Genomic DNA, 54,194 nt, shown 5'->3' with positions numbered 1-54,194 from the left:
CTGAAGTCCGAGCCGCTGCTGCAGGAGCCGCTGATCCTCTCGCTCTCTGACACTTCGCCCCTGCTCGAGCAAAAGGTCCCGCGGCTGGCGGCGCTGAAGGCCGAGACGTTCGTCCTCTACCCGCGCAAGCCGCGCCCGAGCTTCGCCGACCACATCCTCAATATCTGCCTCGAAGAAGGCTTCATTCCGAAATCGCAGGTGCTGGCCCAGGACTATCAGACCGCGATCAGCCTGGTGTCGGTCGGCGTCGGCATCGCGCTGGTGCCGAAATCGGTCTCGGAGGCAGAGCGACCCGGCGTCGCCTACCGCGCCTATGAGGGACACAATCCGGGCACTGCGCTGTCGCTGAACTACCGGCGCGACAACCGGATGCCGCATCTGTTCAATTTCCTGAAGGTCGCACAAGACGTCACGCGGCGTCAGCGCAAGCCATAACGATCGCCCTCAGGCCGCGACCGCCGCCGGCGTGCGATCGTCGACGCATGCGATCGCCTCGCGCAGCACATCGATGTCAGCCCCCGGCCGAACGCCGTTCTCCGCGAGGTGCCTGCGGAACGCACGCGCGCCCGGGACGCCATGGAAGGCGCCGACGAAATGCCGCGTGATCGAATGCAGTCGCGTGCCTTCGGCAAGCCGCCGCTCGATATAGGGCAGCATCGCCGCGAACACGTCCTTCATCGTCACGTGCGGCGCAGTCTCGCCGAACAGCTCGGAATCGACGGTGAGCAGCCGCCACGGCTCCTGATAGGCCGCCCGCCCCAGCATCACGCCATCGACATGCGCCAGATGCTGCTTCGCTTCGGCGAGGCTCGTGATGCCGCCGTTGATGATGATTGGCACATCCGGCAACGCCGCCTTGAGGCGATAGACCCGATCGTAGTCGAGCGGCGGGATGTCGCGGTTCTCCTTCGGCGACAATCCGTTGAGCCAGGCCTTGCGCGCGTGCACGACGAGCGCGGCCGCGCCCGCGGCAATCACGGCGCGCGCCAGCGTATCGAGCGCGACTTCCGGATCCTGGTCGTCGATGCCGATCCGGCATTTCACCGTGACGGGAATCCGCACCGCGCGCTTCATCGCCGCAACGCCTTCGGCGACCAGCGCGGGCTCGGCCATCAGGCAGGCGCCGAAGCGGCCATCCTTCACCCGATCGGAGGGACAGCCGACATTGAGATTGATCTCGTCGTAACCGAACTGCTCGCCGATCCCTGCGGCGGTCGCCAGATCGCGCGGGTCGGAACCGCCGAGCTGCAACGCCACCGGATGCTCGCTGGCATCGAAGCCGAGCAGCCGGGCCCGGTCGCCGTGGATAATGGCGCCGGTCGTCAGCATCTCCGTATAGAGCCGCGCCCGCCGCGACATCAGCCGATGGAAGACCCGGCAATGCCGGTCGGTCCAGTCCATCATGGGTGCCACAGAAAAGAGATAGTCTTGCGATTCCAATGATTTACCTTAAGCTCTCAATGGGATGTAACAAGAACGAGTACCCGCCAAATTTGCTGAATTTGCACACGTTTGTACCCGATTTAACCTCTAGACGCACACGTATCGCACACCGTTTGGGAAAAGCACACGACCATGGCCACCTTCACTCAGTTGCCGTCAGGGAACTGGCGGGTCCAAGTTCGCCGCAAGAACCGTTATGTGGCAGAGACCTTTCGCCGCCGCAAGGACGGCGAGGAATGGGCGCTCGACGTGGAGCGCAATGTTGATCGTAGCGGATCACCCAAACCGCGCGCTGCCGGAAAAGCGAAGACCTTCGGCGACATCATTGATCTGCACATTCAAGACATGCGCGACGTCGGCCGCCCCCCTCGCCGATCCAAAGCGGCCGTACTGAAGGCGCTCAAGATTGCAAACAGCGCGCCCGCAATGCCGCCAGCCGCGGCGATAGCCCCGCCCTCCGCAAATATCTCGGGCGCATAGGGCTCATAGGCGAACCACCATTCGAACAATCGCCAGGGCAGGTAGACCGGATAGCCGCTAATGGCGAACCACGGCGCGCCAAGCCGCGCCTGAAATCCGAGCGCCGCCGCCGTCCATTGCGTCGCTCCCCATGTCGACGCGATGACGATGCCGAAGACAACGGTGATCTGACCGACGTAGATTTTTGCCGGAAACATTGTCCGCCCCACTCGACGCTCGCAACGAGCGCGGCGAGATGAAAAGCGGGATGACGGCTCGCATTCAACCTGAATAAAAATCGCCGTCGGCAACGAGATCCGGCTCGATCAAACCCATCGAAGCAAGATCATTGTCGCGGCAGTCTCGGCGTGGGTGAGGAAGCTCCTCAATTGAAGGTGAATGGCATGATCAAACTGGATCACTGGTTCGGCCTTGCCCAGGATTGGTGATCGCGCATGCGCACACCGGCGAATGAACGAATCGAACGAGGGCCGCTTGTGCCTTCAACGTCGATGGTCGCATCGACCGTCAGCCTGAAAAAGGGCGCACGGTGACGAAAGCACTATCGCCGCGCGACGGGCTGCGCGATGGCAGCGATCTCGTACACGGATCAATTATACTACTATAATACCTCTGTTGTGGTTTGTCAAAGTTGACAAAGTTGCATTCGATACCGATATTGAAGGCGGAGTTCAGCTCATGTCCAAGGCACAGTCAAAGCCCTCCGGTACCGAGGATCTGTCCGTCCACGAGGACGGTGTGATGATGGTACTTAAGCAGAAACCCGCGGCCCTGAAGAGCCTCGCGCTTCCTGCCGACGCGCAGGTCGCCATCGTTTCCAAAAGCGTGACCGCACTGCAGAAGGTGCGTGAGCAGAACAAGCAACTAACGGGGCAATCATTCCGGTTCTTCTCCGAGGCGGCGAAGAAAACCGCTGTCGTCAACAAGGACGCATTCGCGCCCAATGCCCGCGCGCTCGCCGTTCTCGAGGGCGTCCGCATTGCGCAGGAGGATCTTCGGCGATCCGGCGGTGCGTATGATCTGGACCAGGTCAGAACGCTCCTGCGGGGCATCTCCCGGCAGGCCGTCGACAAGCGCGTGCAGGAAGGCAGCCTCCTTGCGGTACCGGGTCCCAGCAACCACCGAAGCTTTCCGACGCTTCAGTTCAACGTCGACGGCACCGTCGTCGAAGGTCTCAAGTCCGTCCAGGAGGCGCTGCCGACCAACAACCCCTGGACGGTTCTGAACTTCCTCGCCCAGCCTGACGACCGGTTGGGCGGCCGCAAGCCGATCGACCTCCTGAGGGAAGGCAAGGTTGAACTTGTGGTCGAGGCCGCCCGGCGCATGGCTCAGCAAGGCGCGTGAGCGCTCCGCTGCCGCCGGACGATCTCGATCGTCGCCGTCCCCGCCAGGTCCGGCTGCGGGCGGGTACGGTCGTTCACCGGTTCTACACCGCCGGGTACGATCCAATCTTCTTCGATACATCGCGTCTCGGCCGGCTGAATGCGCCCGACGGGAGCTATGGCGTTCTCTATGCCGCCCGAGAGCCTTTTGGCGCCTTCGCGGAGACGTTCCTCCGCGTGCCGGGACGGACGCTGCTCGACCCCAGCCTGCTCCGTCGCAAGGCCTATGCTCGCCTCAAGATCACGGCAGATCTTTCGCTGGTCAGACTGGCCGGCCCCTCCCTCGCCATTCTCGGCGCGACCGCCGAGCTGGTGCATGGCGGACTGCCTTACGACGTGCCGCAGGCCTGGTCGAAGGCGCTTTTCAGCCATCCGCTCAATCCCGATGGCATCGCCTATTACGCCCGCCACGACGACGAAGGTCTCTGCTATGCGCTGTTCGATCGCGCACTCAGCTCAGTCAGAGAAATCGATCGACAGACCAACCTCGATCAGGACTGGTTCTGGCGCCTTGCGCAGCGATACAGGGTCGGACTTGCACCCGGCTAGCCGCGTCGAAGTCGGAGAGGCTCTGGACTAGCGTCCGATGCCGCGCTTCATTCCGATCGACCAGGAAATGCCCTCTCCGCCGACGCTGCCGCTGACGAGTTGGCCACGCGCGCGCTCCAGAACCGGCCGCCAGGGCACCAGGACGAATTCGCGCGACTGCTCGATCAGCGCGTACCGTCCGCTACTGAGCGTGAGCATTCGCTTGTAGACGCCGCTGAGGCTGTCGCCGGCCCTGACGTTGCGATATTCGCGCCCCGTAAGCTTGCCCACACATGCAAACCGTCCGGTACCAATTCTGCAAGCCACGCCCGAAGCGCTGTCCGTACTGCTGACGCGCGCGCAGCCATTGGCGAGCGGCGCCGTTTTGGTCCCCTTTCCTCAATTCGCCAGGGGACTCCACCGCTTTGAGGACTATCTCGCCGAATTTCCGCTGCGCGCGCTCTCGAACGAGACGATTGACGGCTTGGGCTTCTACGGGCCCGAGAAATGGGTTCGGTCGCTGACCGGCAATTTGAAGCTCTTGCGCTGAAGATAACGCCCCGTCGTGAACCTGAGGACTGACCTCATCATGAGCATGGTCGTGTACCCTTACGCCATGGCGCCATCCCCGCTCAAGCATAGCTGCGAGGTGCTCTCGTTGGGATATTAAGACTTCCAGCCCTCGTGAGCCACGTTTCAAGCTCACCGGGAAGCCCTCGCGTGCGAGCGTCCGGCTACCTCAAGGGGAGCCGTGTGACATTAGAGCTTCTGGATTTCGGCTGGTGGTCGGCCGGCCCGCAGGCCTTCCCGAGCCGAAGCTGTCCTCATCACGGTGGAAAAGCTTTTGCGCTCGTCAGCCAGGCCTTCGGCCAACAGACGGTCGAGAGCTGACCGGGTAAGGCGCTTGGCAAAGGCCAGGCCTTCGGCACTTCGGCCCGATAGCTCAGCGCCGATCTCAAGGGAACGCGCGAGCGGATCGGCGACGACCTCATGCACAATTCCGATTTCGTGCGCGCGCTGTCCCGTCACTGTCAGGCCACGAAGGATCATCTCGAGCGCCCTGGCCTCTCCAACGATCCTGGGCAAACGCTGTGTACCGCCACCACCCGGAAAGATGCCGATGCGCGTTTCCGGAAGCCCAATCGCCGTAACACTGCTCCCGGCGATGCGCAGGTCGCAGGCCAGCGAAAGCTCGAAGCCTCCTCCCATGCACAGGCCATTGATAGCCGCAATGACCGGCTTGTCGACCGCTGCAATCGCATCCGTCAGCGCGTGGAAACCGGGTGGTCGAGGACCAGGCGACGGCGGGGCGCGAGGCGCTCCGCGCTCAATCGCGTCTGCGGCCTCAGAGAGTTCCCCAACGTCGTAGTGACGGATGAAGATGCCAGGTAGGCCCCCTGTAATGACAATGACCCGGACCGATAGGGCCATCCCTGCAGCGGCTACCGCATCGAACATCTCAGCCGCCCCGACGGCCGTCATGGTGCCGAATGGGGCGTTAGCATAGGTGATGACACGGATCGCGTCGTGATCCTGGATGGAAACAAGGCGCATAGCCTACTCTCACTGCAACCGCTCGCCGGACAATCACGCGTTGGCGCTGCACCGCTCAGAATGCGCCCGGCTCCCGCACCGATCAAGCCTCGGCGCGCTAAGATTGCCATTGCAGCCGCGCGGTTCATTCTTAAAATCCTGCCTCTCCGGCATACGTTTCGGACGGGCCTGTACAGCGGAGTAGACGTTATGCCCAAACCGGAAAGCTTCCCAATCGAGAAGATCTACGTTCCCGTGAAAAGAAGGAAGGCAATCAAGCCTCAAGTCGTCGAGGAGATCGCTGGAAGCATTCTGGAAATCGGACAACAAACCCCCATTCTCGTCAGGCCCGACGAAGACCGCTTCGTTCTGGTCGAGGGACTACAGCGGCTCGAAGCTTGCAAGGCGCTTGGAGAGACGACGATTGTGGGAATCGTGGTCTCGGCGGAGGATGCTCAGCAAAGGACGCTCTTGTCCGAGGGACCCGAAGCAGATGCAGAACGCGACAAGATGGCGCGATTGAAAAAGCTGCGTCTTGAGAAGGAAGCTGCAGAAAGTTCGAGTGCTGCCTTGAACCGGACGGATAAGCAGCGAGCCCGCTCGGCAAGGGGCGCGGGCGAGAACCCGAGAACAACGCCAAGCCGGACCTCAGCGCCGACGCCGAAAAAGACGTTGTCAGATTGGATCGCCCAGCAGAAGCGCGACGGTGGCCGTTATTGATTGCCCGCCTTCGGTCCTGCATCCAACGTCATCTAGCTGGCGATGGATTTTTCTTGATCTCTCGCTGCTCAAGCGATCTTCTAAGCCACAGCAATACTTGAACTTTCGCCCCATCCATCCTGCGCTCGTTTGAGCCAGCTTAAGCCAAGAGAAATAACGTCGACACACCGGGTCCGGCTCGTCTGCGTCTGGATTATTCTTGCCAATCCACAAAACTTGTTAGCCGGTCGAGTGACCGTCCACCCGGTCAGCGCCTTGCTTCAGCCGCCATTGCAGCAACGAAAAGGATGGATCGGACTCCGGGTGATGTTCGAAGACTCCTCCAACCTCAGTTCCGATGACCACGGTCTGGCGCGGATCGCCCAGCAGATTACCCACCATGCGCACGCCACCGGCGTGTGGTAGCTCGACGAGCAGCGCGAGATACGGGCCGTGCTGCTTTAGCGCCGGGTATGACGGATGCCACACGCGTTCCCAACTGTAGATGCGGCCGGTCGGCTCGACGTCCGTCCACCTAAGGTCAAAGGAATGACAATTGTGGCAAATCCATTCAGGCCCGAACTGCCAGGAACGGCAGCGGACGCAGCGTTGCACCAGCAGGCGGTTTTCCCGCAGGCCCATCCAATACGGCGCCGAAAGCCCATCTGGGTCACTGACCGGAATGGGCAACCCGGCAGGGAGATAGTGCGCACGTGAAGACCCACTCATAGCGTCGCCTCTGAACCCAGAATGAGGTTGCTGGCCGGCGTCACCATCGGGCCGCCGATCACCAGCGCCACATCATTTCGTCGAGCCTGGCTCGCCGACGCGCCACGCACCTGACGAACCGCTTCCAACACCAGCTCAAAGCCGTGCATGTAGCATTCGGCAAGGTTGCCGCCACTGGTGTTGAGCGGGAGCCTCCCGGATGGAGCGATCAAATTGTCGAAGGTCAGGAAGTCGTTGGCCTTCTCGGGCCTGAAGAAGCCGTGCTCCGCCAGCGCCATCACGACACCGCCGGTGAAGTTCTCGTACGCCTGGACCACACCGACATCTGACGGCCCTACCCCGGCCATGCGGTACAGATCGGATGCAACGGTGCCGAAGTTCGCGGTGGCGTAGAGCGGCGCATTGTGCGCCGTTGCCGCCGCACGATGTCCGGATCCGAAGGCCGCACCGAGCAGATAGGCCGGCTTGTGCCGGAAGTCGCTGGCGCGCTCTGCCGATACCAGCACCAATGCCGCTGCGCCGTCATTTTCCATGCAGCAATCGTAAAGATGGAAGGGCTCCACGATCCAGCGCGAGGCATCGTACTTCTCGATATCCAGCGGCTTGCCTCGCATCACCGCGCGCGGGTTGGCCTGGGCATGATGATAGGAGGCGAGCGCAATCGCGCGCAAAGCCTCCTGTCGCACGCCATGCTCGTGCATGTAGCGTTGCACCCGCATGGCAAAGCGCTGCGGGGGAGCCAGCACCCCATAGGGCATCAGATAGGACCGTTCGCCCGAAACGGTGTGAATCCCGGCTGCCTGTCCGAAACGGCCATATTGGCCCTGCGCCAATGAGCGGAACACCACGACACAATCGGCAAGGCCCGCGACGATCGAGGCGGCCGCATTGGCAACCGCCGCGCTGCAACCGCCGCCGCCTCCGCCCCATTGCATGGTCGCGGAGCGCAGTCGATGCGTACCCAGCGCCGCAGCCAGCCGTGACGCCTCGCTGCGATCGTCGCTGTAGGACGAGAAGCCATCGATCTCGCGGGGATCGAGCCCGGCATCCTCGCAAGCCGCCAGGATCGCCTTCAACGCGAGCTTGAATTCCGGATCGGGAGAAGCGCCATGACGATAATATTCGGTTTCACCGATCCCGATCACGGCCACACGGCCCCGCAGCGTGCGCTCGTCTCGCGCGCGCCCGGTCACGGTTTGGCATCCTGTCGCGAAGCCTCGCTGCCGAAGGCTCCGCCTCCGGCAAGGCGCGCGATCTCCGTCTTGTCGTAGCCGAGCAACTCAAGCAGCACGTTCTCGGTGTGCTGCCCAACTGCCGGTGCCGCAACGGGATCCACGATCGGTGTCCGCGAATACCGGATCGGCAGGTTCACGTTCGGCACCCACCCCACCGTCTCATGCGGGATCCGGGTGACGATCCCGCGCTCCCTCGCCTCGGGCGAACGGATCGCCTCGCCGACGGTGCGCAGCTGGCCGCAGGGCACGCCGGCCGCCCGCATCCGCGACTGCCAGTGCGACCAGGGCTGCCGGGCAAAGGCATCGCCGAGGATCGCGAACAACTCCTCGCGCCGGCGGATTCGATCGGGGCCGGTTGCATAGATTTCGGCCCCCGCGAGATCCTCGCGCTCGAGAACCTGCGCCGTCAGGCGCTGGAAGATCTTGTCGTTGCCGCAGTTGATATAGAAGGAGCAATCGCTGGCCTGGAACACACCCGACGGACACGTGTCCGGGCTGGTGTTGCCGCTTCGCCTCGGATCGGCACCGCTAAAGAGCGACTGCGTGGTCGCGTAGCCGGTCATCAGGACGGCGTTCTCGAACAATGACACCTCGACGGCCTGGCCGTGCCCGCTGCGCTCGCGCGCCAACAGGGCGCCAAGGATCGCATTGCTGGCCATCATCGCAGTGCTGATGTCCATCACCGGCGACAAAGCCCGCACGCCTTCGCGGTCGGCATAGCCGTTCATCGACACGAAGCCGCTCTCGACCTGCGCGATCGGATCAAAGCCAAGCCGGTCCGAAAATGCCCCGTCGCGGCCATAGGCCGACACCGAGCAGTAGATGATCTCGGGTTTGATCTTGCGGCAGCTCTCGTAGTCGAGCCCCAGCCGTGCCATCACGCTCGCGGAAAAATTCTCGACAAGGACGTCCGCCGTCGCGATCAGCTCGCGCGCGATCTTCAGGCCCTCGAGGGATTTGAGATCGAGGGCGACGCTGCGCTTGTTCCGGTTGGTCCACAGGAACGGCGCACCGTGCCTGAGATCGGGATGCACCGGGGGATAACGGCGCAGATCGTCGCCGCGGCCCGGCGCTTCGATCTTGATCACCTCGGCCCCCATGTCGGCGAGGATCATGGTGGCAAACGGCCCCGCGATGAAATGCGAGAAATCGATCACCCGGATCGCCTCAAGCGCTCTTGGCGCGCCGGCGGGACGAGGCGTGTGCTCGGGGAAGTCGGCTTCAAGCTGATCCAGCATCGGGATATCCGTCAATTTGAGCAGTGTTGATCCAAGGATCGCGGCCGTCGTCGTCAATTGCTCTTCGGCGGGTCGACGAGCGAGCAACCGCCCTGGTCGAGCGGCCGGAAGGCTTCCGGCCCGGACAGCGCGCCGACCTGCTCCAGCAGGTCCCACTTGCTCTTCGAGGCACCCGGGCTCTTCACCTTGAAGATGTACATGTTGTGGATGGCGCGGCCGTCGGCGCGTACCACGACTGGCCCGAACAAGGCGTCATCGATCGGCTTCTCCTTCAGCTTCTGGATCACGGCCGGCGCGTCATTGGTTCCCGCCGCCAGCGCCGCGTTCAGATAGGCCAGCACGGAGGAATAGACGCCGGCGTGGAAGGCGGTCGGCGACTGCCCATGCTGCCGCTCGCCGAATTTGGTCGACCAGGCGCGGCTGGCATCGTCGAGGTCCCAGTAGAACGGCTGCGTGATGATCAGCCCCTCCCCGACCGCAAGCCCGCTAGACTCGACATCGTTGGTGGTGGTCAATAGCGCGGCGAAGGTGCGCCCGCTCTGCTTCAGCCCGAACTCGGCGGATTGCTTGATCAGGCTGACGGTGTCGCCACCGGCGGTCGCGAACGCGATCACGTCGGCGCCCGAGCCTTCGGCCTGCAGGATGAACGAGGCATAGTCCGCATTGTTGATCGGTACATTGACCGATCCGAGAACGGTCCCGCCGCCGGCACCGATCACCGCCGTTCCGTCGCGCACCATCGATTTGCCGAGCGCATTGTCGGTGGCGATGAAGTACCATTTCTTGCCGCCGTGATGCACGAGATAGGCGCCGATGGTGTGAGAGGCCGCCCAGGTATCGAAGGTCCACTGAATCGTATTGGGTGAGCAGTATTTCCCGGTCAGGTCGGACGACGCCGCGCTCGATGCGATCAGCGCCGCTTTGGTGCCGCGCATGACCTCGTTGACCGCCAGCCCAACGGCCGAGTTCGGCACGTCGGCGACCGCATCGACCTTCTCCTGATCGATCCAGCGGCGCGCGATGGCGGCGCCGACATCAGCCTTGTTCTGGTGATCCGCCGAGACGATCTCGACCTTGAAATCCGGATGAAGCCGCATGAAGTCCTCGGCCGCCATTTTGGCCGCTGTCACAGAACCTTCGCCGGCATTGTCCGAGTAAGGGCCGGACGCGTCGTTGAGCACGCCGATCTTCAGAGACCGCGCGGCGACCGCCGTCGCCGGCGAACCGGCACAAAAGGCCAGGAGAGCTATTCCGGCTATCTGCGAAAGATACTTCATTGTTTCCACCCGTCGTATGTTGTTGTGTTAGAGATCGAGCACAAGCGTCCGGGACTTGGCGCCCGAGCAGCAGATCATGACGCTCTTGTTCGCCGCCTGCTCTTCGTTGCTCAGGAACTGGTCGCGATGGTCGGGTATGCCCTCGAGCACGCGCGTCTCGCAGGTGCCGCAGACACCTTCGGTACAGGCATAGTTCGCGGCGATCCCGGCCTCCAGCAGCGCATCGAGGATCGTCTTGCCGGGCTCGACTGCAATCGTGCGGTTGCTTCGCGCCAGCTTGACGTCGAAGCCACCTTCGGTGGCTGGAGCTTCCCGGGCCTTGAAATATTCGACATGTACGTGATCGGCCGGGCGATCGGCCGTCGTCGCCTCGAGCGCCTCGAGCATGGGCACCGGACCGCAACAGTAGAGATGCGCGCGAGGCGGAGCGTTCCTGACGAGCGCCGGGAGATCGAACACCCGTCCCGATCGCTCGTCGTCGAAATCGAGATGTACCCTCGATCGATACGTGCCGAGTTCGTCGAGGAATGCGGCAGCGGCGCGCGTCCTCGCGGCATAGAACAGCTCCCAGTGACGTCCAAGCGCCTCAAGCCGTCGGATCATCGACAGCAGCGGCGTGATGCCGATGCCCCCGGCGATCAGGACAGAATGGTCGGCCTCCTCGCGGAGCGCGAAGTTATTCCGCGGCTCGGAGATCCTTATGATGTTCCCGACCCTGACGGTGTCGTGGACAAAGCTGGACCCACCCCGGCTCTCGCCATCCCTGTTCACCGCGATGACATACCGGTGCCGCTCGCATTGGTCGTTTACCAGCGAATAGCTGCGGATCATGCCGTTCGGCAGATGCAGGTCGATGTGGCTCCCGGCCGTGAACGGCGTCAGTTCGCCGCCCGTCGGGGCAATCAGCTCATACGAATTGATCCGCTCGGCCTCATATCCGATACGCTTGACCAGCACCTCCAGCGTACCAGCCGTGTGTTCGAATGCGCTCACAGCTCGTACCCGAAATCGGCGCCAAGCTTCGCACGCATGAACGGCGCGCCGACGTCAACCCACAAATCCTCCGGCGGCAACCGCAGCGAGACCGCTCGCACCATGAACACGTCCGGGTCCAAGACTCCTTTGGGCTTGATCGCGTGATCGCGATAGGCGCCAAGCGCTTCAAGAATGAAACGTCGCGTCATCGCGATGCCGGTATCACTTGAGCAGAGCGTCTCCTTGGTGCGATCAAAGATCGGCGAGACGCCGCTTTGGCAGGCGCCGTCCTGCACCCAGAGCCCCGGCAGGCCCGAGAACCAGGTGGTCCGCTGCGCCTCGTAGTCGAACTGAAAGCCGTTCTGCGGATTGTATTTCGTCCAGTAGCCTGCGTATGGGACCGTCACCGGGTGCTGGACGAGCGCGTGGCGGCTAGCATGACCACTCTCGCGGCCCTTGTGTCCTTCGGCGAAGACCTGCCGGGTTTTCTCCAGCAGCGGCTCCGATGGATGATAGGAGAACATGATGCAGAGCGTGTTCTCGTCATCGATCGGGACCCAGGCGTGCCCGCTCAAATCCGGGAACGGAGACAGCGGAGGCACCAGCGTATAGAACGGCAGCAGGAACTGGTTGACCCGCCAGTACAGCGTGTTGGCATCGTAATTGCGCCGCGCGGCGATGCTCATGCCGAAATCCTGCTTAATGCATTCGAAGGTCGGGCGCAGGTCGCGCTTCTGGATCCAGGCGCTCGTCGTGCCCTGCGCATCCAGTCGTCCATGAAGCAGCGGCGCGTGCGCTGAATCGATCTCACCCTCGACCGCCTGCAGCCAATTGCACTCCTGGACGCGAACCGAGATGTGCACCTGCTCGGCAGGCACCAGATTCCATTCGAGATTCGGCAGCGGCGGAAGCTCAGCCTGGTCGGGACCCATATAGGTCCAGATCATCCCGTTGCGCTCCTTGCAGGGATAGGCCTTGATCCGCACCCGCTCCTTGAGGCGACTGCGCACTGGCTCTGCCGGCATGTCAGTCACGGCGCCGGTGACGTCGAATTTCCAGCCGTGATAGACGCAGCGCAGCCCGCAATCCTCATTTCGTGCAAAGACCAGCGGCGCTCCGCGATGCGGGCAGGCCTGGTCGACCAGCCCGATGCGCCCCTCGGAATCGCGAAAGGCGACGAGATCCTCGCCCAGCAGCCGGATGCGCTTCGGCTGCCCGTCCGCGGCGAGATCAGCCGACGGCAGGAAAGGAATCCAGTACAGGCGGAAAAGTTCGCCGAGTGGCGTTCCCTTGCCGACCCTCACCAGCCGTTCATTGTCTTCGCGCGAGAGCATGGGGTCGCCTCCTTCAATTGCGTGTGGCCGGGCCTGCCGCGCCGCCGAGAAGCGCGGCGACACGGTCAGACAGTCCGAGATCCTGGGCGGTCCAGAGCGGATCGGATGCGGTGAGCGGCTGGCGTGGAATGGGAGGTTGCTTGCCCTGCTCCACCAGGCCGACAATCAATTCGATGCGCCGCCGCTCGAGCTCGCGCAGAGCGTCCTCGACGACGGCGGCTTCAGCCGTGCACCCCGGCAGCTCCGGATAGGCAAGGCGAACCCGCCACTTCCCCGGCTCGGTTTCGACTGCCTCCGCCTCAAGCAAATAGGGAATCGACAGCAGCTCACGCAGGTCCAAGTTTCAACCTCCCTGAACGACGTCTTCGCATCGCATTTGATACGTATACGTACTACATTATCGGAAGGCTGGCAAGAGCCGAGGCCGACCCTGTCTCCCTCAGAAAGAGGCTGGTGACGTGGTTCGCCACAGGGTTGAGGACGATCAGCCAAGCTGCTAACGGCTAGGACGCAATTCGCAGAACGCAGCTGGGATCCAGACAACGGCATGGCAGCCGATAAAGGCAAGCAGACAACCTCGGCGGCAGACGTTGCACGCGACTGGCAGCTCGAGGGTGGTGTCGGATTCCTGTTGCGTCTGCTGGAGGCCCGCTACGATGGGCTTTATCAAAGCATGACGCGCCAGAGCGATATCACGCCGCGGCAGTTCGGTGTGCTGATGGCGCTGTATCAGTTAGGTCCTTTAACCCCCTCCGTGTTGGCCGAACGGATCAGCTGCGACCGCAACACGCTCAGCGAAATGCTGAAGCGCATGGTCGCGCGCAGACTGGTCTCGAAGAAAGACAATCCGGACGACCGCCGCTCGCTCCAGGTGCAGATCACGGCTAAAGGCGAGGAAGCGCTTCTCGCCGTCATTCCGGCCGCCACCGAGCTGCAAAACATCATGCTGGCCCCCCTTCGCAAGGAGGACCGCGCGCATTTCCTGAAATGCCTGTTGGCGATCGCGAAGGCTCCGCCGCCGGACAGTCCGGCCGATACGTGAAATCGCCGGCGTCCAGCGGCCCTACGCCTGCACCTTCCCGAACGTGCCCGCAGCGGCGAGCGTCGCGATTGCGTCCGGCGACAGGCCCAGGATCCGCGACAGCACATCGTCCCGCTGCGCGCCGATCCCGGGAACTCGACGTCCCATCGGCGTATCGGCCCCGGACATCTGCCATGGCGCATTGACGCCGATGAAGTCACCTGCCCCGTCCGAGACGGTCCCAAACACCCCACGTTGGCGCAAATGGGCATCGGTCAGCGCCGCGCCCGGCGTCCGGTACTCGGCGCAGGGAACACCGGCGCGATCCAGCGCCGCGATGCATTCAGCAACGGTGTGGCGTTCGGTCCATTTCTCGATCACCTGCATCATGGCGGTCCAATTGGCGCCGCGCGCTGGAATGGTCGAAAAGCGCGGATCGTTCACCAACTCTTCCTGCCCGGTCACCTCGCACAGCGCCGCGAAATTACGCGGCGTGACCGGGGCGATCAGAATATCGCCATCGCGCGCGCGGACCGGCCCATAGGTCGGGCGCGGCGAACGGATCGGGAATTGCGCCTCCTGAAGCTCATAGACCAGCAGATTCATCATGCAGTCCATCAAGGCTACATCGACGCGCTGTCCTTTCCCGGTGCGCGTTCGCTGGACCATCGCGGTCTGGATCGCGGAATAGCCGAAGATGCCGCCGAGGATATCGGCGACAAAGATCGCGCCCGGCGCGGGACGCTCCCGGTCACCGGCATAACGCATCAAGGAGTGATCGAATCCGCTCTCGGCATGGACGATCATCGCATAAGCCGCGCGCTCGGCTGCTGGGCCTGACTGGCCATAACCCGAGATCGAGCAATAGATGAGGCGCGGGTTGATCTCGCAGAGCGTCTCGTAGCCAAGACCAAGGCGGTCCATCACGCCAGGGCGGAAATTCTCGACGAGAATGTCCGCCTCCGCGACCATGCGATGTACGAGCCTGATGGCGTCGGCATTCTTCAGGTCCAGCGCCAGGCTACGCTTGCCGGCATTGAGCTGGCCGAAATAGGTGCTGTGGCCTTCGCGCAGCGGCGTTCGCAACCGCATGTCATCGCCTTCCGGAGGCTCGATCTTGATGACCTCGGCGCCGACGTCGGCGAGCAGCCGCGCGCAATACGGCCCTGCCACCATGATCGAGAAATCGAGCACGCGCACGCCGGTGAGCGGCGCCCTGTCGCCATCCTTCTGCATCCGATCTCTCCTATCTCGGCAGCCCGAGCGCGCGTTGCGCGATCAGACTGCGCTGAATCTCGTTGGTCCCGATGCTGATGACCCACATCAGCGAATGCCGCAGGCTTTGCTCGAAGCGACCGTTGTCGATCGCGCCCGGCATCTGCTCGGACAGCGCGGCACGCATGCCAAGGATGTCGAGCGCAGCCTCGCCGAATCGCTCCATCAGCTCACCGGAGAACACCTTGCTGATCGCGCCATATTCCGGCGGCGTCACGCCGTCGGCGGCAAGTTCGGCGCAACGCATCATCAAGAGACGGCCGATCTCGATCTCTGACGCCAAGGTCACCATCCTGTCGCGGATGATTGGATCATCGGCGAGAGACCGATCACCTTGCTTCGCCATCACTTGCGAACGCAGTTGCTCGAAGGCGTGCGCGACCTTCAGGACGATCCCGCCACCAACCAGCCCGCGCTCGAAGGCCAGCGCGCCGGTCAACACTTTCCAACCGCCATTGACCTCGCCGACCAGGTTCTCGGCGGGGATGCGGACGTTGTCGTAAAAGATGTTGGCAAACGTGCCATCATACATGGTTGCTGATGGACTGATCGTGATGCCCGGCACATCCATCGGCACGATGAACATGCTGATGCCCGCGTGTGGCGGCTTCGCGTCCTTGTCGGTCCGCGCGGCGAGGAACATGTATTTGCCCCACCAGGTGGTGGTCCAGATCTTCTGGCCGTTGATCACCCAGTGATCGCCGTCCCTGGCCGCACTGGTGCGCAGCGCGGCAAGGTCCGACCCTGCCTGCGGCTCGCTGTAGCCCATGCCATGCATCGCTTCGCCACGCAGGATTTCCGGAAGGTATTTCTGCTGCTGCGCTGCCGTGCCGAACATCATCAGCGCATTGGCCTGGATCGCCGCGCCGATCCGCGGCGCCTCGCCCCGCTCCATGGTCTCCATGAAGGCGATCTGCTCCAGGGGCGAGCGCGCCTGGCCGCCGAATTGCTCTGGCCATCCGAGCCCGATCCATCCGGTCTCACCGATGTCGCGGGCGAAGCCGGCATCGAACTCACGCTTGGCGAAGGGCCTTCCGTCGAATGCTTGCTTCGTATCTCCAGTCCAGTGTTGCTCGAGCCAGAGCCGGATCTGCTCGCGAAACGCATTTCCAGCGGCCCCGAGGTCATATTGCGGCAGCCCGACGCCGCCCGCATCCAACAGCCGCGCTGCCAGCCTGCTCTTGGCATCCGAGACGCCGCCAAGCGCGATCGTATCGAGATGCACGCGCTTGAAGTGGATTGGCGCCTCGTGCTCTTCGGCATAACCGATCGCACCGAACGTATGCTGGACCTCCAGCGACACCTGCCGTAGCGCATGACCGGAGAACGCCGATGCGCAATCGGCGAAGTAGCGCCAGCCGCCCTCGCCGCCGTCATGCAGTCTGGCGGCATGGTCGAGGATCAACCTGACGCCTTCGAGCGCAATCAGGCAGTCGGCCAGCTTGTGCTGGATGGCCTGGAACCTGCCGATCGGCTGCCCGAACTGGTGCCGTTCCTTGGCGTAGTCCACGGCGAGCTCAAAGGCACGCCGCGCCGCGCCATAGGCACGCGCGGTCAACATCGCTCTGCCCTTGATGCGGAGATGGTCGAGATCGACTGTATCTATGGGAATGCGCGTGAGCGGCGCTTCGTTCAGCCGGACCTCGTAGAGTCCCCACGCTCCCATCGCGCGGGTTGCGACGCACTCGACACCGGGACCGTCAAGATTGATCAGCCCAAGCTGGGCCTGGTCAAGAACGACCAGAAGGTGCGTCGCGCCTCCGGCAGCCTCGACAAAACGAAGCACGCCCTTTGCCTTGAGGTCCGTGACCTCAACCGCTCCTGTGCCGGCGTCCGGATCCAGCGCACCAAATGAGAAGGCGACGGTCGCCTCCCCGGACTGCAGCCGCTCCAGCAGATCCACCGCGACGTCGACCTGCGATCCGGAGATCGCAAGATTGGCGAGCGCCGCAGACCACATCGGCGCCGTGCAGCCGGCCCGGCCGAGTTCCGCCATGACGACGAGGATTTCGGCGAGCCCGCCTTCGCTGCTCTCCGTACCAAGCGCGGCGACGCCCTGCCCAACGAGCTTGCGCCAGATCGCCGACACCTCGTCCGGCGAGGACGATGCGGCTAAACCGAGTGGAAGCCAATGCTCGTCCAGGAAACCGCGCAAGGAATCGCGCAGCATTCCTGCGACATCGTCATTCGAGGCTTCGATCGCCGCCATGGTGAGGCCCGCGCTATGCCTGGCCGAATCTGGGCTTCCGCTTCTCCTTGAACGACATAGTCGCTTCCTTGTGGTCGGCAGTCTCGAACGTCACCTGCTCCAGCGCCATCGACGCCTCCAGCAGCATGTTGACGCGCTCCTTGACGATCTGGTTGATCGACAGCTTGGTCCAGCGAATGGCCCAGGTCGGACCGTTGGCGAGCTCGACCGCGATCGCGCGGGCCTTGGCCAACACCTCCGCGCGCGGCGCGACATGATTGACCAGCCCGATCCGCTCCGCCTCATTTCCCTTCAGGAGCGTGCCGCGGATCAGGAATTCCTTGGCCTTGTTGATGCCGACCAGCAGCGGCCAGATCACTGTGCCGCCGTCGCCGGCGACGAGGCCGACACGCGAGACGTGGGTGTCGCCGATCCGCGCGTCTTCCGCCATCACCGTGATGTCGCAAAGCAGCGCATGGGTCGCCGCAAGGCCGATGGCATCGCCATTGATCGCCGCGATGATGGGCTTGTCGAGCTCGAGCTGGCGGGTGACTCCGCGGCGGCTGATCATGGGATCGTGCACCTCGCCCTCTTCGAGCACGTCGCCGCCGGGCCGCTCGGACATCGCCTTGACGTCGCCACCGACGCTGAAGAAGTCGCCCGCCCCGGTCAGCACCACGGCATTAACGGCGTGATCGTCGGCGAGGTCGTCCCAGATCGTGCGCAACTCGCGGATCAGCTTCTGATTGATGGCATTGCGCGCCTGCGGACGGTTCAAGGTCACGGTCGCGACCTTGTCCGCGACCTCGACCGTCAGGCATTCATATTTGGCGTAATTGGACACGTTTGCCTCCATTGTTTCGCTGTTTGAGTTGTTGATTATTGGCAACGCGGGCGCGTGCTAGCGGCGCATCCCGGGCTGCACATCCGCCAATGCGACGTGAAGCGACATGGCGCCCGGATCCTGCTCGAGCATGCGCTGCACGGATTCCAGATGCGATCGCAGCAATCGGCTTGCCAGATCGACGTTCCGTTCGCTGAGGGCCGCCAGGAACTGCCGCCGCTTCTCGGCCAGCCGCGCCATCGCGACCCCGCTGGAAGCGACCTTGGCATAGACGAAGCGCATGTGGATCTCGGTGACCGAGTCCACGATCATCGCAATCACCTTGTTGCCGGTCGAGGCCGCCAGCAGCTTGTAGAACTCGCGCGAACATTCGACCCGGTCGAGCAGCCGCCCCTCCTTGGTCGCAAGCTCCGTCCGCTCGATATTGGCTTCCAATGCATCGAGATCGGCCCGGCGGGCATTGGCACAAGCCAACTGCACCACGAGGTCGAGGACGTGGACCCGCGCCTCCGACAATTCCCGTACCGAAATCGTCCCGAGGCTCAGCATGTCGCGCATGACCTCGTTCATGCGGCGGGTGTCGCCCTGCTGGATGAAGGCGCCGCCCTTGACGCCCTTCTGCAGCCGGAGCACGCCGGCCATTTCGAGGCTGCGCAATGCTTCCCGCAGCACATTCCGACTGACGCCGAGCTGCTGAGCCAGTTCGCGCTCGGCCGGCAGCTTGTCGCCGGGCTTCAGCACGCCGAGCGCGAGTTGCTCGCGAATGCGCTCGCAGATCTCCTCGAACGTCCGCCTGGTGTGAATCGGCTTGAATGTCGGCGCGGCCGGCGAGCCGGCCGCACGATGATCGGTGGCCCGCTCCCGGCGGCTCGGCGAGGCGGCACGGGACCGCCGCGGCGCGCGAGGGCTTGACTTGGTGCTCATGCGATGAATTATTAAATGGATCACCCATTCAATGGAAGCCCTTTTTTGCTTCCGGCAAAGAAAACGAAACGGGAGTTCGCATGAGTTTTTCCGAGGAGCAGGTCGCGTTCCGTGACAACGTGCGCAGAATGGTCGCCAGGCACGTGGCGCCGATCGCCGCCGAGATCGACGAAACCGACCGCTTCCCGCTCGAACTGGTCAAGCTGTTCGGCGAGATGGGACTGATGCAGCTCTGGGTGCCGGAGCGCTATGGCGGCCCGAATGGCAACCTGACCATGGCCTGCATCGCGCGCGAGGAGATCTCCAAGGTCTCCCCTGCCTGTGCGTCGATCGCCGCGCTCAACACCATGTTCATCATGCCGCTGCTGCATTTCGGCTCTGAGGAGCAGCGCAAGAAGTATCTGCCGATCATCGCCGAGGGTGGCGTGGTCACGGCAATCGCGATCTCGGAGCCGCAGGCCGGCTCCGACGTCGCCGCGCTCAACACCCGCGCCCGCAAGGACGGCGATAGTTATGTCCTGAACGGCCGCAAGCAGTGGTGCAGCTATGGTGTCGCGGCCGACTACATCGTGGTCATGGCGCGAACCAGTGACGGCGCCGGTGCAGACGGCATCAGCGCCTTCATCGTCGAGCCGAAGAGAATGCCGGGCATCACGTTCGGCCGCCACGAGCGCAAGATGGGCTTTCGCGGCGCGCCCAACACGCCGATCTTCTTCGACAATGTCCGCGTTCCCGCGGAAAATCTCGTCGGTGAGGAAGGCAAGGGCTTTCGCGCGTCGATGCGCGCGCTCGACCTCAACCGGCCGACCATCGGCGCGCAATCCGTCGGCCTCGCACAAGGCGCACTGGATGCCTGCGTCGCCTACGCCAAGGAGCGCAAGCAATTCAAGAAACCGATCGCCGAGTTCCAGGGCGTGCAGTTCATGCTCGCCGACATGGCCATGCAGATCGAGGCGGCCCGCGCGCTGGTCTACGAATGTGCCCACGCCGGCGATGCCGGCGACTGGAAGCGGCTCAACGTGCTTGCCAGCATGGCCAAATGCGTCGGCAGCGACATGGCGATGAAGGTGACGACCGACGCGGTCCAGATCTTCGGCGGCTACGGCTACACGATGGACTATCCGGTCGAACGCATGATGCGCGATGCCAAGCTGACCCAGATTTTTGAGGGCACCAACCAGATCCAGCGCGTGGTGATCGCCCGCGAGCTGCTGCGCTAGCGCGGATCGATTTCAAGAAGAAGCAATTGCAGGGAGGAACGAACTTGAACCACATCATCAACCGGACGCTGATGGCCGGCGCGGTGTCAGTACTGCTGGCGGTACCTGCCTATGCTCAGAAAGCCTACGGTCCCGGTGCCAGCGATACCGAGATCAAGCTCGGCCAATCGACGCCGCTGAGTGGTCCCGCATCCGCGTTCGGCGCGGGCGCCGGGCGGGCGGTGGTCGGCTACTTCGAGATGCTGAATGCCAAAGGCGGCATCAACGGCCGCAAGATCAACTTCACGCAGCTCGACAATGCCTACAGCGCGCCGAAGGCGGTCGAACAATCGCGCAAGCTGATCGAGGACGTCGGCATATTGGCCGAGGTCGGCACGATCGGCACCGCGCCCAACGTCGCGATCCAGAAATACCTGAACGCCAAGCAGGTGCCGCAGCTGTTCATCACCGCCGGCGGACGCCGCTTCAACGATCCCAAGGCCTTTCCCTGGACGATCCCGCTCTATCCCGACTTCGAAACCGAAGGCCGCGTCGTCGCCAAATACATCCTCACCGTAAAGCCGGACGCCAGAATCGGCGTGCTTTATCAGAATGACGACTATGGCAAGGACTACCTGAAGGGCCTCCGCGCCGGCCTCGGTCCGAAGGCCGAGCTGATCGTCGCCCAGGCCTCCTACGAGCTCGCCGATCCGACGATCGACTCGCAGATCGTGCAGCTGAAGGCCGCCGGCGTCGACACCCTGATCGAGCAGTCGTCGTCGAAGGCCGCCGCGCAATCGATCCGCAAGGTTTACGAGCTCGGCTGGAAACCCCTGCACGTGATCGGGGGCTCGACCGCATCGGTCGAAACTATCCTGAAGCCCGCGGGCCTCGAAGCATCGAAAGGGCTGGTTACAACGCAATTCCTCAAGCAACCGGGCGACCCGGCGTGGGCCAACGATGAGGAGGTCAAGGCCTACAAGCAGTTCTTGAAGGCATACGCACCTTCAGCCAACCCGGACGACTATTCTGTGCTCGTGGCCTATATGAACGTGCACGCCGTGGAGTTAGCGTTGCGCAAATGCGGCGACGACCTGACCCGCGAGAACCTCATGAAGCAGGCTACCTCGCTGAATGGCGAACGATTGCCGATGATGCTCCCAGGCGTCGCGATCGGCACCCGGCCCGGAGACTACACACCCTTCAGAGCTCTGCGGATTGCGACATTTGATGGAGAAAGCTGGTCCTTGACCGGCGCTCCTCTATCGGCCGACTAGACCAGACTAGACTGCGGGCGGAGAGCCACCAAGGCTCTCGCTAAGCTCGGGTAGGTCTGCTCGAACAAGCAGCTGCGTCCCATCATGTCGCGGCGAATCCTCACACGTTCGGTGACCATTGCGCCTGCCTATCTCTTCTCCGATGCCACCTCCTACTTGAGGGACGGTCGCTTTGGAACGGCTGCCAATCCCCGCCGTTCACCGCTCACATTCAACTTTCGGGATATGCACGATGTCCAAGACCGTTGGCGATTTCGTAGTGCAGCGCCTCCAGGATTGGGACGTGCGGCATCTCTTCGGTTATCCCGGCGATGGCATCAATGGCGTGTTCGGTGCGCTCAATCGCGCCGAAGGCAAGATCGATTTCATCCAGGCGCGCCACGAGGAGATGGCGGCGTTCATGGCGTGTGCCTATGCCAAATTTTCCGGCCGCCTCGGCGTCTGCATCGCGACGTCGGGCCCCGGTGCCTCACACCTGATCACCGGTCTGTATGATGCCCTCCTCGACCATCAGCCGGTGCTCGCCATCGTGGGCCAGCAGGCGCGGAACGCGCTGGGCGGGCAGTATCAGCAGGAGCTCGACCTGGTCTCGATGTTCAAGGACGTCGCCAGCGCGTATGTCGCGCAGGCTTCCTCGCCCGCTCAGGTCCGTCATCTGATCGACCGCGCCGCGCGCATTGCGCTCGCCCGGCGCACCGTGACCGCGCTGATCCTGCCGAATGATCTGCAGGAAGAGGATTACGAGGATCCGCCGCGCGCACACGGCACGCTGCGGTCCGGCGTCGGATACACTCCGCCGAGGATCGTTCCGGCAGAGGCCGACCTCGATCGCGCCGCCGACATTCTCAACGCCGGCAAGAAGGTCGCCATGCTCGTCGGCGCCGGCGCGCTTGGCGCGACCAACGAGGTCACCTCTGTCGCCGACCGGCTGTCGGCCGGATGCGCCAAGGCGTTGCTCGGCAAGGCCGTGGTGCCCGACGACCTGCCATGGGTGACGGGCTCGATCGGCTTGCTCGGCACCGAGCCGAGCTACGACCTGATGATGGAGTGCGACACGCTCTTGATGATCGGCTCGGCGTTTCCCTATTCCGAGTTCCTGCCCAAGGAGGGCCAGGCCCGCGGCGTCCAGGTCGACATCGACGCCGGCATGCTATCGATCCGCTTTCCGATGGAGATGGGCCTCGTGGGCGACGCCGGGGAGACGCTGCGCGCGCTGCTTCCGCGCCTGAAGCAGAAGAGCGACGGCAGCTGGCGAAAGACGATCGAGCACAACGTCCGGACCTGGTGGAAGACATTGCAGGATCGCGCGCACCAGCCGGCCAAGCCGGTCAATCCTCAGCGCGTGACATGGGAGCTGTCGCCGCGTATTCCCGATCGCGCGATCATCACCAGCGATTCCGGCTCCTGCGCCAACTGGTTTGCCCGTGATCTGAAGATGCGTCCCGGCCTTATCGCCTCGCTGTCAGGCGGCCTGGCATCGATGGGCGCGGCAGTTCCCTACGCAATCGCCGCCAAATATGCAGCGCCCGATCGTCCCGTCATTGCGCTGGTTGGCGACGGCGCCATGCAGATGAACAACATGGCCGAGCTTATCACGGTCGCCAAATACTGGCGCGACTGGAGCGATCACCGCTGGATCGTCTGCGTATTCAACAATGAAGACCTCAACCAGGTGACATGGGAACAGCGCATCATCAATGCCGATCCCAAGTTCGAGGCATCGCAACGCATCCCCAACGTTTCCTATTCGCGTTTCGCCGACCTGATCGGACTGCGGGGGATTTATGTCGACGACCCCGCACAGCTCGGCTCGGCCTGGGATCAGGCGCTCGCGAGCGACATCCCCGTGGTGCTGGAAGTCAAGACCGATCCGGAAGTGCCCCCGCTACCGCCGCATATTACGCTCGAGCAAGCCAAGAACTTCTCGATCGCGCTCGCCAAGGGCGACCCGAACGAAGTCGGCGTCATCCGCGGCGCAGCGCGCCAGCTGCTCCAGACCGTGTTGCCCGGCAGGGAGAAGTGAAGGCCAGAAGCGATGCATCGCCAGATGATGCTTGCCGTCTATTTGGTCTGCGCAGCGCTGGCGCCGGCGCGCGCCGAGTTGACCGGGTCCGATCTCGCCGGAGTCGACGCATCGCCCCGGCTCGGCGCCGTGCTACCGCTGAGCGTCCGCCTGCGCGACGAAAACGGCGTCGCACGGCCGATCCGGGAATGGCTCACCGGCGGACCCAGCGTGTGGGTCCTCGCAGATTTTACCTGCGATACGTTGTGCGGCCCGGTAGTCAGCACCGTCTCCGATGCGCTCCGGCAGTCCGGCCTGCGTCCCGGTCAGGACTTCGATCTGCACGTCGTGAGCTTCGACCCGCAGGATACCCCGGAGAACGCGAAGGATATGAAGCAGGCGCAAGTCGGCCTCGAAGCGCTGGGCGACGCCGCCCACGTCTCGCGCGGCGATGCCGGCGATATCGCGGCACTGACACGAGCATTCGGATTTGAAGCGGTCTACGACCGCGACCACGGCCGCTACGCGCATCCCGCGGCCGCGTTTGTCGTGACGGCAGACGGTCGCATTGCGCGCGTCCTGCCCGGTCTCGGGCTCCATCCCGCCAGTCTGCGCCTCGCGTTGGTCGAAGCCGGTCAAGGCCGCAAGCACGGGGGTCCGCACGACCGCCACACTCGGAGATCCGGCACCTTTGAAGAAGCAAAGGCCCAGCGCCCCGGGGAGAGCACTGAGGCCGATCATTGTCTCACTCGCCACGATCGCCGAGGCGACAGACTGCGACCAGCCCGCGGCGATTCCGCTTCCGAACGAGCGCGCTTTCGGGATCGAATTAGCACCAGTTGATTGCTGCCGACCAGGCCCTAACTCCGACCGGCACCGCAACTCGGCCGACGATCGACGCGCTTGCGGCCGGGGCCGCTCCAAACTGATCGATGTGCCCCGGGTCTTCGGGGGCAAGAGCCGGGGCACCTTCATTCGTCCCATGCCGCTCTGCCGAGGAGCGACGCATTGCTAACGACGCTTCGAAGGTGCCGTTCCTAACGACTTTTTCACCGCCGACCCGAGCCGGCGCTCAACTCTCTTGCGGCTATTGCCCACCTTCTTGACGGACTTCTTCACCGACGCTGCCGAAGTCCGGGTTTTCTTCGCCTCATAGCTCACCTTTGATCCTACCCGCGCGGCGACGCGCGCACCTTCGCCTCCAGTGTACAGTTTTGTACATACTTCCAAATCAAACCGCCGGCGCTCAGGTGAATAGGATGAGGTACCTTTCCGCCACTCGATGTTTTGAGACGGCCGCTGACCGGTGCGCCTAGCTCAAATTTGGTGAAAGCATTGGCGAGCCAAAGGTCTCTTAGGAACGACCACAACTGCCCAGGGTTGGGCTCCATCATGAGGAGGATCGCATGGCTTACGAAGAACGGGAGACTGGAAATCTGATCGGCAGCGATAAGGTCGAAGGGACCGCCGTTTATGGTGCCGACAATGAACGCATTGGTTCGATCGAACGGGTGATGATCGACAAGATTGGTGGCAAGGTCTCCTACGCAGTGCTGGGATTCGGCGGCTTCCTCGGCATCGGAGACGATCATTATCCCCTTCCGTGGCAGTCGCTCAAATACGACACCAACCTCGGCGGCTACATTACGGGACTTAACGACAGCCAGTTGCGCGGAGCGCCAAGGTACAGCAACGAGAGCAGTTGGAACTGGTCAGACCCCTCGGTCGCCCGATCGGTCGACGACTACTACGGCCGCATTCCAGCTCCGTGAGCCCGACAACCAACGATCGCCCGACGTGTCCGGTGTGCAAGCACCAAATGGCTCTAGCGCGCGTCTCGGCCGGCAAGCGTGGATTCGAGGAGCGCATGTTCGAGTGCGCCACCTGTGGGCGGACCGTAAAGGTCTCAGTTGCCGTTGATCCCACGGAGACGGATCGGGTTGGTTGGCTCGCCCGTTCGCTGGAGCCCCCGAGTTGAGGAGCTGGCCGCGCAGCTTCTCTTCAAGGCCGCGACCCACGGCACGCAAGCAAATACTCTGGCCCCTAGCCGACGTACGAACGCTGTTCCACCCACTGCCTCAACCCGATTGAGCGCAGTTGCTCTCATTCGCAGAATTCGGGTACAAACCTACGAATTCGCCTTTGCCTTCTTCGCCACGATCTGTTGCAGGGCCCAGCGCGCGTTCTTTCTGACATCTGGATCCGGGTCATCGGCAATGACCGCCAGGAACACTTCGCCATCCGGATGAGCGATCTCGCCCAACGCGGCGGCGGCGGCGACCAACCCACCATTGACATTGAGCCCCAGCGTCTCGGCCGCCATCTCGCGCACCATCCAGTCGTCGTCCTTGAGCGCACGCATGATCGTTTCCGCCGCCGAGAAGCGTTAGTACTGTCTCGATCTGGGCGATCAGCGCCTCGATTTCCTCCCGCTCGTTCGGTCCGGGATCACGCTGTAGTCGCTGCAGGAGCGCCTGCTTCCGTGCAAGAAGCTTTGCGACGGTCGACATGGGCCCTCCTCCGTTGCCAGGCAAGCAGGTGCAAGAAGGACTTGGTGCACCGGCTCCTGACGCAATGCCAATTCCCCTTCAGATGGACCTGTCCCTAGCGATAAGGAATGCTAACGCGGATGCGCCCGCACCTGGACGCGCAGACCCGGGTCCAGCCGTTCGTATGTGATTTCGCCCTCGAGCTGCTGAGTGAGCAGGTGCACGATGCGGGAGCCCAGTCCGCCCGGCTCTGCTCCCTCCCGCAGGCCAATGCCATTATCGGACGCCGACAGCTCGATGCCGTCTCCTTTCGACAAAGAAACAACGACGTTTCCTGGCCTGTCGCCAGGAAAAGCATACTTCAGCGAGTTCGTGACCAATTCGTTCGTGATCATGCCGATCGCAAGCGCGTGGTTGTTCGGCAGGAGAATGTCCTCGCAGACCACCTGGAAGGCAACCGGCCCAGATGGAGCCAAGGACTGGAAGACCTTCTCAACCACGTCATTTAGGAAGTAGCGCATGTTGACCGAGCGCGAGTCCTCCTTGAGCGCAAGATGGTCGTAGACCTCCGCCATCACCTGCACCCTGCGGGCGGTGGCTTCCAGCGCAGCCGCGACCTCCGGCCCGCCGTGCCTTGCCTCCAGCCGGATCATGCCGCCAAGGATTGCGAGATTGTTTTTCGTCCGGTGCGCCATCTCCTGCAGCAGCAAGGTCTTGGTCTTGTCCGCCTGCATGACGCGTCGGAGTTCCGCGCGCTGAAATTCGGCGACGATGGCTGTCCCGGCGGCGGTGATCGCGAACAGTGCATTCGTCGCGAGGAAATCGATGCCGAAGCCACCTGCGTAGCTGAGGTAGGCGCCCACGCCGATAGCGATGAAGGCCGCGAATATTCCAGAGCCGCGATCGAAGATCAGGCCCGAGAGAAAAACGCCGGGCAAAAGCAGGAAATATCCAGGCGCCCCGGTCTGAGTCTGCAGCGCCGTCTGCAGCACGGCGCACACCACCATGATGCAGGCGGAGATGCCGTACCGGACCGGGCTTGGAAGCCGGTGCTCCAGAACCAGGGGGTAAAGCCTGTTCATTGGATCCCAACCGCGGGCTTGCCGTTCAGTTGCTCATGCACAGTGTTCCCACCGTCGCTGCATCATCGCAAGCCGAATCGGACCTTGCGGATCTTCAGATTCTCTGGCTGTTCAGGCCTTAGATGTCTCGCTGCCGCCTCGCGGGCCAATCGTTCCGCCTTCAGGCACTCCCGGTTCGCATGGAACGCCTGCTGGGCGCGTTCATACTCGACACCGCCACTTTGGCATCCGCGTCACTAAAGACCTTTCGAGCTTCTCCTTCGGTCGGGGTCGGCATTCTCCGCTCCGATATGCGATTGCTCATTGCTCATTGCCCCTCCTCCGAGGGTCCTCGCCCAATAATGTGCATCAGGACCGCCAACCCTGATGGGCAGGCTTTCTCCCGGCGAAGCCTTAGGGGGAGTGCGCCGGGTGGGAAGTGATTCGACGCGCGGTAAGCCCGTTCGTTCCATGGGGCCCGTGACACAGGCAGACTTCCCCTGCGGCCTGGCCGTCGGCTTTTCACTGGGGCCTCATTCGCGGCCTTCTTGCCTTGATCGGCATCAGCATTTCCTTCTGCCCGCTTGATGCCTTGCGCGGCTTCTTGGCGAGGTTGGGCCCCGATCGCCAGTGCCCTCACGGCATAGCCACCATCTGCGGGCTCGACCGAAGGATCGGAAGCTCACAATGATCCCGGTTCAACCCGGCGAGAGGCCGGTATCGAGTAGCTGCGAGACGGCCGCAGCCAATTGCGCGGGCGTAAAGGGCTTCTCGATTAGGACGCTGCCATCGACACTCTGCGATTTCCAGTCTGGCGCGCTGGCGCTCGTCATGTAGATGACAGGAAAGCCAGGCGTGATTTCCCTGATCTGCCGCGCCAGCTCCCATCCGCTGATGCCGCTACCCAGGTTGACGTCCGTCAGCAACGCCCGACACCCCTCTCGCCCATCGCGAAAGGTGGATAGGGCCACCTCCCCCGAATGGACCGAGCAAGCCTCGAAACCGCCGTCGCACAAGGCGTCCTCGATGAAGCTGCAGATCAGAGCTTCATCGTCCACGACCAGAACGCGAATTGCAGCACTCACTTTTAAGTCTCCATCGGGACCAAGGCGGAAAGGCGGGTGGGTCTCGCGTAACGGCAGGGTCGTGGCCCCGAGTGCCGCCTCAAGCCACCGGCACACCGTAATAGGCATTCACCGCCCGCGTGGTCGCGGGGTCACTCCAGTTCCAACTGCTCTCATCGGCATATTTGGGAGCGCCGCGGAGCTGGTCGTGGGTGATGCCGGTGACGTAGCCGCCAAGGTTGGTGTCGTATTTCAGTGCCTGCCACGGCAGCGGATAGTGATCATCACCGATGCCGAGCAGACCGCCGAAGCTCAGCACCGCGTAGGATACCTTGCCGCTGATCTTGTCGATCATGACGCGTTCGATGTAGCCGGCCTTTTCGCCGTCGGCCCCGTACACGTTGGTGCCCTCGACCTTGTCACTTCCGATCAAGCTGAACGTCTCGCGATCTTCCATGGCCATGTTGACCTCCTGAAGTTTGTCTTCAGAAGTCAACCGGACGACCATGGCTCCGTTCCTTGGCTGAAGCCTCGGTGCCGTCGTTCTCGCCCTCCGGCAGCATTCGGCCGGGACGCGACCGCAACGCCTACCCCCGGGTCTAGGATTCCTGCCGCAGCGGAACGACGCACGGCGCGCCGCTCCCACCTTGCGATTGTGGGCCGGTGCGCAGCACGGTGATGAAAGTCTTCGAATTCCCCGAAGCGCCGCCAGTACGGCGGCCCGTGGCGGAGTCAGAAAGCCTTCGCCCGCGCCCGCTCCCGGACGGGTCGACGCCGCTGACGCCGTTGGGTCTAGCCCTCGCGGGTTGAGCCAGGAAGCGGAGATCTGGGCGCTGCAGGCGAAGACTCGGCCCGGGGTCCCTCGCTTCGCAGCTCTACGTCGGAAGGCCGGGCGGCTTCCATGAGCTCCAGCCCCGCGCGGCCCTTCTCTGTGATGCGCCAACCGCCGTTCAGGCGCTCCACCAGTCCTTGCGAGAAGATGTCGAGATCCAGCATGCGTGCGGCCGAGCGCTTGGTCCGCTCGCCCCAGTCCCGTCCGCTCGTCGCAAGGATCGCCAGGTCGCGCTTGAGGTCCGGCATGACGGCGAATCCGTCGGGATAGCTCACCAGGATCTTCAGCACCGTGACCTGGAAGTTCAGGCCACCCGCTCCCGCCCGCTATCGCCACATCGTCGGCGCGCCGTGAAGAGCCTCGCGGCCGACCTGCCTCAGCCGCTCGGGCGAGGTGTCGCCATTCGTCGCGGCTTCCAAAATACTTAAAGCTACGTGGGTGCGTGCGCCGGTCTCATAGCGCGACACGTCTTCGCAGACCTCGTCGAGGACGATACACAGAAGCGCGGTCATTGCCGGATCGAACATGAGGCCCCCAAAGGAAAAAGATTGTAACGCAATCACAATCACATGGGCGCCAAATTCAAAAGTGTTTAGCGCCCCAATATCCAGCCAAGTCTACACTTGAGATCCGGCTCGGCCAGCTCAGAAAGTGGCCGCACCGCAGTGCGGATTGAACCTGCCTTCGGTCAAGCTGTTGCGCGGGCCCCGGCGCCGAGGCATTGCGGACAACCAGCAACCAATGCCTGGTTTTCCCGTTGTCGAGCCGGGAAAGAAACGAGAAAGGAATGATCCGATGAGGAAGTTTGCAATGGTGGGGCGACCGGAGGCGTGATCGCCGGCGCGGTCATCGGAGGGCTTGCCTCCTCGGCGTATGCCTGGGGACCGGGTCCGGGCTACTATGACTACGGTCCAAGCTACAATGGCGCCGGGTACTAAGGCGGGCCATACGCCTACGACGACGCATACGATGCTCCGTAATCACGTGCCGAGATCTTTGGTTTCGGCGATGACCCACACACCGCCCTCGGGCCCATTCGCACTTTTGACGATACGGCCAATGTCGTTCGCGCCGATCTCGAGCTGCGCCGTGGCGCGTGCCCTATCCGATGGGTTCTTTGACAAGCAGATCGATGGGCGGATCGATGATCCCGCAGCGGGCTGGAAGGCTGTTCGGGTGGCTTCCGACAACCGCACACCGTTTCATATCGAGGCTATCGACGCGCCACATCCGGGAGCGACGGACGCCACACTATCGAGCCCCCTGGTGGTCCAGTTCCAGCTTCGTCCGGACGCGCTGGCCCACTAATCCGCTGGTGACGTGCACACGCCCGAGTTCGCGTACTGTCACTTTTCAAGGTATCGAATGAAGGCAGCCGCAGAATCATTTTCCCAAGGTGCAGTTTTCTCATACGAGACCTTATCCCCGAGGCGGAAGGCTGTGACCCACTGCCGCGCCTCGAACCGGTTCAAGGGGACCTCGTTGCAACGCAGCTCGCCTTTCGACGATGGCATGGTTCAACAGTTCAAGCACCAGGCCAAAGGCTGCCAGCTCTTCTTCTTCGATGGCGGCATCATCGTAACTTTCGAGCGTTTCCGCGATGATTGCGTCAGCCTCGCGTTGCAGGGCCAGCAGTTCCTGGTTGGTTTCCGCGGTCCGCGCGCTGGAAACCATGGCCAGGAGCCTGTTGCGATGGCTGGTGTTTTCCTCCCTTTCGTCCCGATTCAAATAGCGACGCAACCAGGCGCCGGCCGAACCGATCGCGGAGAGGAGCAGGAGAGCGAACCAGAAGTAGTCGCCGTATCTGTCAAGAAAGCTGCGTTCGTTACCTTCGATGACGGCCGCCGCTCCCCGGTGCACGGGCAGCTCGGCATCTTTCTCGGTGTCAGGCTTGGTAATGTGTGCAGCCCCCGGCACTTGTCTGGCAATCGCCTGACGGACAGCGAATAATTGCCGGAAAAAGGCCGCCACCGTCGCTTCAGACAATGTCTTTCGCGCCACGATCAGATGGCTGACGCTGACCGTCTCAACCTTGTCATCAGGCCAAGCCGGATCGGCATTGAAGACGCCGGGCGGAATTTCCTCGGATTCATACCGCGGGTGCTTCAGGGCGATGGCTTCCGATGTCTCGATCGCGAGAAACTTCGGCGCGCCTCGCACGCGGGTCGTTGCAGCGATGGCGTCGGAGGTGATTTTGCTATCGAGCGGACCGACCGCCATGAATGCATCGAGGGTCGGGTCGCGTGCCAGCTCCTCGATGTGGTCCGTTCCAAAGTGCATAATCGCGACCTTGTCCGCCTGCACGCCGGAGGCGCTAAGGATAACCCGCAGGAAAGCAGCATTCGCCGGGGTCCGCCCGATTACGCCGACACGATGCCCTGCGAGATCGGCGATCTCCTTGATTTTCGGCGCGTGCTTTCTTTTGGAGGCCTTGCCCGCAAGTCCGGAAGGCGCCCACAGCACAACGAAGTTCTTACGCAGCGTGGCGACGGTCTGCGCGTCGGCGGGCATATCCAGGTCGCCGCGACCGACCGCAAGGTCGGCCTTCCCAGCACGAAGCAACGCGAGGGATTCGACCGCCCCGTCGGCTTTGATCGGGGACAGCCTGACAGTTCTGCTTTCGCTGGCGAAGGCATCGGCCATCGCCTCAACTACTTTGTGATCATCGCTTCCGGGAGGTCCAACTGCGATCCGGAGAACTTCCGGCCGCAGCGCATAATACAGTGCGCCCGCTGCGGCGCCAAAGACTAGAAATCCAACGGCCAGGACAAGCAGCAATGAATTGCTCCTTCTTCGCCGTCGGCGGGCAACGTCATTGGTTTTATCTGTATCGCTTGGCGAGGACATGTGCCGCTGCCAGCCAGAGATCAAAGCGCGTCCTGCTTCCTAGGATATCTGCCGCGAGCGCTTGGTGGAAGAGCGAGTGATGAACAACAACCACGACACGCGCCGTCTTTCTTCGCCTGCAGCGGCGGACTCCTGGGTGCCGAGCAACTTCAGCGCAGTCTCGATCTTGGCGAGGAGCGAGCGCCTGGATTTCGGCTCGCTCGTTCGGGCCGAGACCGGCTTCGAGCCGCGCCGGTAATTGCTCTTTCTGTTCCAGGAGCTTCGCAATAGCAGACATCTCATCACCGCGAAAACGTAATCGACGGCGAAAGGGCCGCTCAGAGAGCGGCCCCATTTCTAGTTCACCAGCTCCGGGTGCCGAAGCTGAAACCGATGCTTGGGCCACCGCCGTAGTAGCCGTAGCCGCGATCGTAGTAGCCTGGACCATTGTAATAGCCGTAGCTGCGGCGAACCACGTAGCCGTCGTCTCCGCCGTAGTAGCGTTGGACATAGCGGGGACCGCGGGTCCGGTAGCAGCGGCCATACTCGTTACAGACAAGACGGACTTGCTCGATGCCCGCAGCCTCAGTCGACGCGATGGCTGCAGGTGCAAGAGGTGCCGCACTCGCAGACGACGCCATCAAGGTCGCGGTGAGAGCTCCAAGCGCGATGTTCTTCATGGATATTCTCCTTCCTTGGCGAGATCAGTCGATCTCTTCGATGATGCGACGTTCATGGGGTTCGACGATGTAGGTCCGGCTGTCCCGGTTGATGTACCGGTACTCGCGAAGGCTCGGAGCATCCCGATAGACCTCTTCGGGAAACGCTTCGATCTCCACGCCTTCCGGCACGCGCTCTCCGGTGCGGATCTCGGTACGAACCGAGCTGCCGGTGGTGGTGCGACGCTCGCGCTCGACCGGCCGCGCTTTGGCGTGCTTGCGGATGACCTCGCGGTCCTTGTCGCTGAAGGTCGTCTTGCGCTGTTCGGTGCGCGCCGGCGCGGCCGCCGTGGAGCGGCCCGAGTACGGCAGGACCGCGACGATCTTGTAGCTGGAGGGCTCCACGATCACGATCTCGTCCCTCACCAGCACGAAGTTGTAGCCCCGGTACTGGGGTACGATCTCGACGACCTCCGCAGGCAGCGGCTGCAGATGTACATCGCGCGGCACGGCCGTGCCGATCGACAACGAGAAATTCACGTTGTTGAGCGGTTGCACATCCAGGTGTGAAATCGACGTGCTGATCCGGGTCTGCTGCTGATCGTTGATGTTCACGGACGCGTTCACGTTCGTGCTCGACGAGCGATTGGCCGTGTTCTGCTGGCTGCTCGGCTGCCGGGCCGTGGTGGTCGGATTGCTACCCGTCGGAGACTGAGCCTGATTGGTGCCCGAAGCCGGTGGGTTCGCGCTCTGTGTCTGATTGTTCGCAGGCGGATTGGTCTGCGCCTGGTTCGAAGGCGGATTAGTCTGGTTGGAGGGCTGGCTCGTCTGCGCCTGGTTGGTAGAGTTGTTCGACGTGGGCGCCTGCGTGGTGTTGGTGCCCGTACCGGAGTTGGACGTTTGGCCTGCAGCGCTCTGGCCGGTCGCTGGCGGAGGCTGCGTCTGGGCCGCATTCGTCGAAGGGTTGGTCTGCGCGGATCCCGGAGCGGAGTTGGACGACGGTGTCGACGTCGAAGAGGACGGCGGCGTCGACGTGGAATCCTGTTGACGCTGCCTAGCCGACGGATTGGAGCTCGACGTGCTCGGAGAAGATTGTGCGAGAGCCGAAGTCGCGAGCGCAACTGCGGCGGTCGTAGCCAACAATAAACGCTTGTTCATCTGAAATCCTCCTAATTGGTCGCCGAACAACACCGGACGAAGGGCCAGGTTCCAGAACGGGAAGTTTCGGCAAATCGGCTGAGACGGCGCCGGTGGAAATTCTTGTCGCCGCGAGAAATCAGTCTCGCGACATGAGCGGTGTGCCTTCCGACTGCCGGGAAGAAACGGAACTTCGCGCCCGCCTGCCCGTTGGCAGTGACTACTTAGAAGCCATTGGAGGAGTCAATGAAGAAGCTGATCGTGTGCGGCGGCCTCGCCGCCTTCGCCCTCGGCACCCAGGCCGCCAGCGCCGCCGAGTTCTACATCGTTCGTGATGCAACGACCAAAAAGTGCACCGTTGTCGACACCAAGCCGACGACGACCACGACGACGGTCGTGGGCGACGGCGTCTACAAGACCAAGACGGAAGCCGAGTCCGCCGTGAAGACCACCAAGGTCTGCACCGAACAGTAAACGGCCATCGCAGGGCCGAGCCGGCCTCGCGAAAACGTTCTGAAGGCCATTGGAGGAGAAAATGCTTGTACTGACTTTATGGGCCGTTCCCCCGTGCTCGTTGTTGGCGGCGTCGGCTATTGGATAGTTCACATGCACTGAGCGAACAGTCCGCATGAAAGGCTCGCCCGCAAACCGGGCGATTTTTTTGGACCATTGGGCCCGGCAGAAAAAAGGGCCCAGCGGGGGCCCTTTTTCCGTGAGTTCTCGCCGCACTAATTGTAGTCCGAGTATTTGAACTGCGGGAGCGCCTTCAATTGCTCCTTGTTGCCGCTCATGACCGCGTGGTCCGGGACCCAATCGTTCGCGTTGCGGTTCGTCGTATTCGTCGAAGCCGCGCCGGTGGTGGTGTCGCGCGAGTTGGTCGACGTGCTGCTCGAGCTGGTCCGGACCGGCTCTTCGACGAACTTCAGCTTGTCCATCGAGACGGCGATGTCGTGCTCGCCCATGCCCAGAAAGCCGCCGATACCGATCACCACCGCGTTGATCTTGCCGCTCTTGTCGACGAGCAGCTCGTTGATGTCTCCGAGCTTCTCGTTGGCCTCGTTGTAGACGTTCAGGCCTATCAGCTTCGAAGCGCGCCAATTTCCCTTGAGCGCCATCTTCGCATCGGCCGGCTGGGCCGTGACCGCCGGCGCGGCGCGATCGGCGGGCTGGGTGGATTGCGCGAACGCGCCGCCGCCGATCACGGCAGTGCCAAGCAGAGCGACGGCAAGAAAGCTTTTCATCGATTATCTCCTCCAACGTGAGCCGCACCCGTTCAAGATGCCGGGCCCCAACGCCCGCGATTGCCACTTGTTCCTGATCGCTCCTTTCAGTCGAAACGGGGCGCAAAGGATTCTACCCATGCTTGATGGGGGTCAGGATCCGGTCCACTAACGATGTTCGGTGCTCACGAGCCGGACGACAATTCCTTTGCCTTGGGAGTGAAGGCAAAGCTGCCAAACCTCATTCGAACAGTCTTCCGCTTGCCTTGCGGAGTCGCCGGCCTGCTGGACCTCCGGCTGTGGAGGAGGCACTTCGTCCGCAAGGGCGGCCGTCGCGAGAAGAACAAAAGCCGCCGTGGAAAGAATGGTTTTCATGCGAGCCTCCTGATCGGCGACTCAACGAAGAGACTCTGAAGCCGTGCCGACTTCCGGGCGCGATATGGTTGACCCCGTCTCGAATCCTTCGCGTCCTCCGCGGCCGAGCAGCTCGCGATATCGGCGTTCGTACTCCTTCACCATCCGACTTGCGGCGAAGCGCTCCTCGAACCGGGCGCGGACCACTCTTCTGTCCAGCCGGCCCAGTTCGTTCACTGCCCTGATCGCCTGCTCCTCGTTATCCACGATAAAGCCGGTGACGCCGTCTTCCACCACTTCGGGCACCGAGCCGGCTCGGTAGGCAATCACAGGTGTCCCGCACGCCATCGCTTCGATCATGACGAGCCCGAACGGCTCCGGCCACGCGATCGGAAACAGCAACGCGGCGGCCCCGGCGAGGAACGGCTGCTTCCCGATTTCGTCCACTTCGCCGACAAGTTGGATCTCCCCGCCATCGATGTTCGGCTCGAGCTTCTTCTTGAAGTAGGCCGTCTCCGCGCGCGGTATCTTGGCCGCTATCCGCAGCGGCGTCCGCGCGGCGCGTGCGATGCGTATGGCGGCCTCCGGTCCCTTGTCCGCCGTCAGCCGCCCGAGGAAGGCCAGGTACGAACCACGTTCGCAGGACGGCCTGAACAGATCATTGGGCAGCCCATGCTGGATCGTCGCGATCCAGTTCGCATCCGGAAGTGGTCGACGCTGGTCGTCGGAAATCGCGACGAAGGCCGCGTTTGGGAAAGCCCCGATCACATCGGACAGCCCGGGAAGGTCGAGCCGGCCGTGCATTGTCGTCAGGAACGGCACGCCGGTCCGGCTTAGCACCGGAAGAGGCAACCAGTCGACGTGGGAGTGGATCACGTCGAAATCGCCCGCGCGATCGGCGATGGCTTCAATCAGCAGCGCGCATGCGGCGTTCGGATCCGTTCCCCTTCGCCCCAGGCGCAGCGCACGCGGCCAGACAGGATGGAGCTTTCCCTTTGTCTTCGAATCCCCGCTCGCGAACAGGGTGACGTCGTGTCCGAGCTCGACCAGTTCGTCGACAAGCCAGGCGATCACGCGCTCCGTGCCGCCATAGAGCTTCGGCGGAACGCTCTCGGCCAATGGAGCAAGCTGGGCGATCCGCATGCTAGGCCCCGACCACGGACTGCATGGCAATCACAACGACCTCGGAACTGAGGTATGAAATCGCTAGCAGCGTCCAACTGGGCTTTGTGCTTTCGCAGACCATCCGCGCGACGAACATCTTCACGCCCGTCAACCTTCGTCTTCGGGAGGCTGGTGCAAGTAGGCTATCCCGAAGCTGGCGAGATCTTCGGCATCGCTCTCTCGCTCTTCCCGTCTCCTGTGCAAATAGCGCTCGAGCAGGCAGCGGCGGCTGTCGTGAACGTCAACGTCAGGGTGCGCCGCCCGGTACACGATCCAGGCCGTCTCTGCCGCCCTTCTCACCGTGACTTCGTCGACCATCCTCACGCTCCAAGCGACCGCATCCAGTCGCTGCCAACTCAGCGCGATGGCAAAAGTTTCCAATTTTTCCCCAAATCTTCGACCTTTGGTGGAGAAGCGCTCGAAGGGCCGATCAGAAAGCTTTCGCCCGCGCGTGATCGCGGATCCGATTCAGCGCGATGATCTGGCCATCAATGGCCCCTAAGCACGGCTCCGCAAAAGCCGGTCGACGGCGCGAACAGTGTCATGGACGGTGGATTTCTTATGACCAAGGCACGCGATCAACTAGCGCGTCGATTCTCCGCCGCAGGTGGTCAACCAGCCCGCTTCGCACCGACAGTCATGCAGCCCCCAAGGCACTTGGACACTTCGAGTTGAGAACAGAGGCGCCGTCAATTGCGTCCCTCGTGTTCGGCGGAGTAAAACGCCGCGGAGACCCCGAGCGGTGCCAGAAGATATGGCGCCGTCAAAAATCCTGCGCAAAAAGTAGCGCGAGACGATCGGCTTAATCAGCTTGACGGTCGCTCGGGTCGCCGGACGGCATTGACCGTCGGCGGGTTGATCATCACGACCATACGAACATTGTTTTCCGGTGGCCATCAGCCGGCGAGCGGCTTCGAACGGCCACCATGGCGCCCTTGCATTTGCCGCCCAAAAGGAAAGGAGCGCTGGCTTGCCGCTCCAGGATAAGCGGAAGGCGAACCAAGGAGCTGGGGCGCGCCCGGGTGGTGACCACGATCCTTGCCACCCGAGCGGCCGAGAAGCGCGCCGCAGGCGAAGCGCTAAGCTGACGTTGAAGCCGACGTGCCGACCAGCACCAGGCGGGCCGGCGCCACTGGCATGGTCCTGACTCGACGAAAACCAAATGTATCGCATACCAGGCGAGTGTCGTGCCGATCAGGAGCCGCGCCGAGGCGGACGCTGTCGATTCGCGGCTGCCGCATGCGACGGGTTTCATCAACCGGTCGCCACCCGCGCCGGCGGCAGCCGCCCGCATGTTGCCAGTTTTTCCCGACATCAGGAACGAACTGGTTTCTGCCACGTTCACCGTCCGAGGCAAAACACGGAGTGGCTGAGATGGGCGCTGGCGATCAGGTCGCATGCATGTCGGTGGTGGCATTGTTCTCGCTTGCACTGATCGTGACATCGAGCCTGTTCGTGCAATCGAGGGCGGCAAAGAATCCGGCGATGCTCGCCGCGCAGCAGGTGCGCGCTCCATTTTAGCGCTGGCAATCCGCCGCCTCAGCTCGGTCAGACTCGGCAACCATTTTGCGGTGTGAGACAGCGCAGCCGGCTCATTGCTTGATCAAAATCCCTTGCGCGTCAAAGGCGCGGTCGGCGCGCTCTCCTGCTCGCCGCGACCCGGCACAATAATTGGCTCCGGCGCAGCCGGGGAACCGCGCCGGAACCTTTGGGGAAGTTGATTGTGCTCGTTTAAGCAGGTCATCAACTGCCGCCGAGGCAAACCGTTCCCAACCATTTGCATATTTTTCCCGACAAAAAGGACGGCAGCAAAACCGGATGTTGGCGCAGCGGCAATGGTTCCGACCTGAGGAGATATGAAATGAGACGGCTCGGCAAGACGGCCGCAGCGCCATGCTTGATGCCGGCTTCCTGGCCGTGTCCGCGATCAGCGCATCGGCGGCGATCGCGTGCGCTGGGCGGGTGTGCGGGCACACCCATGAGACCTATGATTATCCGCGTGAATGCCGCGTCGTGGTTCACGACAATTGGCGCTGGGGGCCGCGCGAGCTTCCTCGAGCACGAAAAGCGCGGGCTATTTGGCGCGGCCGCACCTGGGTGACCTGGTGAGCGTACCGACGACGTGATGGGGCCGCCGCGGGCGGCTTCATGTTTCAGCCCATGCGATCGGCGAGGAACGTTTGCCATTTTCTCCCGTTGATCGGCGCCGGTGCCGATATGCGGTCCGGGATTGCGGTGAAGGTTGTTGATGCCTCTGGTCCGGTACTTTCTGTTCACAGGCGCGACGCTGCTCGGCCTGCTGCTTCTCACCGACTGGTATTTTTCAGCCCCGGCGCCAGTCACCGTCGCTCGCAACGACATCGATCGCACGATCATCCGCATTCGCTCGCAGCACAAATGGCCGGAGGCGATCCGCATGGACACGAGCACCCCGCTCCCTGCCGCCGCGCCTGCCCCCACAGCTTCGGCGGCTGTCGCGGCACCGGTCCCCGCTGCGCCGCCCGCGACGATTGCGCAGGTTGATGCGTCGCGGGCAGCTCCGCCGGCGCGCCTTGAGCGCAGCGCGCGACATGCAAAGCCCACCCGGCAGGCGCAGCGCGAGAGACGCCAGCGACTTGCACAGCGCGGTCAGCGCTTCGCGAGCTATCGCGAGCCGGAATGGCAGGGCCGGTCGTTCCCGAGCTGGTGAGCCGCAAAGCTCTTGCTTGAATATTGTCGCACCGGTGCGTTCGTCGCGTCGATTTGCCCCGATGAATCCCGCCTGGTGTACGGCAATGAAGAACTGTCCGCATCACTGAACGCGGCCAGTTCAAATTATGCAAGGATCAGCCAAGTTCCATTTCGACGGCGATCCGTACCAGGTCCGAGTGGTTCTTCGCGCCGAGCTTCTGCTTGAGCAGCGACGTGGCATTGGCGACAGTCTTGTAGGAGATGCCTAGCGCTGATGCGACTTCGACGATCTTGTCGCCGCGGCCGAGCAACCGCAAGATCTCCAGCTCCCGCGCCGACATCTGCGAGGCGGGGCTGGCCTTGATCGCGGCGCCGGCGAACGCGATCGCCTCCGCGAGATGCGGCGAAATGAACCGCTCGCCTGCCGCGACCTTGCGCACCGCCTTGACGAACAGGCGCGGATCGTCGCTCTTGGAAAGATAGCCTTGCGCCCCCATCTCCACCGCCCGCACCACGAAGGCGGGATCGTCGTTCATGCTGAACATGATGATCCGGGCGACCGGGTCGTCTTTCCGGATCCTGCGCAGCAGCTCGAATCCGGAGACATCGGGAAGCTTGATGTCGATCACGGTCACGTCCGGCCGCTTCTGGGTAAAGGCGCGCAAGCCGGCCTTGGCATCGGCGGCCTCCTCGATTTTCACCGTCTTGTCGGAAGCAAACAGGGACCGGCAGCCCGACACCACCACCGGGTGGTCGTCGACGATCAATACTCTCATGGACGATTTGGAGGTATCGTGCATCATTCTCTCCCCTGCCTTTGATAGAACTTCGCGCGGAAATTGAAAGAGAAGAATCGCTGAACGGAGCCCGACGTGACAAGACTCTGGAACAGATTCTGGAACCACCTCTCACTTCGTGCCCGGCTGTTGCTGCCGATGGCCGCGATGGTGGTCGGCGCCTTGCTGCTCGGCGGCCTCGCCCTGCAGATCGTCTCCCCCGAGCAGTTCGAGAATGAGAACGCCCAGGCCGCGCGCTCCGCCGAGCTGGTGGCCAATGCGCTGAATGCCGCGCTCGCAGTCGCCGGCAATCCGCCGCAAACCCTCGACGCATTCGCGGACAAGCTCGGGAGGTCCGAGACTATCGCATTCGTGCCGCCTGGAACGCGGCCGCAGCGCAGCGCGGCGGACCGCCACCGCGGCAACATTCCCGCGTGGTTCACTGCCCTGCTCGAGGTTCCGGAGCTCGGCTCCACGCATCCGATCAGGATCGGAGCGTCGCATGTCGGGGACATCGTCTTCAGTCCCGATCTGTCGCCGGACATCGAGGAGAAATGGGCGGGCTTCGTTGCGATCGTCTCGTCGAGCTCGGCGCTGATGCTGCTCGCCGCGCTGAGCGCCTATTTCACGACCGGCGCGGCGCTTCGGCCGCTGGCTCAACTCGGCGCCGGACTGACCCGTATGCGAAACGGCGATTATGATGCCGCCATTCCGCTGGCCGGCCCTCCGGAGATCCGCAAGAGCTGTGCGGAAGCCAATCAGCTTGCAGTGACGCTGAGGCGGCTTAGCCAAGACAATCGGAACCTGCTGCGCAAGATCGTCGCCGTGCAGGACGAGGAGCGCCGCGAACTCGCCCGGGAGCTACATGACGAGATGGGCCCGCTTCTGTTCGCGATCCGCGCCAACGCTACCGCGCTGTCGGATCCCGAGGCGGAGGGCCCGCCCGAGCCGGGTTCGCCGGCGCATGGCATCCTCAGCGCAGCCGAAGCCTTGCAACAGGCGAATAGGCGCGTCCTCGAGGGACTGAGCCCGCTTTATGTTGCGGATCTTGGATTAGCCGCAAGCGTACAGACGTTGCTGCGAAACGCCCGATCCCAGGCGCCCGGCCTCCGCGTGACATCCCGGCTCGACGATCGTCTGGATGAGCTCGATGCCCTGCTCTCGCAAACCGCGTACCGCGTTATCCAGGAGGGAGTGACCAATGCGCTCCGGCACGCTCACGCGACCACGATGGGCGTCGCCGCGATCGTCGACGGCGATCAAATTCAGCTCGAGATTTCGGACGACGGCATTGGCCTGCCGCCGGACCTGACCTTTGGGAGAGGCCTGACCGGCATGCACGAACGGGTGCGCGCGCTCGACGGAACGCTGCAGCTGGTCCGTGAGCAAGGCCAGACCATCGTGCGTTGCCGAATTCCACTCCAGAACCATGTTGCGCGATAAGGACGCGTCATCACCGCGAGGAAGGGGCGCACCGCATATGCGAAATCTTACCAAGGGTATCGAATACAAAGATGATCCGAACCCCTTGCCTTCATAGCTCAGATAATCCAGCACCCCGTCGTCCTGCGGCGTGATCTCTTCGAGCCCGAAGGCATCCGCGGCCACCGGGACGATAAGCAAACCAAACGAACACGGCGACAAATTGAGGCCGGCTTCAGTTGGCGACCTCTTCGCAAAAACGGCCCCAGCGCAGTCCGAGCGCGTCGAGGCCGAGTTGGACCTTCGCATCCAGCGCGGCGCTAGCTGATCAGCAAGTTGGCGACCAATCCGACAAGGAAAGACCTGTTTGCCAAGCTGGCGGCACACCACCGGAGCTAGCTGATGAGGTCGAGCGGACCATGAAGGCCTCGGCCTAGGAAGTCCGCTAACCAGCGACGCGGGAGATTAAGGCCACCTCAGCAAGTGGCCTTGCATGGCTCCATTCTACACCGGGACAATTTCCCGTAGCATTCCGGTACAAGGACCGCACATCGATTTGCTATCCTCTGCATATGCCAAGCACCTTCACCCACAGGGGCGTCACCTTCGACGTAAAACGCCTATATGATGATCAGTTCGAGATCATCATTGAGATCGGCGGAGAAACCACCCGCCATACCGTGCGCACACGATTGGCAGAACTGGCAAAGCGCCGGGCCGAGATGCTGATCGATCGTAAGCTGAAAACAAAAATTAGGCCTATGTAGGCCGCCCCAGTTGGCGGCCTCTAACAGAAAACGGCCCCAGCACCTTTGGGGGCCTAGAGACTGGTGCCGGGGCCAGTCGTCCTTTGATGAATCGGGACGTGACCCGAGGCTTTAAAACTAACACTGGTGTCAGAAATTGCTACTCCTTCCCGATGCGATTGGGTGTCTTAGTTTGTCGTTTGTCGCGGCAGTGCCCTATCTAGACGGCGTGATAAGAAAGGGCCCCAGCAGTGAAGCTGGGGCCAGTGTGCAGCTGGGCGTCTCAGTGCCTGTAGCGGTGCGGCACCGAACAGGGCGACAAATGCCAATGCTTGCGCTTCGTTCCTACTCATAAAAGAAACCCCAGCATCCGGATCATGCTGGGGCCAAGCTGGGTCGCCGAGCCGCTGTCCGCCAGGAAGCAACGGTCGTCGTTCTAGGGCTGAAAAAATACGAAATAAAAATTACCTGCCCTGTTGGTCGGATCATCCCAACGACGCTCCGGTCCGGAAATAAACCATGTGAATCCTGGCGAGACAATTTCCGCTTTTTCCCGAGACTTGACGCCACCTTCGATGGGGGTTTGAATTCACTTCTCGGCTCTCTCCAAGCCGAGAACCCTACCGCACAAGGCGAGGCCCCGGACGCGCCACGCCGGGGCCTCTGCTGCGGATTGGCAACAAGGGGCGAGCCCGCTCCCTTGTTGCGTGGAGTTGCGTCATGCGTCGGTCCCAGCTAGGCACCCTCGATCGTTTCATCGACGGATCAGACCATCTACCTGGTCGCCGACGATTTCGGGGCGATCGGCCGCGCGCGGCGCGAGGCCGACATCGTGGCGACCGACCTCGATTCGGCTGATCGGCTTCAACACCGCCGAGCGCTGGTCGGAAGACGTATCCGAAGACGTCGCCCGCGAAATCCAGCGCCGTTGCGATCTGCACAGACCAACGTGCCGACGGCCCTGCGGGGCTTTGTCGTTCGACATCTCGACGATCGGCTGCAACTGCCCCTGCGGCTTGTTTGACGCCTCAGAAATCGCGCAGAGCTGGCTGTTAGAGAACCGAAATAAAAAGTCAGGCTAAGCAGACATCTATTCGTAGGCGGCGCCTCTAGAAACGCTCTAATCTCACCTCTTTAGGCATGTAGGTGAGGAATATGTCCTTTGACCCGATGGCCGCGGCGGTTGATTGGCTTGATGCTTACCGCGCTGGCGACATTGAAGATATCGTTGGCATGTTTGCCGATGATGCGGTGATCCATTGCGATTGTGGAGGCCAGAAGACGCTGACTGGCCGGGAAGCGCTCCGGGCTTATTGGGTCGACAGGCTCAAGCGTTATCCCGCCTTCGGGTTGAACGACATGCAGCCAAACCGCGATTACGTCGCGGTCTCTTACATCACGACCAGTGGCTTAGTTAGCGCGCTTCTGATCTTCAATGCAGCTGGACAGATCAAATCGGTTAGCTGTGGTCCCGGCGCCGCCCGAGATTAGGCTCGAGCATCACAACGGCTTTCCGCTCACTTTTTGCGTGGCCTTAAGATCGCTTTTGATCTCGGCACCGAGGCCATTTGTCAGCGCGGATCGAATCTGTCGGGCGTGCGTGATGGCGCCTCAGCGGCAACCACGCGTTTGGACTGCAGTGCATGGCACTATAGTTGTCGTGACAACTCCGTTCCCGCGCCTGGGCCTATGCCCTTATTCCTGTCGTGCGTTCCGCGGCCGAGCAGGCTTGTCAGAGTTTCAGACAGTTAACGGGTGTTATGGAAACCCAGCTTCCGCGGGGTCATTGTCAGTTCATCACCGCACGGCCCTCGGTAACTATCGGTGACGAGAACGCCGCCACCGCGCTCCCGCCCCACACAAACAGGAGCAGCTTTATGACTAGCAAGCGGCGTCGTTTCAAACAAACCCGATCACTGGGAGAACGTCTGACTGACGAGGCCATGCGCCTGCGCTCGAAGGCCAAGGCGGTGCCTCCATTAGCCAAGAAAGAGGCCCTGCTGAGGGGGGCCGGCAAGACGAAGCGGTGGCTCATCTGACCGAGTGGCTGATGTCCCCAAACTCTGCAGGCGCCAATATAGGCCGCCCATGATCAACCAGCCTCACTTCGACCCCTATTCGAAGGCAGCGCGCATCTGTCTTGGCGTTGCGATATTTAGCGCGACAATGCTTGCTGCGCTGCTGACGAGCATTTTCGCCTAATCAGGCCGCCTCAGTTGGCCGGATAACGGCCCCAGCGCTTCCTGGGCCCGGAGGCTAGTGCCGAGGCAGTTGCCGCTCAACCGTTCCCGCCCCGCGCTGATTCGTAGATCCGCAAGAAGCAGCCCTATACCAAGCGCATTGCACACAAGGCGATCTGGGTTGAACCGAAAGTACTGGCCGAGATCGAGTACCGCTCCAAATCCGCCGAGGGCAAGGTACGGCATCCGTTCTTTCGCGGCGTGCGGGAGGACCTATGACCCTACCTACCGCGCTGCAACTGCTGCGATGACACGCGCTGGGATCATTTTGAACGAGCGCAGGCATATTCGAAAGCGAGCGCGGCCCTTGGATCAGCGAAATCCGAACTGAGCCTTGTCGAACAACGGAAGCGGCCTGTCGCCGAGCCACCCTTGTCGACAATTAAGCGAGGCCTCTGTCTCCGGAATTGCCATCTACTCCAAAAAAATGGCTTCAGCCGAAGGCGCTGAAGCCAAGTCTCCGCTTTTTGGTCGTCGCCGGCGACCGTAGCGTTCGACGCCGGCAGAGTAAAACCGCCGTTTCATCCTGCCGTTCCTATTGCAACTTATTCCCACCATGGCTTGCCGAAAAATCCTGCAGCGCAAGGTCGAATTCAAGGAACGGCTAGCTCTTGGAAATGGTTAAGCTCACACGGCTGTAACTGCATGGGTGCGATGGACTAAGATGCACAAAGACTCGATCATGGACGAGTTGCGGCAGATTGAACTTGATGTTGTGGAGGGAGAAAAACGACTCGCGGAGCAGGAGGCGTTGCTGATCGAGTTAAAGAGGTCAAACGAAAGCACCATCAAGGCTCAAGCTCAGTTCGAGATGATGCGAAAAGATCAACTTGACCGCGAGCAACGTCGACAACGTCTGCTTTCTGTTTTGCATCCGTGATCTAGGCAATTTGCTGCATCTCGCGGAACGGTTACAACCTAAAGAAAATCAGCAGCTCCGCCAACGATCCAGAGCGGCGAAAATCCGAGTAACATTGACGTCCAGAACCGCAGTTCGCGTTTGAGCCGGCCGCGAAGGACGACACAGGCATTTCGGAGCCGTTCAACCTGGGTTCGGCTAATCAAGCATGGCGCTGAGCCGCAATACTGAGAAATCCGACGATCAGTGTTCAGTCTCGGCGCTCTTCTGTCATAGCTTGCCTTCACGAAAGCGAACTGCCCAATGCCCCGGGAGAGCACTGAGACCGATGCCCGTCCCACCTCCCGAGAGCAACCTCCCTTGCAACTCCACAAATTGCCACTTGTTCCTGAAAGTAAAACGGTCTCAGCGCGGTAGGAATCGCTGAGACCGGGCTTTGCTTACATACTGCGGCGTCAGACGTTGTGGGGCGGGATCAGCGCCTGGCTTCAGAGTAACCCAACTTCGTCAGGCCCGCTCCTATGAAAAGGACGGCCAGAAGGCTTTGGGCGCAATCGGCCTGTGCTGGGAGCGCGTCCTGTTAGGCAGCACAAAAAAGATGGCCCCAGCATCCGGATCATGCTGGGGCCAGGCCAGATCGAGGACCGCTGTCCGCCGAGAAGCAGCGAGCCTGTTTCCAAGGCTGAAACAATACGAAATGAAAGTTATCTACCCTATTGTTCGGATGCCGCTACTTTTCTGGCTCCACTAGCTAAACGCATATGCGGTCAGGCTAGCGACGAGAACCGAGACACTCAGCGCAGTAACAGACGCAAATGTCCGCTCCACTCCATTCATGCGTTCCATGGTTTTAAGCTCGCTCGTAGGAAGCCTATCGTCGCAGTGTGCAGCAGCGGAGTCATTAACCTTCGTGAATCGCACGCCGTAATTTGGCTTTGGCGATTGGCTTTCTTGAGAGATCCCCTTCCAATTGCTTGACCATCGCTATTGGCCATCGACCTTCATGTCCCGCAATTGCAATGCGGAGCCCATGGACGTCATCTACAAATACGTGCTCAATTGTGCCGGCTTTCCCATCGGACAAGACGACCCCCTTGCCCACCAACTCTTTTTCGGAAGCATGAAGTTCGGAGAGGATGTTTAAAGCGCGTTTGCTGCAGTCAAAAAACTCGTTCATGGGTACGCAACTATCCTAAATGTAATCTGAAGCTGCGATCGATTTACGCTGGGGTCGAGCGGTAGCCCACGCCATATGAGCGCCACGCTCAAGTCGGAGGCCAAGCGGTCTTAGGAAGACAACTATAACACTCAACTCCTTGGCTCACAAGTCGGAGGCCAAGCGGTCTTAGGAAGACAACTATAACACTCAACTCCTTGGCTCACAGAACGACATGGCTACGATCCGACTTAGAACGCCCATAGCCGACGCATTGATCTTGCAAAGTGGCGGGTACGCCTGGCGCCTATAGGGAATAGCTCGCGCTCGAAGACCAATTGATGGGGGCGATGCAAGGACATCGCCATGAGCACCGATCATCTCGCAGCAATTGCGATTGTACCGCTGGTGGATTGGCCGCCTCCATTCCGTCAGCTACGACCGCCACCGGCGGCGCGAATAGCGGCATACGTGAATGCTTTCGCGCCTCAGTCCGGCGGCTAAACACCCTCCAATCGAGGTACCCACCGCCCTGCCGCGCCGCAGCATATCCGCAGCGTTCATCGAGCTCGTATCACTTTCGCCCGGCCGTCCTAGTTGACGGCCGGGCTTTTGCGTTAAACCGAGCTGCTAGGTCGCGGGTTCCGATTTCCAGATAAATTGCGACAAAGGCTCAGGCTCGCCGCCGCGACCTGCCTGTTAATTTTGCATTCGGTGCAAAAGAGAACCGCCAATCCGGGTACGGTCGGGCTTGGCGGCTCCGTCCTCTTAGTGGACCGCGAGATCACACCGCGAGGCCGAGCTGGCTTAGATCGGTGGCGACGATAGTCGAGACCGGACGGCTACGGGTTTCCGCGACAATTGCTCAGCGCTGGGGCATGACAGGGCGCGCCTTGTCGTAGTAGTAGACACTAGCGGAGCGCATTTGGCTCCCCGGATCAGGTAACCCAATCGTTCTATCGGTTGCTATTTTCCCCGGTACTATGCGGCGGCTGCGGCCCGCTCGGACCAGCCGTGTGGCTTGTACAAAACCTAGAGCACACTCGGCTAAATAAGAAAGTGGGATAGACGCCTCTAGTTCGACGACGAGTTGCCGGCTACGCTCCTCATTTCGAATGACCGTCCGTTTGATGATCCCGATGGCGAGGAACTGCTGAACGACGAGATGGCCTGGCAGAAGGCCGTGACGACGGTTCGCGATATCGGGTCCAATCTGGACCTCGACAAATCCAATCGTTGGTCGATCGCGGTCAAGGGAGGAACAAAACGCAATCTTTCAGTCGACGTTACCGCCAAGCGCATCGTCTCCCCTTCGAGCTAGCCAGTCGGCTGCAAGTGAAGATAGGCCGGATCGAATCCGGCCAATTCCTCCAATTTATCGTGGTCCAGAATGCGGTAGTGTGGCCGCTCGACTTGCATGATACCTTCTTGCCGCAGTTCCTGCAGCGTGCGGTTGACGTGGACCGTCGAAAGTCCGAGACAATCTCCAAGATCGGATTGCGTAATAGGGAAGTCGAAATCACCGTCGCTCGTTCGACCGACAGCCCTCAATCGACGATGAATTTCGGCGAAAAGGTGGGCCATACGCTCGTCCGCGGACCTGCGGCCGACATTGACGATCCATTCCCTAAAAATCGCCGCGTCAATGAGCGTTTCGCGCCAAAGCGCACCTGTCACATTCGGGCGCTGCTTACACAAGGCCTTGATCGCTTCATGAGGGATGAAGCCAAGCGTGCAGGATGTCAGCGTCGTGAAATCGTGGTCCATGACGTTGAGGTAGAGGCTCTGCAGATCCGGTATTTCGCCGGGAATGTGCAACGAGAGGACTTGCCGCTTGCCGTCCTGCGTGATTTTTGCACGGTACGCAAATCCTTCGGCGAGAAGGCAACATTCCTTTGGCCGGCTGCCATCGGCGACAATAATGTGCTGGGCCGGGACTTGGCGTTCCTGGATCGGCAGCTGCTCAAGTGCCTGAATGTCATCGCTGTCGAGCCGGTTGGAGACAGTTAACTTTGTGATCAGGCTAGTCGCGGTGCTTGAAGCCATCGGCGTTCTCCCCGCATTGGAGGAAATGAGCGTAGCGCCGGCGGTGAAATGCCTGCTTCGCCAGCGAATGATCGGGAGCACGACACTCTCAGCCACCGGCGCCCAATTGATAGTTGCCGATGATGCTTAGATAACAATTGGGGGGACCGCGATGTTCCTCGATAACCTGGCTGAAGCCCGGCAGTCTCAAGGTACGGCCCGATGGAGAAGCCATACTCCAGATTGATCGACCAGCGGCTCGAGCAACTCCAAGCGCACCGCGCACCAACATCCGCCATTATCGGTGGCTTCTGAAAACGCAGCTTTCCGACTTGGAGCGTCAGTTCATCGAAAGGCGCATCGGCGAGGAACTGGAGGCCACGCAAGGCGTGGCCTCTGACGCTCCGCCTCTCGGCATATGCCGGCTGTCATCCAGCCGCCGGGAGATCGGGAGAAAAACATCCATGATCGAACTTTAAAAGCTACTCATTCGCGTTAGCGAGAAGATCGTCGGTGACTACCAGTATCTCATCGATACCGCGACCTCGGAACGAGAGCGCGAGCGCTTTCGCCAGCGCATCGATGAAGAGCAGCAGCTGCTGGATATCCTTCGGCAGCCAGCGCAGATCTCTCGTGCGACGTGACATGGGGATGCACTACCGTAGGATCAAACCAGCTGATGAGTGAGTTGGAGAGCTTGCCCTTGGGCGAGGCTATCCGACTTCGCTGGGTCTTGCGGGACATCAGAGCTAGGCGCTTCATCGTCAGTCCGCTGGATCGGCTGGCGTTCAGAATCTCACCAGATGGGCTACGTCGAAACCATGACATGCTTCCCGTTCTGACGGCGGCGGGCATGGGTGAGATTTGAAATCCGAAAGATGACCTCGGCGATCAGGGCACCGCCGCGATAAAAAGCTAAACAGGCGAGGATAGCCGGCGATCGCGAACCAGGGTTCACCCAGCCGTTGCTGAAAGCCGAGGGCTGCCGCGGTCCATTGCGTCGCTCCTCAGGTCGACGCGACGACGATGCCGAACACGATCGTGATCTGACCGATGTAGATCTTTGCTGGAAACATTCGCCGCCCCATCCGCCCACGCGACGTGAGCGGCACGATGAGAACGGCGAAATTCGGCGAGCCTTCAATCGAAATAAAAAGTCGCGCCATCAGCGAGCGCGATTTCGATCAAGCCCGATCAAGTGCCGAAGTTGAAGATCAAGATCAGCACAGCGTCATCGAATGCTTCAACAGCGCGTGAACACCTGGCGCAGATTGCATCTCGTTGCCATGTCGCGCTCAGCCACCGGGCGATCGGTTGCTCAACAGCGAAGAGACATTGCCTCTGTCGGCAGGCGGCGCGTGGTCGCGCCTCAATTCTGCATGACCAAGCTGCTTCTCATTGTACGCGGGCTTCGGAGTGCCGGATGGATCAGCGATGAGCATGTCGTTCGAGAAATACCCCGCAAGGCGTGCGCATGCCGACCAACTCAGGCTTGTTGGTCCCGGCGCGCAGGGAGCAGCTTGTTTGATGACGTCGACATGCTCGGCATGTCGACGTCGTCGGCAGAGCACGCCTGGCCGAGCCCATCTTCTTGCGCCCAGCTTGTGCTGCCGCCGCTGCCGGTCGAGACTGCGTTGCGGCCGCGTCGGTGTTGAGCCTGCAATCCGCGGATCACTGTAGACGAGAGGTTGGCGCGTCGGTAGACTTTTCTGCGAGATCGTATTCGGCGCGATCGGAGCCGAGCTCGGATACACCCTTCCCTAGTTCGGTCCGGAGCAACGTCTGGAAGCTGTCATCATAGGTCGCGTTGCTGGTGCGGATCGCCGCCCTCCACTGATCGCCGCGATCCCATGCCTCCGTATAGGCGGCGGCAAGATCCGCCTGCTGCCTGTTGGCGATCATCGCTTCGATAATCGATCGGGCCTGCAGCCGATCCTTCGCGCTTTTTGCGGTCGCATCGCGGTCCTCCTTGCGGCGGGAGCCGACGATCAGCTTGTGGATGGCGTAGCGTTCGGGCGATGGAATGAGGACCGGCACGCCCGCACCGTGCAACAGCACCGCGCGGATCGGCTGGAAGATCAGGTAGTCGAGGAAGCGGAGGGGCAGTGCCGCTGCTCCGCCCAGGGCCGGCATCGGGACCGGCCTGCCTGCCTGGTCGTCCGACCACTGGTTCGGCGTCAGGAATTCAACCTTGAAGTTGCCCCTCGACGTGAATTGGGTGGAGACCCTGCCGTCGGCCTGGCTCGGAACCTCGCGGAAGGTCGGATCGACTTGGCGCAGCACCTCCAGGATGGGAGGCATGGAATCCTTGACCGCCACCGAGATTTCATGGAATTGCGCAAAGTCGGCGTCGCCGGTCTGCATGGCGACCGCATCAAGGCGTCGACCGAGCACGGCGGCGTAGCACTGATAGGCAACGGTGCCAACGAGCACGCCCCTCATGCGGAAGAAGCCGGCCTTCGCCAATTCTTCCACCACCTGGCCAGCCATCGGTAGAGGACGCGGCAGATAGGCCTCGCGCGTCAGTGTGGAAACGAGACGGCGACGTCCCTTGAGGTCGGCCTTCAGATCCTTGAATGCTTCGACCCGCTTGGTGATCTCTGGATCGTCGACGGGACCGACATAGCGGCGGTGTTGGCCGGCGCCTTCGGGCTTCGGCGTGTCGAAGTACCAGTATTTTTTGCCCTTCACCTCGACCGCTACGAAGCGGCCGCTCATGGAAAATTCGGAGGTGAAGCTCTCGTCCAGGCTTCGCTGGACAAGCTCCGAATAGAGCGTCTGGTAGCTGATATCGAGGGCTTGGTTCGACGGCATCTTGGAACCTCGCTATACTACTTTCGCGAGAATAGTATAACCACTAGAGATCTGCAGCAAATCGGCTATACTGTTCTTGCAAAAATAGTATAACTATCATTAATTTCAACGTCTTGCGTGCACAACAGATGAGTTCCACGAACGCTCCTGGACGGAAATTGACCGACTTTCCGAGCAATCCGGCCACTTAGCGTCCAATTCCGCGCTTGATGCCGATCGACAGGAAATGCCCTCCCCGCCGACCCGACCGGTGACCAATTGCCCGCGTGCCCGCTCCAGCACCGGCCGCCAGGGCACCAGCGCGAACTCATGGGATCGCTCGATCAGGGCGAACCGCCCACTGTGCAGCGTGAGCACGCGCCGGTAGACGCCCTCAACCTTGTCGCCGGCCTTGACGTCGACATGGTCAAGGCCGGTGCGCGCGGATATGTCGGCCGCAGTCCTTGCCAGCTCACGGGCCTCGAGCGTCTCGAGCATGTTCCGCGCGTACCGCGCTTGCCCCCTTGCTCTCGCGCCATCCCCTGCTCGATAAGCCATAGCCGCCTGGTTCGCAATGCGGTCTCGACTTCCGCCCCGAAGCCAGCCGACACGAACCCATCGGGCTCCTTGCCAATCAGCTTGCGATCAAGCCACGTTGCTCCCAGCGCCTGCGGCAGATCTTCGAGTCTCTGCCATGACAACACCGCGACGCGTACCGGATTGCGCGAGCGCTGCAGCTTCTCGTATCGGAGCGCCCGGTCGAGATAGTCGTCGCCGACATTCCAGCTCCCGTCGGCAAGACGGCTTACCATTGCCTCACGCCGCATCGCCTCCAGACGCCGTACGTGCGATCCGACATATTCGCTCGATGCCTGCGGGTCGAACTCCCGGTGCAGGCGGTCGCTAGCGAACCGGAATCAAACCGGATCGAAGTAGTGCATCTCCAGGAGCAGACAGCCGCCGACGGATTTGAACGGACCGTGCGGCGCGTGCGGAGGCCGGCAGGCGTAAGTGTTCGGCGGGAAGCTCACGCCGCCCTCGCCCTTGTCATCGTTGCCGACGATCAGGTCGCCCGAGACGAGATAGACCTCTTCCCAATACTCGTGCGAGAACGGCGCCGTCGTATAGACGTCGGGCGCAAAACGGAGCAGCCGGGTTCTCGTACCGTGCCGATTCTCCTCATCTCGGCCGCCGGCGATGATCTTCTGCTGGATGCCGGCCGGATAGCCCGCGGGCGTTTCCCACCCGGTGGTCTTAACGAGCGTGTAGAATTCGTCGTGCTTCTTGTTGACGGGCATGTGTTTGCTCCCTGATTCAGGCGGCTTTGCTGGAGGTCGAGACGCCGTTGAGGTCGTAGGAATCGAGCATCGTCTGCACCAACCGATCGGCGCCGGTCCAGTCGTAGGTGCGATAGGAATGGCCCTTGGTAACGAAAGTCGCGCCGGCGTAGAACATCTCGTATTGCTGATGGTGCGACCCGAACTCGGAGCCGACGGCGTCCCAAGCGAGCTTGTAGAATTTCACGCGGTCGTGCGAATTGGCCTTCGGCGACTGGGCAGCAATCTCCGGGTTGCCGAAGTCCGCCACCGACGAAGGCAGCATGATCATGCCGCCGCCGGCGAGCTCGCGCAGCGTATTGATGATGTGGGCGTAGAGCTGCTGCGTCAGGACCTGTGCGGAATAGAGCGTGTGCCGATCCGGGATGAAGTAGGGACCGACCTGCGTGCCCTTTGCCTCCATCGCAGCCACCAGCGCATCGACCATGCCGGTCTCGGCTGCGAGCTGACCGAGCATTTCGCGAACCTGCGGGAATTGCGTGACGCCGTTCATTTCGGCGATCCGATGCGCAAGGCCAGTCAGGAACGTGAGCTTCACGCTGAGAGGGACCATCGCCTGGTAGTTTTGGTAGACGTGACAAGGCATGGCATGGAACTGCTTCTGGCACATCTCGACGTTGCCCTCGATGAAGACGCGATCCCAAGGCACCTTCACGTCGTCGAAGCAGAGAACTGAGTCATTCTCGTCGAAGCGGCTCGACAGGGGATTGTCGAACACCGCGCTCGCAATGCCATGATTTGGCGAGGAGATTGACCGCGTGAACGATGCACTCCTGACGGCGTCGAAACCCGAACTGCTCGACAAGGAAGGAGACCGCACGCTTCGCGGCCTGCTCTACGATTATTTCGCGTTCGGACGCAGTCTTGAGGCCTGCCGCGAAATATTCGCGGGCTTCGTCGACCTGTCGCCCACCCAATATCTGATATTGATTGCGATCAAGAATTCGACTGCGGAAGAACCGATGGGCGTGAATCAGGTCGCCGAGCGGCTATATCTGAGCGGCGCCTTCGTCACTAACGAGATCAACAAGCTGGTTTCCGACGGCCTGCTCGAGAAAAGCTCCCACCCCGAAGACGGACGAGGGGTGCAACTTGCGCTCACCCAACGCGGAATGAGCCTACTAATCCGCCTTGCCGCTTTGCAGCGCCCGGTCAACGACGCCTTGTTTAGCATGCTGACGCGTGAGGAGTTCAAAGTGCTGTCCCAGTTGCTGTCACGGCTCGCTTCGAACGCCGACAACGCGTTGAAACTCGCCGAACACGCCAGAGCGACGCTCAAACTTCAGGAGGATCAGAACGCCTCCCGAGCCAAGGCACCTAAGCTTCGTCAGAAGCGGCCAGCAGCACGTCATGGCCCGCTGTAATTCCCGTTCTGCGCCGTGACGGAGCAAATCGTGGCCAATGGTAGCGGGAGTCCGCTACATGAGCAGGCTAGCTGACCTAGTCAGGTCAAGGCCAATTCTTAAGTCCGACCAGATCGCGCCAGACCTCTCGCTGTCGCGACGATACCATATTCAGAAGGTCGGGGTCGATGACGCCTGGACGATCAACCTATCCCATGCGCCAGGCACACCACCGCGATCGCATCGACAATGCGCTGGTCGAGACTGGCGTAAGCGTCCAGATCGGTCTGTGCAGGCACCGACCGGACGATCTCAGGGCTCGCCGACGCCGCGACGAAGGTCGTCTGGCGGATAGCCCTAGCAGGCTGTTGAAGAAGCCGGTAGCGAAGCGTTTCGTATCGTGATTCTCTAGGGCCGAGATTTCACCGGGGGGCACGA

Annotated in this window: 59 protein-coding genes and 5 pseudogenes (1 of these 64 running past the window's edge); 25 read left to right on the top strand and 39 right to left on the bottom strand. The window is 62.0% G+C overall.

The genetic code is table 11. From position 1 onward, the window contains the following. On the top strand, nt 1–435 hold the 3' portion of the coding sequence (locus Q2M23_RS05315) for a LysR family transcriptional regulator (protein ID WP_316394824.1). It extends 462 nt beyond the left edge of the window; 435 of the gene's 897 nt are visible here — the last part of the coding sequence; the start codon falls outside the window, past its left edge; its stop codon occupies nt 433–435. 9 nt (nt 436–444) lie between these two features. On the opposite strand, the gene dusA is transcribed toward Q2M23_RS05315, so the two are convergent. Both dusA and Q2M23_RS05305 read right to left on the bottom strand, forming a co-directional pair. Beyond that, complete coding sequence (gene dusA, locus Q2M23_RS05310) at nt 445–1,440, bottom strand: tRNA dihydrouridine(20/20a) synthase DusA (protein ID WP_256520561.1); 996 nt, start codon at nt 1,438–1,440, stop codon at nt 445–447. Nucleotides 1,441–1,847: 407 nt separating this feature from the next. Beyond that, nucleotides 1,848–2,120, bottom strand: a pseudogene (locus tag Q2M23_RS05305) (conjugal transfer protein TraG); the annotation flags it as partial. 481 nt (nt 2,121–2,601) lie between these two features. Between Q2M23_RS05305 and Q2M23_RS05300 the strand changes: the two are divergent. Together Q2M23_RS05300 and Q2M23_RS05295 are read left to right on the top strand one after the other, a co-directional pair. Beyond that, nucleotides 2,602–3,267, top strand: a complete 666-nt coding sequence (locus Q2M23_RS05300) for a hypothetical protein (RefSeq protein ID WP_316394821.1) — start codon at nt 2,602–2,604, stop codon at nt 3,265–3,267. Next, the gene (locus tag Q2M23_RS05295; protein ID WP_076826425.1) at nt 3,264–3,854 is read left to right on the top strand and encodes an RES family NAD+ phosphorylase; all 591 of its coding nucleotides are present in this window, start codon (nt 3,264–3,266) and stop codon (nt 3,852–3,854) included. Before Q2M23_RS05300 ends, Q2M23_RS05295 begins: the two co-directional genes overlap by 4 nt. A gap of 27 nt (nt 3,855–3,881) precedes the next feature. Here Q2M23_RS05295 and Q2M23_RS05290 read toward each other — a convergent pair whose 3' ends face one another. Beyond that, nucleotides 3,882–4,124, bottom strand: coding sequence for a DUF3363 domain-containing protein (locus Q2M23_RS05290; RefSeq protein ID WP_244558751.1), 243 nt, complete (start codon nt 4,122–4,124; stop codon nt 3,882–3,884). Here Q2M23_RS05290 and Q2M23_RS05285 point away from each other — a divergent pair. Then, entirely contained in the window at nt 4,093–4,383 is a 291-nt protein-coding gene (locus Q2M23_RS05285; RefSeq protein WP_307720385.1) for a DUF2000 family protein, read from the top strand. The genes Q2M23_RS05290 and Q2M23_RS05285 overlap by 32 nt on opposite strands. Before the next feature lie 209 nt (nt 4,384–4,592). Here Q2M23_RS05285 and Q2M23_RS05280 read toward each other — a convergent pair whose 3' ends face one another. After that, entirely contained in the window at nt 4,593–5,387 is a 795-nt protein-coding gene (locus Q2M23_RS05280) for an enoyl-CoA hydratase/isomerase family protein (protein ID WP_316394815.1), read from the bottom strand. 189 nt (nt 5,388–5,576) lie between these two features. Between Q2M23_RS05280 and Q2M23_RS05275 the strand changes: the two genes are divergently transcribed. Continuing rightward, nucleotides 5,577–6,086: a ParB N-terminal domain-containing protein gene (locus Q2M23_RS05275; RefSeq protein WP_141342327.1), complete on the top strand. Its 510-nt coding sequence runs from the start codon at nt 5,577–5,579 to the stop codon at nt 6,084–6,086. Nucleotides 6,087–6,305: 219 nt separating this feature from the next. On the opposite strand, the gene Q2M23_RS05270 is transcribed toward Q2M23_RS05275, so the two are convergent. From Q2M23_RS05270 to Q2M23_RS05240, 7 genes are all read right to left on the bottom strand, one after another. Further along, nucleotides 6,306–6,707: a Zn-ribbon domain-containing OB-fold protein gene (locus Q2M23_RS05270; RefSeq protein ID WP_141342326.1), complete on the bottom strand. Its 402-nt coding sequence runs from the start codon at nt 6,705–6,707 to the stop codon at nt 6,306–6,308. 83 nt (nt 6,708–6,790) lie between these two features. Beyond that, nucleotides 6,791–7,987, bottom strand: coding sequence for a thiolase C-terminal domain-containing protein (locus tag Q2M23_RS05265; RefSeq protein WP_316394811.1), 1,197 nt, complete (start codon nt 7,985–7,987; stop codon nt 6,791–6,793). After that, entirely contained in the window at nt 7,984–9,267 is a 1,284-nt protein-coding gene (locus Q2M23_RS05260) for a CoA transferase (RefSeq protein WP_316394809.1), read from the bottom strand. Before Q2M23_RS05260 ends, Q2M23_RS05265 begins: the two co-directional genes overlap by 4 nt. A 53-nt stretch (nt 9,268–9,320) precedes the next feature. Beyond that, nucleotides 9,321–10,544 (bottom strand): ABC transporter substrate-binding protein, encoded by a 1,224-nt coding sequence (locus Q2M23_RS05255; protein WP_316394807.1) that lies wholly within the window; start codon nt 10,542–10,544, stop codon nt 9,321–9,323. A gap of 27 nt (nt 10,545–10,571) precedes the next feature. Continuing rightward, entirely contained in the window at nt 10,572–11,537 is a 966-nt protein-coding gene (locus Q2M23_RS05250) for a PDR/VanB family oxidoreductase (protein ID WP_141342322.1), read from the bottom strand. Continuing rightward, the gene (locus Q2M23_RS05245) at nt 11,534–12,853 is read right to left on the bottom strand and encodes a Rieske 2Fe-2S domain-containing protein (protein ID WP_141342321.1); all 1,320 of its coding nucleotides are present in this window, start codon (nt 12,851–12,853) and stop codon (nt 11,534–11,536) included. Before Q2M23_RS05245 ends, Q2M23_RS05250 begins: the two co-directional genes overlap by 4 nt. A gap of 13 nt (nt 12,854–12,866) precedes the next feature. Then, nucleotides 12,867–13,193 carry a hypothetical protein gene (locus Q2M23_RS05240; RefSeq protein ID WP_141342320.1) on the bottom strand — a complete coding sequence of 109 codons (327 nt, stop codon included), beginning with the start codon at nt 13,191–13,193 and terminating at the stop codon, nt 12,867–12,869. Nucleotides 13,194–13,400: 207 nt separating this feature from the next. Here Q2M23_RS05240 and Q2M23_RS05235 point away from each other — a divergent pair, with 207 nt between their 5' ends. After that, nucleotides 13,401–13,895, top strand: coding sequence for a MarR family winged helix-turn-helix transcriptional regulator (locus Q2M23_RS05235; protein ID WP_253587174.1), 495 nt, complete (start codon nt 13,401–13,403; stop codon nt 13,893–13,895). A gap of 21 nt (nt 13,896–13,916) precedes the next feature. On the opposite strand, the gene Q2M23_RS05230 is transcribed toward Q2M23_RS05235, so the two are convergent. The 4 genes from Q2M23_RS05230 to Q2M23_RS05215 are packed head-to-tail and all read right to left on the bottom strand — an operon-like array spanning nt 13,917 to nt 19,105. After that, nucleotides 13,917–15,110, bottom strand: a complete 1,194-nt coding sequence (locus Q2M23_RS05230; protein WP_141342319.1) for a CaiB/BaiF CoA transferase family protein — start codon at nt 15,108–15,110, stop codon at nt 13,917–13,919. A gap of 10 nt (nt 15,111–15,120) precedes the next feature. Beyond that, a complete protein-coding gene (locus tag Q2M23_RS05225; RefSeq protein WP_316394798.1) occupies nt 15,121–17,358 on the bottom strand; it encodes an acyl-CoA dehydrogenase in 2,238 nt (745 codons plus the stop codon). Between the two features lie 13 nt (nt 17,359–17,371). After that, entirely contained in the window at nt 17,372–18,181 is an 810-nt protein-coding gene (locus Q2M23_RS05220; RefSeq protein WP_225648237.1) for an enoyl-CoA hydratase/isomerase family protein, read from the bottom strand. Between the two features lie 57 nt (nt 18,182–18,238). Beyond that, nucleotides 18,239–19,105 (bottom strand): FadR/GntR family transcriptional regulator, encoded by an 867-nt coding sequence (locus tag Q2M23_RS05215; RefSeq protein ID WP_083714940.1) that lies wholly within the window; start codon nt 19,103–19,105, stop codon nt 18,239–18,241. An 80-nt stretch (nt 19,106–19,185) separates the two neighbouring features. Here Q2M23_RS05215 and Q2M23_RS05210 point away from each other — a divergent pair, with 80 nt between their 5' ends. The 4 genes from Q2M23_RS05210 (at nt 19,186) to Q2M23_RS05195 (ending at nt 24,426) form a co-directional block, all read left to right on the top strand. Continuing rightward, entirely contained in the window at nt 19,186–20,325 is a 1,140-nt protein-coding gene (locus tag Q2M23_RS05210) for an acyl-CoA dehydrogenase family protein (RefSeq protein ID WP_076826407.1), read from the top strand. Nucleotides 20,326–20,396: 71 nt separating this feature from the next. Further along, nucleotides 20,397–21,581: an ABC transporter substrate-binding protein gene (locus Q2M23_RS05205; protein ID WP_244558760.1), complete on the top strand. Its 1,185-nt coding sequence runs from the start codon at nt 20,397–20,399 to the stop codon at nt 21,579–21,581. A gap of 232 nt (nt 21,582–21,813) precedes the next feature. After that, nucleotides 21,814–23,604 (top strand): thiamine pyrophosphate-requiring protein, encoded by a 1,791-nt coding sequence (locus Q2M23_RS05200; protein WP_316394789.1) that lies wholly within the window; start codon nt 21,814–21,816, stop codon nt 23,602–23,604. Between the two features lie 12 nt (nt 23,605–23,616). Next, entirely contained in the window at nt 23,617–24,426 is an 810-nt protein-coding gene (locus Q2M23_RS05195) for an SCO family protein (protein WP_316394786.1), read from the top strand. 168 nt (nt 24,427–24,594) lie between these two features. Here Q2M23_RS05195 and Q2M23_RS05190 read toward each other — a convergent pair whose 3' ends face one another. Further along, complete coding sequence (locus Q2M23_RS05190; protein ID WP_375166489.1) at nt 24,595–24,813, bottom strand: DUF3606 domain-containing protein; 219 nt, start codon at nt 24,811–24,813, stop codon at nt 24,595–24,597. 176 nt (nt 24,814–24,989) lie between these two features. Between Q2M23_RS05190 and Q2M23_RS05185 the strand changes: the two genes are divergently transcribed. After that, on the top strand, nt 24,990–25,355 hold the full coding sequence (locus Q2M23_RS05185) for a PRC-barrel domain-containing protein (protein ID WP_076826400.1): 366 nt from the start codon (nt 24,990–24,992) through the stop codon (nt 25,353–25,355). 356 nt (nt 25,356–25,711) lie between these two features. On the opposite strand, the pseudogene Q2M23_RS05180 reads toward Q2M23_RS05185, so the two are convergent. From Q2M23_RS05180 to Q2M23_RS05150, 6 genes and pseudogenes are all read right to left on the bottom strand, one after another. Continuing rightward, nucleotides 25,712–25,960, bottom strand: a pseudogene (locus tag Q2M23_RS05180) (HEAT repeat domain-containing protein); the annotation flags it as partial. A gap of 243 nt (nt 25,961–26,203) precedes the next feature. Next, nucleotides 26,204–27,154 (bottom strand): sensor histidine kinase, encoded by a 951-nt coding sequence (locus Q2M23_RS05175; protein WP_143029732.1) that lies wholly within the window; start codon nt 27,152–27,154, stop codon nt 26,204–26,206. Nucleotides 27,155–27,831: 677 nt separating this feature from the next. Further along, nucleotides 27,832–28,218, bottom strand: coding sequence for a response regulator (locus Q2M23_RS05165; protein WP_076826395.1), 387 nt, complete (start codon nt 28,216–28,218; stop codon nt 27,832–27,834). A 79-nt stretch (nt 28,219–28,297) separates the two neighbouring features. Continuing rightward, a complete protein-coding gene (locus Q2M23_RS05160; protein WP_057017299.1) occupies nt 28,298–28,660 on the bottom strand; it encodes a PRC-barrel domain-containing protein in 363 nt (120 codons plus the stop codon). Nucleotides 28,661–28,989: 329 nt separating this feature from the next. Beyond that, nucleotides 28,990–29,319 (bottom strand): hypothetical protein, encoded by a 330-nt coding sequence (locus Q2M23_RS05155; protein WP_410469693.1) that lies wholly within the window; start codon nt 29,317–29,319, stop codon nt 28,990–28,992. Nucleotides 29,320–29,355: 36 nt separating this feature from the next. Then, nucleotides 29,356–29,556 carry a hypothetical protein gene (locus Q2M23_RS05150; protein ID WP_141343189.1) on the bottom strand — a complete coding sequence of 67 codons (201 nt, stop codon included), beginning with the start codon at nt 29,554–29,556 and terminating at the stop codon, nt 29,356–29,358. Nucleotides 29,557–30,088: 532 nt separating this feature from the next. Between Q2M23_RS05150 and Q2M23_RS05145 the strand changes: the two genes are divergently transcribed. Next, nucleotides 30,089–30,337: a hypothetical protein gene (locus Q2M23_RS05145; protein WP_316394780.1), complete on the top strand. Its 249-nt coding sequence runs from the start codon at nt 30,089–30,091 to the stop codon at nt 30,335–30,337. Nucleotides 30,338–30,448: 111 nt separating this feature from the next. Here the strand turns inward: Q2M23_RS05145 and Q2M23_RS05140 are convergent, their stop codons facing one another. Beyond that, complete coding sequence (locus tag Q2M23_RS05140; RefSeq protein WP_316394778.1) at nt 30,449–31,876, bottom strand: TAXI family TRAP transporter solute-binding subunit; 1,428 nt, start codon at nt 31,874–31,876, stop codon at nt 30,449–30,451. Nucleotides 31,877–31,955: 79 nt separating this feature from the next. Between Q2M23_RS05140 and Q2M23_RS05135 the strand changes: the two genes are divergently transcribed. Beyond that, complete coding sequence (locus Q2M23_RS05135) at nt 31,956–32,114, top strand: hypothetical protein (protein WP_159109475.1); 159 nt, start codon at nt 31,956–31,958, stop codon at nt 32,112–32,114. Nucleotides 32,115–32,217: 103 nt separating this feature from the next. Here Q2M23_RS05135 and Q2M23_RS05130 read toward each other — a convergent pair whose 3' ends face one another. Further along, nucleotides 32,218–32,535 (bottom strand): hypothetical protein, encoded by a 318-nt coding sequence (locus Q2M23_RS05130; RefSeq protein WP_141343186.1) that lies wholly within the window; start codon nt 32,533–32,535, stop codon nt 32,218–32,220. 24 nt (nt 32,536–32,559) lie between these two features. After that, nucleotides 32,560–33,672: a DUF1236 domain-containing protein gene (locus Q2M23_RS05125; protein ID WP_316394773.1), complete on the bottom strand. Its 1,113-nt coding sequence runs from the start codon at nt 33,670–33,672 to the stop codon at nt 32,560–32,562. A 225-nt stretch (nt 33,673–33,897) separates the two neighbouring features. Between Q2M23_RS05125 and Q2M23_RS05120 the strand changes: the two genes are divergently transcribed. Further along, nucleotides 33,898–34,125 carry a hypothetical protein gene (locus tag Q2M23_RS05120; RefSeq protein ID WP_057017197.1) on the top strand — a complete coding sequence of 76 codons (228 nt, stop codon included), beginning with the start codon at nt 33,898–33,900 and terminating at the stop codon, nt 34,123–34,125. A gap of 254 nt (nt 34,126–34,379) precedes the next feature. Here Q2M23_RS05120 and Q2M23_RS05115 read toward each other — a convergent pair whose 3' ends face one another. From Q2M23_RS05115 to Q2M23_RS05100, 4 genes are all read right to left on the bottom strand, one after another. Next, nucleotides 34,380–34,892, bottom strand: a complete 513-nt coding sequence (locus Q2M23_RS05115; protein WP_057017196.1) for a PRC-barrel domain-containing protein — start codon at nt 34,890–34,892, stop codon at nt 34,380–34,382. A 147-nt stretch (nt 34,893–35,039) separates the two neighbouring features. Further along, nucleotides 35,040–35,246 (bottom strand): hypothetical protein, encoded by a 207-nt coding sequence (locus Q2M23_RS05110; RefSeq protein ID WP_141343184.1) that lies wholly within the window; start codon nt 35,244–35,246, stop codon nt 35,040–35,042. Nucleotides 35,247–35,267: 21 nt separating this feature from the next. Then, complete coding sequence (locus Q2M23_RS05105; RefSeq protein ID WP_316394767.1) at nt 35,268–36,368, bottom strand: glycosyltransferase family 4 protein; 1,101 nt, start codon at nt 36,366–36,368, stop codon at nt 35,268–35,270. Between the two features lie 129 nt (nt 36,369–36,497). Further along, nucleotides 36,498–36,707, bottom strand: coding sequence for a hypothetical protein (locus tag Q2M23_RS05100; RefSeq protein WP_092088827.1), 210 nt, complete (start codon nt 36,705–36,707; stop codon nt 36,498–36,500). Nucleotides 36,708–37,763: 1,056 nt separating this feature from the next. On the opposite strand from Q2M23_RS05100, the gene Q2M23_RS05095 reads away from it, so the two are divergent. Beyond that, nucleotides 37,764–37,910 carry a hypothetical protein gene (locus Q2M23_RS05095; protein WP_162832411.1) on the top strand — a complete coding sequence of 49 codons (147 nt, stop codon included), beginning with the start codon at nt 37,764–37,766 and terminating at the stop codon, nt 37,908–37,910. Nucleotides 37,911–38,637: 727 nt separating this feature from the next. Continuing rightward, nucleotides 38,638–39,078, top strand: coding sequence for a hypothetical protein (locus Q2M23_RS05090; RefSeq protein WP_057017192.1), 441 nt, complete (start codon nt 38,638–38,640; stop codon nt 39,076–39,078). Nucleotides 39,079–39,214: 136 nt separating this feature from the next. Here Q2M23_RS05090 and Q2M23_RS05085 read toward each other — a convergent pair whose 3' ends face one another. Continuing rightward, the gene (locus tag Q2M23_RS05085) at nt 39,215–39,859 is read right to left on the bottom strand and encodes a response regulator transcription factor (protein ID WP_026192607.1); all 645 of its coding nucleotides are present in this window, start codon (nt 39,857–39,859) and stop codon (nt 39,215–39,217) included. Nucleotides 39,860–39,931: 72 nt separating this feature from the next. On the opposite strand from Q2M23_RS05085, the gene Q2M23_RS05080 reads away from it, so the two are divergent. Both Q2M23_RS05080 and Q2M23_RS05075 read left to right on the top strand, forming a co-directional pair. Then, nucleotides 39,932–41,278, top strand: coding sequence for an ATP-binding protein (locus Q2M23_RS05080; protein ID WP_316394756.1), 1,347 nt, complete (start codon nt 39,932–39,934; stop codon nt 41,276–41,278). 551 nt (nt 41,279–41,829) lie between these two features. Next, nucleotides 41,830–42,024 (top strand): hypothetical protein, encoded by a 195-nt coding sequence (locus Q2M23_RS05075; RefSeq protein WP_316394754.1) that lies wholly within the window; start codon nt 41,830–41,832, stop codon nt 42,022–42,024. Nucleotides 42,025–42,757: 733 nt separating this feature from the next. On the opposite strand, the gene Q2M23_RS05070 is transcribed toward Q2M23_RS05075, so the two are convergent. After that, nucleotides 42,758–43,006, bottom strand: coding sequence for a hypothetical protein (locus Q2M23_RS05070; protein WP_057017190.1), 249 nt, complete (start codon nt 43,004–43,006; stop codon nt 42,758–42,760). Between the two features lie 152 nt (nt 43,007–43,158). On the opposite strand from Q2M23_RS05070, the gene Q2M23_RS05065 reads away from it, so the two are divergent. From Q2M23_RS05065 to Q2M23_RS05050, 4 genes and pseudogenes are all read left to right on the top strand, one after another. Further along, nucleotides 43,159–43,494 (top strand): nuclear transport factor 2 family protein, encoded by a 336-nt coding sequence (locus Q2M23_RS05065; RefSeq protein ID WP_057017189.1) that lies wholly within the window; start codon nt 43,159–43,161, stop codon nt 43,492–43,494. A gap of 386 nt (nt 43,495–43,880) precedes the next feature. Then, nucleotides 43,881–44,042 (top strand): hypothetical protein, encoded by a 162-nt coding sequence (locus Q2M23_RS05060; protein WP_309143532.1) that lies wholly within the window; start codon nt 43,881–43,883, stop codon nt 44,040–44,042. A gap of 270 nt (nt 44,043–44,312) precedes the next feature. Further along, nucleotides 44,313–44,462, top strand: a pseudogene (locus Q2M23_RS05055) (DNA ligase); the annotation flags it as partial. Nucleotides 44,463–44,925: 463 nt separating this feature from the next. Further along, a complete protein-coding gene (locus Q2M23_RS05050; RefSeq protein WP_233475604.1) occupies nt 44,926–45,123 on the top strand; it encodes a hypothetical protein in 198 nt (65 codons plus the stop codon). 880 nt (nt 45,124–46,003) lie between these two features. Here Q2M23_RS05050 and Q2M23_RS05045 read toward each other — a convergent pair. After that, nucleotides 46,004–46,279: a PRC-barrel domain containing protein gene (locus Q2M23_RS05045; RefSeq protein ID WP_316394747.1), complete on the bottom strand. Its 276-nt coding sequence runs from the start codon at nt 46,277–46,279 to the stop codon at nt 46,004–46,006. Between the two features lie 1,069 nt (nt 46,280–47,348). Between Q2M23_RS05045 and Q2M23_RS05040 the strand changes: the two genes are divergently transcribed. After that, nucleotides 47,349–47,579 (top strand): DUF6894 family protein, encoded by a 231-nt coding sequence (locus Q2M23_RS05040; RefSeq protein WP_316394746.1) that lies wholly within the window; start codon nt 47,349–47,351, stop codon nt 47,577–47,579. Here the strand turns inward: Q2M23_RS05040 and Q2M23_RS05035 are convergent. The 3 genes and pseudogenes from Q2M23_RS05035 to Q2M23_RS43955 form a co-directional block, all read right to left on the bottom strand. After that, nucleotides 47,576–48,304: a Crp/Fnr family transcriptional regulator gene (locus Q2M23_RS05035; RefSeq protein WP_316394743.1), complete on the bottom strand. Its 729-nt coding sequence runs from the start codon at nt 48,302–48,304 to the stop codon at nt 47,576–47,578. The two genes, Q2M23_RS05040 and Q2M23_RS05035, sit on opposite strands and share 4 nt — an antisense overlap. A 461-nt stretch (nt 48,305–48,765) precedes the next feature. Then, nucleotides 48,766–48,930 carry a hypothetical protein gene (locus tag Q2M23_RS05030; protein ID WP_316394741.1) on the bottom strand — a complete coding sequence of 55 codons (165 nt, stop codon included), beginning with the start codon at nt 48,928–48,930 and terminating at the stop codon, nt 48,766–48,768. Nucleotides 48,931–49,209: 279 nt separating this feature from the next. Continuing rightward, nucleotides 49,210–49,359 (bottom strand): annotated as a pseudogene (locus Q2M23_RS43955) (conjugal transfer protein TraG); the annotation flags it as partial. 37 nt (nt 49,360–49,396) lie between these two features. Here Q2M23_RS43955 and Q2M23_RS05025 point away from each other — a divergent pair. Beyond that, on the top strand, nt 49,397–49,540 hold the full coding sequence (locus tag Q2M23_RS05025) for a hypothetical protein (RefSeq protein WP_316394973.1): 144 nt from the start codon (nt 49,397–49,399) through the stop codon (nt 49,538–49,540). A 414-nt stretch (nt 49,541–49,954) separates the two neighbouring features. On the opposite strand, the gene Q2M23_RS05020 is transcribed toward Q2M23_RS05025, so the two are convergent. The 4 genes and pseudogenes from Q2M23_RS05020 to Q2M23_RS05005 form a co-directional block, all read right to left on the bottom strand. Continuing rightward, complete coding sequence (locus tag Q2M23_RS05020; RefSeq protein WP_316394739.1) at nt 49,955–51,097, bottom strand: GSU2403 family nucleotidyltransferase fold protein; 1,143 nt, start codon at nt 51,095–51,097, stop codon at nt 49,955–49,957. A 105-nt stretch (nt 51,098–51,202) separates the two neighbouring features. Continuing rightward, nucleotides 51,203–51,972: pseudogene (locus tag Q2M23_RS05015) on the bottom strand (DUF3363 domain-containing protein). A gap of 21 nt (nt 51,973–51,993) precedes the next feature. Continuing rightward, nucleotides 51,994–52,374 carry a hypothetical protein gene (locus Q2M23_RS05010; RefSeq protein ID WP_057017180.1) on the bottom strand — a complete coding sequence of 127 codons (381 nt, stop codon included), beginning with the start codon at nt 52,372–52,374 and terminating at the stop codon, nt 51,994–51,996. A 16-nt stretch (nt 52,375–52,390) separates the two neighbouring features. Next, the gene (locus Q2M23_RS05005; protein WP_410469692.1) at nt 52,391–53,131 is read right to left on the bottom strand and encodes a 4-hydroxyphenylacetate 3-hydroxylase C-terminal domain-containing protein; all 741 of its coding nucleotides are present in this window, start codon (nt 53,129–53,131) and stop codon (nt 52,391–52,393) included. Between the two features lie 40 nt (nt 53,132–53,171). Here Q2M23_RS05005 and Q2M23_RS05000 point away from each other — a divergent pair, with 40 nt between their 5' ends. Further along, nucleotides 53,172–53,777, top strand: coding sequence for a MarR family winged helix-turn-helix transcriptional regulator (locus Q2M23_RS05000; RefSeq protein WP_316394732.1), 606 nt, complete (start codon nt 53,172–53,174; stop codon nt 53,775–53,777). Nucleotides 53,778–54,194 lie beyond the last annotated feature (417 nt).

Origin of the sequence: Bradyrhizobium sp. 33ap4 (assembly GCF_032654765.1) — a bacterium.
Classification (GTDB): Bacteria; Pseudomonadota; Alphaproteobacteria; order Rhizobiales; family Xanthobacteraceae; genus Bradyrhizobium; species Bradyrhizobium australafricanum.
This window is presented reverse-complemented; position numbering and strand designations above follow the sequence as displayed.

What these genes read in the sequence shown, in the direction of transcription:
- Q2M23_RS05245 (WP_141342321.1), bottom strand. Translation starts at nt 12,853, where the DNA reads ATGCTCTCGCGCGAAGACAATGAACGGCTGGTGAGGGTCGGCAAGGGA.
- Q2M23_RS05235 (WP_253587174.1), top strand. Translation starts at nt 13,401, where the DNA reads ATGGCAGCCGATAAAGGCAAGCAGACAACCTCGGCGGCAGACGTTGCA.
- Q2M23_RS05185 (WP_076826400.1), top strand. Translation starts at nt 24,990, where the DNA reads ATGGCTTACGAAGAACGGGAGACTGGAAATCTGATCGGCAGCGATAAG.
- Q2M23_RS05065 (WP_057017189.1), top strand. Translation starts at nt 43,159, where the DNA reads ATGTCCTTTGACCCGATGGCCGCGGCGGTTGATTGGCTTGATGCTTAC.
- Q2M23_RS05110 (WP_141343184.1), bottom strand. Translation starts at nt 35,246, where the DNA reads ATGAAAACCATTCTTTCCACGGCGGCTTTTGTTCTTCTCGCGACGGCC.
- Q2M23_RS05225 (WP_316394798.1), bottom strand. Translation starts at nt 17,358, where the DNA reads ATGGCGGCGATCGAAGCCTCGAATGACGATGTCGCAGGAATGCTGCGC.
- Q2M23_RS05120 (WP_057017197.1), top strand. Translation starts at nt 33,898, where the DNA reads ATGAAGAAGCTGATCGTGTGCGGCGGCCTCGCCGCCTTCGCCCTCGGC.
- Q2M23_RS05280 (WP_316394815.1), bottom strand. Translation starts at nt 5,387, where the DNA reads ATGCGCCTTGTTTCCATCCAGGATCACGACGCGATCCGTGTCATCACC.
- Q2M23_RS05030 (WP_316394741.1), bottom strand. Translation starts at nt 48,930, where the DNA reads ATGTCACGTCGCACGAGAGATCTGCGCTGGCTGCCGAAGGATATCCAG.
- Q2M23_RS05255 (WP_316394807.1), bottom strand. Translation starts at nt 10,544, where the DNA reads ATGAAGTATCTTTCGCAGATAGCCGGAATAGCTCTCCTGGCCTTTTGT.
- Q2M23_RS05135 (WP_159109475.1), top strand. Translation starts at nt 31,956, where the DNA reads ATGAACAACAACCACGACACGCGCCGTCTTTCTTCGCCTGCAGCGGCG.
- Q2M23_RS05050 (WP_233475604.1), top strand. Translation starts at nt 44,926, where the DNA reads ATGGACGAGTTGCGGCAGATTGAACTTGATGTTGTGGAGGGAGAAAAA.
- Q2M23_RS05145 (WP_316394780.1), top strand. Translation starts at nt 30,089, where the DNA reads ATGTCGTTCGCGCCGATCTCGAGCTGCGCCGTGGCGCGTGCCCTATCC.
- Q2M23_RS05125 (WP_316394773.1), bottom strand. Translation starts at nt 33,672, where the DNA reads ATGAACAAGCGTTTATTGTTGGCTACGACCGCCGCAGTTGCGCTCGCG.
- Q2M23_RS05020 (WP_316394739.1), bottom strand. Translation starts at nt 51,097, where the DNA reads ATGCCGTCGAACCAAGCCCTCGATATCAGCTACCAGACGCTCTATTCG.
- Q2M23_RS05150 (WP_141343189.1), bottom strand. Translation starts at nt 29,556, where the DNA reads ATGTTCGATCCGGCAATGACCGCGCTTCTGTGTATCGTCCTCGACGAG.
- Q2M23_RS05300 (WP_316394821.1), top strand. Translation starts at nt 2,602, where the DNA reads ATGTCCAAGGCACAGTCAAAGCCCTCCGGTACCGAGGATCTGTCCGTC.
- Q2M23_RS05160 (WP_057017299.1), bottom strand. Translation starts at nt 28,660, where the DNA reads ATGGCCATGGAAGATCGCGAGACGTTCAGCTTGATCGGAAGTGACAAG.
- Q2M23_RS05090 (WP_057017192.1), top strand. Translation starts at nt 38,638, where the DNA reads ATGCCTCTGGTCCGGTACTTTCTGTTCACAGGCGCGACGCTGCTCGGC.
- Q2M23_RS05205 (WP_244558760.1), top strand. Translation starts at nt 20,397, where the DNA reads ATGGCCGGCGCGGTGTCAGTACTGCTGGCGGTACCTGCCTATGCTCAG.
- Q2M23_RS05105 (WP_316394767.1), bottom strand. Translation starts at nt 36,368, where the DNA reads ATGCGGATCGCCCAGCTTGCTCCATTGGCCGAGAGCGTTCCGCCGAAG.
- Q2M23_RS05095 (WP_162832411.1), top strand. Translation starts at nt 37,764, where the DNA reads ATGGGCGCTGGCGATCAGGTCGCATGCATGTCGGTGGTGGCATTGTTC.
- Q2M23_RS05260 (WP_316394809.1), bottom strand. Translation starts at nt 9,267, where the DNA reads ATGCTGGATCAGCTTGAAGCCGACTTCCCCGAGCACACGCCTCGTCCC.
- Q2M23_RS05230 (WP_141342319.1), bottom strand. Translation starts at nt 15,110, where the DNA reads ATGCAGAAGGATGGCGACAGGGCGCCGCTCACCGGCGTGCGCGTGCTC.
- Q2M23_RS05075 (WP_316394754.1), top strand. Translation starts at nt 41,830, where the DNA reads ATGCCAAGCACCTTCACCCACAGGGGCGTCACCTTCGACGTAAAACGC.
- Q2M23_RS05115 (WP_057017196.1), bottom strand. Translation starts at nt 34,892, where the DNA reads ATGAAAAGCTTTCTTGCCGTCGCTCTGCTTGGCACTGCCGTGATCGGC.
- Q2M23_RS05085 (WP_026192607.1), bottom strand. Translation starts at nt 39,859, where the DNA reads ATGCACGATACCTCCAAATCGTCCATGAGAGTATTGATCGTCGACGAC.
- Q2M23_RS05130 (WP_141343186.1), bottom strand. Translation starts at nt 32,535, where the DNA reads ATGAAGAACATCGCGCTTGGAGCTCTCACCGCGACCTTGATGGCGTCG.
- Q2M23_RS05025 (WP_316394973.1), top strand. Translation starts at nt 49,397, where the DNA reads ATGAGAACGGCGAAATTCGGCGAGCCTTCAATCGAAATAAAAAGTCGC.
- Q2M23_RS05275 (WP_141342327.1), top strand. Translation starts at nt 5,577, where the DNA reads ATGCCCAAACCGGAAAGCTTCCCAATCGAGAAGATCTACGTTCCCGTG.
- Q2M23_RS05100 (WP_092088827.1), bottom strand. Translation starts at nt 36,707, where the DNA reads ATGGTCGACGAAGTCACGGTGAGAAGGGCGGCAGAGACGGCCTGGATC.
- Q2M23_RS05200 (WP_316394789.1), top strand. Translation starts at nt 21,814, where the DNA reads ATGTCCAAGACCGTTGGCGATTTCGTAGTGCAGCGCCTCCAGGATTGG.
- Q2M23_RS05060 (WP_309143532.1), top strand. Translation starts at nt 43,881, where the DNA reads ATGACTAGCAAGCGGCGTCGTTTCAAACAAACCCGATCACTGGGAGAA.
- Q2M23_RS05140 (WP_316394778.1), bottom strand. Translation starts at nt 31,876, where the DNA reads ATGTCCTCGCCAAGCGATACAGATAAAACCAATGACGTTGCCCGCCGA.
- Q2M23_RS05210 (WP_076826407.1), top strand. Translation starts at nt 19,186, where the DNA reads ATGAGTTTTTCCGAGGAGCAGGTCGCGTTCCGTGACAACGTGCGCAGA.
- Q2M23_RS05010 (WP_057017180.1), bottom strand. Translation starts at nt 52,374, where the DNA reads ATGCCCGTCAACAAGAAGCACGACGAATTCTACACGCTCGTTAAGACC.
- Q2M23_RS05195 (WP_316394786.1), top strand. Translation starts at nt 23,617, where the DNA reads ATGCATCGCCAGATGATGCTTGCCGTCTATTTGGTCTGCGCAGCGCTG.
- Q2M23_RS05270 (WP_141342326.1), bottom strand. Translation starts at nt 6,707, where the DNA reads ATGGGCCTGCGGGAAAACCGCCTGCTGGTGCAACGCTGCGTCCGCTGC.
- Q2M23_RS05045 (WP_316394747.1), bottom strand. Translation starts at nt 46,279, where the DNA reads ATGAACGAGTTTTTTGACTGCAGCAAACGCGCTTTAAACATCCTCTCC.
- Q2M23_RS05215 (WP_083714940.1), bottom strand. Translation starts at nt 19,105, where the DNA reads ATGAGCACCAAGTCAAGCCCTCGCGCGCCGCGGCGGTCCCGTGCCGCC.
- Q2M23_RS05035 (WP_316394743.1), bottom strand. Translation starts at nt 48,304, where the DNA reads ATGGCTTCAAGCACCGCGACTAGCCTGATCACAAAGTTAACTGTCTCC.
- Q2M23_RS05175 (WP_143029732.1), bottom strand. Translation starts at nt 27,154, where the DNA reads ATGAACAGGCTTTACCCCCTGGTTCTGGAGCACCGGCTTCCAAGCCCG.